Here is a 56,960-nt window from a genome sequence, read left to right as displayed (position 1 = left end):
GCCCCATGGATGGCACCGGCATGATGGGCGGCAAGCACCATGGGGGCCGCCACGACAAGATGGCTCGCATGCAGAACATGACCCCGGAACAGATCCAGGCTCACCTGCAGCAGCGCTATGACAAGATCGAGGATCCGGCCAAGAAGGCCGAGTTCATCAAGAACCTGGGCCTGCGTGCCGACGGTATGACCAAGCACGCCGAAGTGATGAAGCAGTTCGCCGAAGCAAACCAGTAAGTCCTTTTTGACCCCAAACAGGGTGGCCTCGGCCACCCTGTTTTGTTTCCTCCGTTCCACCTGCCTCCCTCGGTGTCTTGCCCCACGAGCCCGCCATTTCCTCGCCTCGCCCATCCGGATTATGTGAGCGATAACAAATGCTTATGTTCAAAATGGCTAATAATGACGGCTCCAATGACAAGGACGAACAAGGCCGGGCCAACAATAGGCAGGAGTCGTTATGGGGTGGGGTCTGGGAGCAATCAAGGGACGATCGTGGGATTCATGGCGCTGGTGTGCGCCCTGACGGTGATCGGCATCCAGCTCTGGATCACGCCGGCGCTGCTCGGCCAGAGCCAGGGCATCGCTGCGCACCACCTTCCAGGATCAGGGGGAGGAGCAGACGCTGATGCGGCTCGTCATCACCCAGCTCGGCAGCCGCCTGCAAACCCTCAAGCAAAACATCGATGCCCTCAGTGCTGGCGATGCCGACCTGGCCGCCCGCATCAAGGTGAAGGGGCAGGACGAGCGGGATCACATCGCCCTGTCGGTGAACCGCTTCATCGCCTACCTGCAACAGATGATCGCCACCGCCGCCGAGGAGCAGAGCCGGGTGACCGAGGAGATCAACCACCACATGGTGAGCATCCGCGACATGCTCGGCCTGTAGCTGGAGAACGGTCGCAACACCGCGCAAAGCGCGGCCTCCCTGCTCAGATCCAGCCGCCAGCTGGTGCACCGCTGCAAGCTGTAACGGCAGACGCCGGGCAGCAAAAAGGGGCCCGTTGGCCCCTTTTTCTGACCAATCAAGCCGGCTTACGCCTTGGCTTTGTCGGCCAGGTTCAGGGTCTTGACGGTCTCGCCTTCGAACTTGATGAGGACATTCTTCTGCGCGGCTTCGTTATCCTTGAACAGGGTCTTGGTGGTCTCGGCCAACATGGGGGATACCTTGTTCAGGGCGCTCAGATCATAGGTCCACACTTCCAGGCCGGCTTCGGTCTGGGTACTGGCCGGGGCACCCAGCTTGTCCTTGATGGCTTGCTTGTTGGAGCCGCCTTCCTTGATATCCAGCGCCTTCTTGATCGCTTCGTTGGAGGCGCTGTCCATGGCGGTGCCGGCCATCGCCTTGGCGCTGCTGGTGACACTGCTGGTCACGGTATCGGTCAGGGAATCCATCAGGCCGGCGTGGGCAACCAGAGGCAGGGCAGTCAGGGCAATCAGAAGGCACTTCTTCATTAAGATACATCTCACAGGAATAAAAAGAGCGCGCATCAGACCAGTGAGCAGGGACGGAGTCAAGGTGAACCCAAGGTCAAGCCGCATTCGGGGGGGAAGGAGGCATCTTGATGGCGGCAAGACACCTAACCGCAGAGTTGATCCTTGCCCGCCAGCTTGGCCCGATAGAGTGCCCTGTCGACCCTCGCCATCAGCTGGCCCAGGGCCTCCTCCGGCTGGGACTCGACCAGGCCGAAGCTCATGGTGATCGACTCCTGCCCCTTGACCCTGGCATGGCCCAGCTGCTGACGCAGCTTCTCGGCCACCACGTACGCATCCACCAGACGAGTGTTGGGCAGGATCAGCATGAACTCGTCGCCCCCCCAGCGGGCGAGCAAATCGATTTCACGGATGCAGCCCCGCGTCAGTCGCACTATGTCGATCAGAGTCATGTCGCCGACGCCGTGACCGTAGCGATCGTTGATCTGCTTGAAGTCGTCCACATCCATGGCGACGACGGAGAAGGGCTCCTTGAAGCGCTTGGCCCGCTCATATTCCAGCCGTATGGTCTGCTCCAGTCGATAACGGCTGGCGGCCCCGGTCAGGGAGTCCGTCTCCGCCAAACGACGGTTCTCCTCCACCTGGCGTTGCAGCTCCCGGTTGAGCAGCTCGAGCTCGGCGGTGCGCTCCACCACCTGCTGCTCCAGCGAGCGGTTCTGCAGCTCCAGCCTTGCATAGAGCAGCTTCTGGGCATGAATATCGCGATGAGCGCCAATCATCCGGGCCACGGAGCCATCGGGGTTGCGCGTGATCACCCGGCCGTAGTCCTCGATCCAGACGTAGTCGCCCTCCTGGCAGCGGCAGCGGTATTCGACCTTGTAACTGGCCGCCTCCCCGCTCAGATAGGCATCGAAACAGGCCATCACCCGCTCCAGATCGTCCGGGTGGATCACATTTTCCCAGGTGAACACAGTGTTGTTGAGGGAGTGCGGTTCATAACCCAGCATCCGGTACCAGCCGGGGTTGCGGTAGACGAAACCCGTGTTGGCATTCCAGTCCCAGATGCCTTCACTGATCACCTCGAGGATGCCGTGCACCACCCCCTCGCTGACGTCAGAGATCCTTATTCTGTCCGTTTCCAGCTCCATCCGAGATCATCCTTTTCCTCTTTCATCCCCGCCCGCGCGAAGATATAAACATTGAGTGTAGAAGCCTCGCCTATCTTCTCCAGCCCATATTATTCCTGACTTCGCCCAGGATCCGTCGTGATGGTTATCGGCCAGGAGTGGATCCGTGTGAGCAAAACTTAGCCCACGTCATTCAGCCCGGTGCGGCTTTGAAGCCGGGGTGATGCGCATGGCGGTAGTGACTGGGGGCCAGACCGTGCTGGCGCTTGAAGGCGGTGGAGAAATGGTACTCGCTCTTGAAGCCGCAGAGCCGGGCCACCTCCTTCACCGGATCGGCCCGGCTGGCCAGCAACAGGGCGGCCCGTTGCAGCCGCAGCCGCTGCAGCAACGCCATCGGGGCCAGCACGAAATGCTGCTGACAGAGCCGATAGAGCTGACGATCGGAGAGGTGCAGTGCCCCGGCCATGCGGGCTATGTCCCAGCACTCGCCGAGCGCCTCTTTCAATAGCAGCTCGAGGCGCAGAGCCAGCCGCTCGCCACGACTCTGACCCTCCCCTTTTTGCAGCAGGCGGCGCAGATAAAAGCCGAGCTGCTCCACCAACAGGGCGCTGAGCTGCGGGTCCTGATGGCGCTCCTGCTCCGCATAGAGGTTCTCCAGGGTGTGCAACAAGCTGGCTTGCTGGGAGGTGCAACCCAATCTGGGGTGGCTGGCGAAGGCATCCCAGGCCGTTCCCTTGTGCAGCAGCAGCCACACCAGATCCCACTCGCCACCCGGCGCCGGTCGTTGCGGATCCGGCAATGGCGGCTCTGATAACCGCATCTCTGCCAATGGTGATTCTGGCAACCGATAGCAGAGCGGCTGACCCGCCGGGATCAGCGCCCACTCCCCGCTCTGGATCCGCTCAAGACGATCGCCGATCAGCACCTCCCCCTCGCCCCCCAGGGTGAGCAGGAAGCAGTGCACATCTTCGAAGCGGCGCGCGATCCGGTAGTGGCTTTGCAAGCGGGAATGGCCCGCCAGCCAGACCCGCTCTTGTGCGAGCGCGGGCAACAGGCTATCGCAGCAGATCTGCTCGCGGCAGTCGGGGGAGACTTCGATCACTTCCAGATTGGCGGTTTCAGACATCATCAGGACGGGCTCAGCCATGTCAGACATTTCGGCTCGAGCATAGCATGGAGGGCATCAACTCAGAGGAAAGCAGCCATGCACATAGATCACATCGCCATCTGGGCTCAGGATCTGGAAGCGCTCAAGGCATTCTACTGCAAGCTGTTTGGCGGGCAGGCGAATGAGCGCTACCACAATCCGACCAAGCAGTTCAGCTCCTACTTTATCCGCTTCGAGGGGGGCGCCAGCCTGGAGCTGATGCACACCCCCATACTGTTTCCGGCAGATCTGAGCCTGCCGCACCCGCTGCAGGGGCTGGCCCATCTTGCCTTCGCCCTCGGCAGCGTGGAGGCGGTGGACAAGATGACGGCCCGCCTCAAGCTGCTCAAGGGGGCAGATGTGAAACACCTGGACGGCCCCCGCTGGACCGGGGACGGCTATTACGAAAGCACCTTCCTCGACCCGGAAGGCAATCGGCTGGAGTTGACCATCTAGCCCATAGGGATAGAAGCAAGTTGGCCAAAGAACAGGCTGGCCATCCGGGTCAGCTCTTTCGACTAATCCGCAGTGTGGGGCTCATCGCTTCCTGCAGTGGCAGACACAGGTTCAACAAGCGCTCCCTGTATGCGCAGTCTAAGTACAGGTAACAACCTGGACGGACCCTCGACGCAGTTCCCGGAGAGTTGCATGGGCCTCGACTGAAAAATGACACGGCCTGGGTAGATGGATATAGAGGAGTATTTTTGGATTGTAACGCCCCGCTCAATAGCGGGGCGTTCGATACCGCCGGGGGAAACAAGCAGTCAATCAGCCCGGATCACGGCCAGCGGAACTGACTGCGCGACCCGCAGATGCCCTGCATGATTGAGATGAAGATGATCCCCGGAATCATATTGTGCGCTGAGTTGCGAGATGCATTTCGGGTCCCGCACCAGCAGGTCGCTGTCGATAACGGCATCAAACTCCCCGCTGGTCCGTATCCAGTGATTCACTTCCTGCCGGGCAACCTCTTTTTCAGGCTGATAAAAGCCCTCAATTCCATACTCACCGGTTCCCCGCAGGGGTACCAGGGTTACACCTGTCATGCGGATATGACGTTCCCGCGCCATCCGCAGTAATTGCCGATAGGCGTTGATCAGCACTGTTGCCGACGGTAGCGGGTTTTCCGGATCCAGTGCCGTACCTGCCAACCCGATATCATTCAGCCCGACCTGCACGATACAGGCAGTGACACCGGGCAGCTCAAGCACATCACGCCCAAAGCGTGACAAGGCAGAGATACCTACACCGTCTTTCAGTAAGCGGGAACCCGACTGCCCGGCATTCACCACTGCAATATCTTCGGCAATAAAGCGCTCCGCCAAAAAATCCGTCCAGCGGCCATAGGTGTCCATCTCCACACCGTTGCCATCCACCATAGAATCGCCGATAACCACCAGAGTGCTGCCCGCAGACTCCGACTGAACCTGCACACTCTCAACCAGAAAACGGGAACTGATGTTCTGGCCGTCGCCGACCTCTTCCCTGATGGCCCGATTACCCGACTCGAGCAACGAAAAATGACGGGCATCCCAGTGGAAGGTATTGACCGGTATCGGTTCCGGCAGATAGGTCCGCAGAGTGATCACAGATAATGACGGAATATGCAGTGATATTTCATCGCTGCACAGAATACCCCCCGCAGGAATGACCGCACCGGTTTGTCCGTTAAAGGTGACAGGCAGTGCGCCGCACAGATCAGGCACGGACATATAGCTCTCACCCATGATCAGCGGCTGTGCGCCATAACGGTTGGAAAAGATCAGCCGCAGCTTTTGGCCACCCCGGCTGATGCGCAATGCCTGTCTGAGAGTCTGATCTCCATGCATTGCCGGTATATCCGACGGAAACGGGAACGCCTCTCCTGATGCAGGCTGAGAGGTTGAAAGCCAGGTGCATATCCACTCGTCACGCATTGGCAGGGCCGAAGGCACTGAATAGGACATCAGAAATTCTCCTGAGATTAATGCGCGTCCGGTGGGGTCGTCATGGCATCAAACATGTGCATGGCGATATCTATCATTGCCATCAGGCGCGCCCGGCTGACGCCATCCCGGGCCTGGATGGAAATCCCGTGAAACAGGGTCGCCACATAATCCCCGAGGGCCTGTATATCCGTGTTTTCCGGTAGATCGCCGGACTCAACACCCTGCCGGATGCGCTCTACTATGCCGTCAATCCGCTCCCGGCGGTAACCGGCCAGCCATGCCATGATCTCTTCGTTGTCACGGCCATAGTTGGTCAGCGACAGCACCACCATACAACCGTGCGGTCTATCGTCCCGGGTGTAGTTTTCAACCGCATCAACAAGCAATTGCCTGACAGCCTGGCGGGTATCCGGCTGTGTCAGGGCCGCGTCAGCAAAAGCACCTTCTTCGGCCAGATAAAGCGCTATCGCCTCACGAAAGAGATTCTCCTTTGAGCCGAAGGCGGCATAAATACGGGCAGAAGCAATCCCCAGTGCAGCAACCAGATCAGACAGGGATGTCCCTTCATAACCCCGCTGCCAGAACACCTCCTTTGCCTTGTGCAATGCCTCTTCACGATCGAACTCTCTTGGTCTGCCAGCCATAACACAGTCTCCACATCAGTCATTTCAGACAAAGGCTACCAGTTCATTGTCGACTAACAAAGAATTATTTTTTGTTGATTGACAAAGATTTAGGCACCCTCTTAATCTATTCACTGTTGATCGACAAACAATAGGTGCCATCGCAGCAGGCGGAGGCTCTGTCTACGACCTGCTGCGGGTATTTTTTATCAATCATTCAGACGGAAAAGGTATGAACACATCACTCATCAGGGCATTGCTGGCAGCCGTCATGCTGTTCCCATTGCATGAGGCTGCCGTCGCGGCAAATGCACAAAGCCCGGCAGCGACATCGGCTGCAACGCAGGTTAATGAGGCAGATTTTCAGCATCAGTATGTGGACGTTGCGGGACAGAAGATGCATTACGTGACGACGGGAAAGGGAGAGCCGGTGTTACTGATCCCGGGCTGGCCGCAGACCTGGTATGCATGGCGTCATGTGATGAGCAGACTCGCAGCCGAAGGCTATATGGCGATAGCGGTTGATCCACCGGGCACCGGTTATTCCGCACGGCCGCCCACGGGTTATGATACCGGGGCGGTGGCAACCATCTTGCACAGGATGATGAATCAGCTGGGCCATAAGCAATATTCGGTTGTCGGTCACGATATCGGCATGTGGGTTGGTTATGCGCTGGCGAGTGACTATCCCGCAGACATTAAAAAATTAGCGCTGACCGAGGCCGTTATTCCTGGTCTGGCGCCGGCACCGTCCATCTTTGTCGATCCGCAGGAGAATATTTTCCTCTGGCACTTTATGTTTAATCAGGTGCAGGATTTGCCGGAAATGCTGACGGCCGGCAAAGAACGGGAATATCTTAATTTTATTTTTGACAACTGGTCTTATCGTCGTGATCGCGTCGCCGCACAAACCTATATCGATGCTTATTCTTCACCAGGCGGACTGCGTGCAGGATTTGCGTATTACCGGGCGATCCCGCAAACCATAGCGCAGAATAAACAGCGGGCCGAGAAAAAATTGATGATGCCGGTTCTGGCCATCGGCGCAGATCATGCCACCCGTGATGCACCACAGCAGACGATGCAGGGAAGAGCGGTAAATCTGCAGGGCGCTATGCTCAGTGAATGCGGTCACTTTGTCACGGAAGAGTGCCCGGAGCAGTTGATGACAGTATTGCTACCGTTTTTGAGAAAATAACTGCACCGCTAATTTACGAGTGATATCAAAATAGGCCTCCTGGTTGGGGGCTTTATTCTTTATGGTCGGAATAAGCAGACCTGTGACTTTTAATTAACGATGGTTCAGCCTAGATTTATATTAGAGAAACGTAATCGGGCATCAGAAACATAATTCTCCCTTCTCCCCTTGCGGGAGAAGGGTTGGGGATGAGGGGAATGAAAAAGAGATTACGCAGTAAACGTTGGACTTAGATACTCTCAGCCACAACCTGCACAATCGGTAGGTTGGTACTGAGCCTGCGAAGCCAAACATACGATATAATATAACCCAACCAACGGGTTACAGACTATTTATATAGGCCTACTTGGTTGCAGATGCACCACTAATTACATGTGAGCTCGGTGTTGATTTAACATTTGCATTAGGGTTATCAATCTTCAATGTTGAGTTTGCAGACCGAACATTTAAACTAACAATGTCATTTTTTGAATTTTTTACCAATGATGAATTCCCAATTTTTAACGTTGAATTTACAACATAAATAGTTAAGACCGCATAAAACAACACCAAATAAACTCTAAAATCACGACTAGGTTTTTGGGGTGGGTTATTTAATAATGCAATTGTAGATATGAACAATATTAAAATAACACCTATCGATACAAGTATTAATGGTGTCATGGTTTTATCCGAGTTTAGTGCAGATGCGGCAGCCGTCACAATAAATGTAATTACTGCACTAAATAGCCCCAACTGCTCTATATTTTTCTTTCCTTGTAATGCAGATTCATTTATAACTGTCTGTTTCAGCTCACGTTCTATTTTTAGAGCCGTTGCCTCTGTGAACTTCCTATCTCTAAGGCGCTCCCTATACATTATTGAATTATTATGGAACATGGCATTTTTTTGATAGTAATCAAAGCTCATTATATAATCAATTTGCTTCTCAGCATTGAGATAATCTTTATTTTCAAGTGTGTCTCTGAATAAATTAAGCTCTAGATTATAAGTATGTTTAATCAGCTCTGAATATTCACCACCCCATTCATCAATGCATCTCCTATACAGTTTTATTGCTTTAAATGCATACTCTTTATCCTCTCCAAAAATGTGTGCTGCAGTATGTATAAATTCAATGTTATGTGGGTATTTATCTACTAAATCAAGAGCGATACTTCGGAGAGAGGAAGGTGTCTTGGTTATATTCCAAAGTAATTCTAAACGAGCAAATGAAAGTGACTCCACATCGATAGAATTACCAATAGCCAGCCTATTATCAATTAATGATATCAACACACTCGCAAGCTTATACTTGCTTGCTTTCTCAAAAAACGACCACCATTTTCTCGACTGCGTTACTGGCCACATAACTTTATTATATGTTCCGATTTTTGAGAACTCGGTCAAAAAGTTATCAAACTCTATTTCAATCGCACTATGGTTATCAGCGCTCATCAGCGCAGTCAGTTCATTCTGCATCTCATTTATTTTTTGATGCAGCATTTTAGCGCTAGATTCTATACCGGTCATTCATGTCCCTCATAAATACGTTTAAATGGCTAATGAATATCTTGTGTCAATACTATAGAAAATGATTATACGATTATTTAATCCCCCTCCCCCAACCTCTCCGCCAATCCCGAATACCGCTCGGTCTTTTTCCTTACCGCCTGTGCCAATAGCGCGCGATCGCCGTAGAGCGCGAGGCGGGCCTTGGCGCGGGTGATGCCGGTGTAGACCAGCTCGCGGGTGAGCAAGGGGCTGGGGCTGTCCGGCAGCACCAGCACTGTGTGGGCAAACTCCGAGCCCTGGGACTTGTGGATGGTCATGGCGTAGACGGTCTCGTGGGGTGGCAGGCGGCTCGGCAAGAGTGAGCGCAGGCTGCCGTCCGGCTGCTCGAACCACACCTTCAATCTGCCGGTGTCATCGGGCAGACAGAGCCCCATGTCGCCGTTGTAGAGGCCGATGCCGTGGTCGTTGCGCACCACCATCACCGGGCGGCCCGCATACCAGTCGCCATCCCGCTGGATAAGACCGGCCCTGGACAGGGCGAGCTCGAGCCGTTGATTCAGCCCCTCCACCCCGAAGGGGCCGTCCCGCAGGGCGCAGAGCAGCTGAAAGCCGTTGAACGCCTTGAACACGGCGGCGGGATCCTCTCCCGCACGGGCCGCCTTGAGGTAGGCGCCGTAACCTTCCACCCCCTGGGCGATCAGCGCCTCGTAGGCCTCCCCCACCCAGGGGTGCAGGCTGATGTCCTTGAAACCCTGACTCCAGACCGCCTCCAGCGCCGCACCGTCGCCGTCGTTGCAGGCCCGCGCCAGCTGGCCGATGCCGGAATACTTGTCGAAGCGCCAGCTCTTGGTGAGCAGGCAGAGGCTGTCGCGCACGGTTGCCCCTGCTGGCGTGCCCTGCAGCCGGTAACCGGTCTGGCGGGAGAGCCAGTGTGCCTGCTCGGGGCTCATCCCCTGGGCGGTGAAGCTGCAGATATCGCCGAGCACGGCCCCGGCCTCCACCGAGGCGAGCTGATCCTTGTCACCAAGCAGGATCAGACGAGCCTCGGCAGGCAGGGCGGCCAGCAGGCGCGCCATCATCGGCAAGTCGACCATGGAGGCTTCATCCACCACCAGCAGGTCCAGATGCAGAGGGTTGCCGGCGTGATGGCGGAACTGGCTGCGACCGGGGATGACCCCGAGCAGCCGGTGCAAGGTGCCCGCCTCGGTAGGGATGGCGGCCACCACCTCGGGAGCCAGGTCCAGCGCCTGCAGGGCGCTGCCGATACTCTCGGTCAGCCGCGCCGCCGCCTTGCCGGTGGGGGCCACCAGCCGGATCGCCGGCGCCTTGCCTCGTTGCAGGCCGGTCTCCACCAGGATGGCGAGCAGCTTGGCGACCGTGGTGGTCTTGCCGGTGCCGGGACCGCCGGAGATCACCGCGAAGGGGCGTGCCGCCGCCGTGGCCGCCGCCAGTTTCTGGCCGTTGCAGCACAGCGCCTCGGGCACCAGGGCCTCCAGCACGCTCAGCTCGCTCGCCGCTTGAGCGCTGGCCAGCAGGGCCTCGACCCGGGGCCAGTCCACCTCGTGCGGGAACACCAGATCCAGGTATTTCTCCACGAACTGGCGGGCGGAAAAATCGGTCGCAAGCCGGGCCTTGAGCAGGGCGCCGAAGATGAGGCCATGATCGCGGGCGAACAGGCGGGACAGGGCCGGGGCTATGTCCGGCCGCTCATGCCCCCCTTCTGGCGCTTTCTCGCTCAGGGCGCGCAGATGGCGGGCTACTCCCTGCTCGTAGTCGTGGTAGCGGGTGAGGTAGAGCCGCCCCTGCCACAGCCGCAGCGGCCAGCGCGGGGCTGCTGCTTCATGCTCTTGCGTGCCGACCAGGGGGCTGGCCGCAAACAGGGCGGGCCAGCGGGCCGGATCTTCAAGATCCGCCAGCAGATCCCGGCTGGGCTGCGGATCCAGCCCGAACGGGCGCAGGGATCCGGAGGCGAGCATCTCCAGCGGCAGGCAGACATGGCCGCGGCCCAGCTCGAAGCAGGCGAGCGCCGCCCCCAGCACCAGCTCGGGGCTGGCGCCGAGATCCGCCACCAGCCTGGCAAATTGCAGATCCAGCTGGCGAATGCGGCCTGCAAGGGCAAGTTGCTTCAAGCGTTCGATCATTGCTGTGCCCGTCATGCGTCCACCTTGTTCAATTCTTCTAAACGATACTCGTCAGGCATCACACCTTCACTAAACAACTTGTCGAGCCCCAGCACCAATTCACGGCCGGGACGGGTGTGAAACACGCCGCCTTCGGGCATGCCGCGCAGGAACAGATAGAAGACGCCGCCGAAGTGCCGGTCGAAGTCGTAACCCGGCAGCCGCAGGGAGAGCAACCGGTGCAGCGCCAGCGAATAGAGCTGGTATTGCAGGTCGTAGCGATGCTCCGTCATGGCCGCCGCCAGCGCGCTCTGGTTGTAATCCGCCGGGCTCATGCCGAGGTGGTTGGATTTGTAGTCGAGCAGATACCAGCGCCCCTGCCATTCGAACACCAGATCGATGAAGCCCTTGAGCATCCCCTGTACCGTGCTGAAACTTAACGGCTTGTTGCCGGCCGACAGCGGATCGTGGCGCTGGCACAGGGCGGTCAAGGCGCTGGCGGTCACCCGCCCCATGGGCAGGAAAAACTCCAGCTCCACCTGTTTGCGATCCGGCGCCAGATCCCGCAGCCGCAACGGCTCGCCGCTCTCCGCTTGCGGCAAGGGCAGCGGCAGTTCGGTATCGAGCACCGCCTCTACCTGTTGTTGCAGCACCGGGGCCCAGTGCGCATCGAAGCCATCCCGCACCAGCAACTCGGCGATGTGCGCGCACAGCGTATCGCCCCCCGCACTCTGGAAGTCGATGGTCTCGAACAGGCTGTGCAGCAGGGTGCCGGGACGGGCCCCCTTGGGGAAGCCGAAGATGGAGGGCTCGGGCGCCGCAACTTCGCCTGACTCCACCAGCAAGGTAGTGGCCTCGGCGGCGACCTCATCATCGAAGCCGGGATTGGCCAGCACCCCCTTGCTGTGGCCCTGCCCCTGGGCCGCGAGCCCGGAATAGGAGCTGATCCACCAGTCCCGCTCCAGCGTTCCCGCAAAGTGGCGCACCTGGGGCTCACCGAGCGGCTCCAGCTCCGGCGGCAGCGGGGCCGGCCGGGTCAGCGAGGGCTCACCGACCGTTACCCCTGGCAGCGCCGCTGCCAGCTCGGCCAGCGCCGTGGCCAGGGTGCTTGCATCTCCTTCCTCCCCTTTCTGCAGCAGGTAGCCGATGGCGGTATGGTGCAAGTCGGTCTGCTCCGACTTGCCATTGCCGGATCGCACCGGCGCCAGCCCGAGCCAGGTGGCATAAACGCCCCGGGTGAGCGCCACATAGAGCAGCCGCAGATCTTCGGCGAGACGCTCCTTGTCCGCCTGCGCCAGGGAGCCGTCGGCCCCGCTGAGATCCAGGATGGTGCGGTTCTGCCCCTCCTGCTCCTCGTGGAACAGCGGGGTCTCGGCGGCGCGATGGCTGCAGATGAAGGGCAGGAACACCAGCGGGTATTCCAGCCCCTTGGACTTGTGGATGGTGACGATCTGCACCAGCTTGCGCTCGGATTCGAGCCGCAGCACCTGCTCCGCCACCTGGCCGTTGGGGTGGCTCACCGCCTCCCCCAGCCAGCGCAGCAGGGCGTATTCCCCGTCCAGCTCGCAGCTCGCCTGTTGCAGCAGCTCCGCCAGATGGAGGAAGTTGGTCAGCCGCCGCTCCCCATAGGGGCTCGCCAGCAGGGAGGCGGCCAGGTTGCGCCGCTTCAGCAGCGCCCGCAGCATGGCCAGCACGCCGCTGCGGTGCCAGATCTTGCGGTACTCCATGAACTCCTGCACCGTGCTCTCCCAGGCCCGCTCGTCCGAGGCGAGGGCGTCCAGCGCCCTGGCGTCGAGATCGAACAGGCCGGTGGCGAGCGCCGCCCGCAGGCTGCGCTCCTCGCTCGGGTTCTGGCAGGCGTGCAGGATCAGCAGGATCTCCCGCGCCTCCACCTGGGCCAGCACGCTCTCGCGATTCGACAGATAGACGGAGGCGATGGCGAGCCGTGCCAGCTCCTGCTGCACCAACCGCCCCTCGGCGCCGGTGCGCACCAGCACGGCTATGTCCCCGGCCTTGACCGCGTTGTCCCCCAGCAGCGCCTTGCTCTCCCGGGCCAGGCTCAGCAGGCGGTGGATCTCCGCCGCGGTGGCGCGGGCCATCAGGCTCTGGTACTCCCCCCGGTTGAAGGTGGGCTGGCCGCTGAGCTGCCAGCAGTGCAACACGGGAGCGGCCTGCCCCTCCAGCATCAGCGCACGGCTCTTGCCCTGCGCCTCCACCGGCAGGAAGGGAATGTCCGCCTCGTAGATGAAGGGATCACTGGCCCGCTCGAACAGACCGTTGACCGCCGTCACCAGCGCCGCGCTGGAGCGATAGTTGCGGCCGAGGCTGTAGTGGGCACTCACATTTCGCCGCGCCTGGATGTAGGTGAAGATATCGGCGCCGCGAAAACCGTAGATGGCCTGCTTGGGATCACCGATCATCAGCAGCGCGGTATCCTGTTTGCCGCCGTATAGGCGGTGGAAGATGCGGTATTGCTGGGGGTCGGTGTCCTGGAATTCATCGATCATGGCGACTCGGTAGCTCGCCCGGATACGCTCGCACAGGCGATCCCCCAGCCTGGAGCCGAGCGCCCCGTCGAGATCTTTCAGCAGATCGTCGAACGACAGCTGATGGGCCTGGTGCTTGCTGGCCTGCATCCGCTCGCGTACCACCCTCGCGGCCCGTTGCAGGATCAGATCCCGGATGCCGGGGCGGCTCGTCAGCAGCGCGTCGATTTGCGTGAACAATGGCAGGGTCGGCAGCGCCTTCCCCTTGCTCAGCTTGGCTTCCAACACTTCCTGACCGAAGCGCTCCAGCTCCTTGGGGATGGCGTAGCCGCTGGCGGGATCCTGCGCCCAGTCGCCGATCTTGGCGAGCCAGCCTTCGTAGTTCTTGCCGGTGTAGAGCTTGATCTGACCCTCGGTCTGGCGGCGGATCTCGTCGGTCTGCGCCAGCCAGGCGCTCTTCACTGCCGCGATGCGCAGCATGGCCTCCCGATGACGCTCGGCGAGCGTCTCCTCCCCCAACGGCGGGCGGATCACCAGCTCGCCGTTGTCGAGCCAGCCGTTCATCTCCCGCAGCAGGGCGGCGGGGCTCGGCCAGATCTTGCGCACGGCGCGGGCCAGCGCCTCGTCCACCGGATAGAACTCGGCGCGCCAGTAATCGCTCACCGCCTGCAGCCTGAGCTGGCTGTCGTCGGTCAGAAATTCCGTTTCAAACAGGGCGCCGGATTCGAAGGCGTTCTGTTTCAGCATCCGCTGGCAGAAGCCGTGGATGGTGAACACCGCCGCCTCGTCCATCTGCCGCTCGGCGGCGAGCAACCGGCTGGCCGCCAGGGCATGGTCCTCGACCTCCGCCAGCAGACCCGCCAGCAAGGGATCCTTGTCCGGCTCGGCGACGCTGCCACGCAGGAAGGCGAGCCGGGCCTGGTGGATGCGAGCGCGGATCCGCCCCCGCAGCTCGGCGGTGGCCGCCTCGGTGAAGGTCACCACCAGGATCTCGGTCACCGCCAGCGGCCGCTCGTGGGCGCTGGGCTGGCCCGCATCCGCCCCATCCTCGATGAGGGGACCGTGGCCCAGCAGCAGGCGCAGGTAGAGGCCGGCGATGGTATAGGTCTTGCCGGTGCCGGCGGAGGCTTCGATCAGCCGTTCACCGTGGAGGGGGAAACGGAGCGTATTCAGTGAATTAGCCATCATTTCAACTCCTCAAGGCGGTGATGCAGCGGGGTCAGGTGCTCACGGGCTAGGTCCCGCAACTGGGTCAGCACCTCGTCGTTGAGCTCGGGGAAGCAGCGGGCGACGTAAGAGTCCTCCCCTTCCCCCGTCACCATGTAGCCGCCGTTGAAACGGGCCAGCGCCACCTTGTCGGCGGCCTCCGGCTTGTCCGGGTCCTTCTCCATCGCCTTGAGCCACTCCCAGGCGGTGTTCGGGAAAAACGGTAGCGGCCGCTTCATCCCCTGTTGCCAGAGCGCCACCAGCGCCGCCAGTTTGGGCCGCGCCTCGTCGGCGGACAGCACCGGCAGCCGCCAGCTCTGCTTGGCGTCGAACAGCAGGGTGTCGCCGGGAGTATCGCTCAGGCAGAGGCAGAGGTGCTGCACCCAGCCCAGCAGCAGATCCTTGCCGTTGAAGCTGCCGGGTTTGATCACCAGGGCGCGGCCTTTCTGGGTGTCGATCCAGCCCTGCAGCTGACCCTGGGTCAGGGCGATGTCGATCTCCACCGCCCGCTTCTCACCCTCTGCCTCACCGGCAACCCAGGGCCGCAGCCGCGCGGCCAGGCCGCCCATCTGCTCGTCCAGATCCTCCAGCAGCAAATTGCCGAACCAGCCTTGGGGCAGTTGGCCGCTGAGGCGCAGCCGCTCGCGCCGCACCGCGCTGTCGCCCTGTGCGAGGTGGGATTCGAGCAGCAGGGCCTTGAGCTGATAATGTTGCAGGCCATCCAGCTCGAACGGCTCGCTGTCCTCGATGCTCGCCTCATTCAGCTCGAACCACACCTTGAGGCGGCGGTTGAGGAAATACTTGGCGGGCTGGCGATAGAAGCGCAGCAGCTCCGCCAGCTCCAGCCCCTGCTCCTTGCCCCATTCGGGGGGCAACGGCAACTCGCCGCTCTGAAAATTGGCGGCTCCCGGCACCGGGTTGAGGGCCGGCAGCCAGTCGGCGGCATAGGTGAACAGCCGTGAACCCGGCTCGGGATAGAAGTAGCTGTGGCTGTAAGGCGTGAGCGGGTGCTGGACGATCAGATGCTTGAGCAGCCGCTCGCCGGAGGCCTCGTCGGTGAGCGCCTCATCCCCCGCCAGCACAAAGCCCTGGCGCACATAGTCGATGAGCTCCGCCAGCAGCACCGAGGGCACCTTCTCGCTGTTGTCCTCGGCGCTGAAGCCCTGATAGCTGATGTAGAGCCCCTGCTGGGCGCTGAGCAGCGCCTCGAGGAAGAGGTAGCGGTCGTCGTCCCGGCGGGAGCGATCGCCGCGCCGGGAGGCCACCGCCATCAGATCGAAGCCCATGGGGGCCAGAGTACGTGGGTAGACACCGTCGTTCATGCCGAGCAGGCAGACCTGCCGGAAGGGGATGGAGCGCATCGGCATCAGGGTGCAGAAGTTCACCTGGCCGGCGAGGAAGCGCTGGCTGGAGCGCGACTCCCCCAGCACGCTGCCGAGGTAATCTTGCAGCAACGCCGGGCTGATGGGCTGCTCGAAGTGGGTCTCCCCCAGCGCGCCTTGCCAGTCGGCGAGGGCCGTGCGGATCAGTTGCAGCAGTCGCTCCTCCTCCTCATCGGCGAGGTAGAAGCGCGTCAGCAGCTCGTTGAGGCAGGCGGTCCACTCCGCCAGGCTCTGCGCCTGCTGCAGGCGCGGCAGGAATTCGGCGAGGGAGTCGACAAACCAGGCGAGCTTGCCGAGGGCCAGGCCTTGCTGACCCTCGATATCGGTGTAGGGCAGTATGCCGTCCACCGGCTCTCCGTCCCCCATGGCAAAGCCGAGCAACATGCGGCGCAGGCCGAACAGCCAGCTGTTGCCGGACAGCGGCGGCAGCGCGAAGCGGGTGGGATAGGCATCGTCCAGTCCCCAGCGGATGCCGGTCTCCTGCACCCAGCGCCGCAGCTGGTTGAATTCGTCGTCATCGAGTTCGAAGCGACGCAGCACGGCGGGTACCTCCAGGATGGCGAGCAGCTCCCCCGCACCGAAACGGGCGTTCGGCAACCCGAGCAGGGCGAGGAAGCTTTGCAGCAGCGGGCTCTCCTGGCTGGCGGCCCTGTCCGACACGGCGAAGGGGATGTGGCCGCGCGCCCCCGGCTTCTCCTTGCCGAAGACCGCCTGGATGTAGGGACCGTAGCTGTTCACATCCGGCATCATCACCACCACGTCTTTCGGGGTGAGGCTGGGATCCGCCTCGAACAGCGCCAGCAACCGATCGTGCAGCACCTCCAGCTCGCGCATGGGGCCGTGGCAGGCGTGGATCTGCAAGGATCCATCCGTCGGATCGATGGGGCTCTTGTGCTGGCTGCCATCGAGATCAAACTGACCCTCCCCCCGCGACGCCAGCTCCAGCACGTCTTTCTGGATGCAATGCAGCAAGCTGGTTTCGTCGATATCGACGAAGGCCTCGATCTGCGGCACCTCCAGCTCCATCAGCTGGTGCAGATAGTCCCGCCCCAGCTTGCCCATGGAGGCGAGCAGCGGGTTGGTCAGGCCCTGCAACGCCTCAAGATCGGTGCCGGGCTTGAGCTTGCCGGCCAGTCTGGCGAGGGTCTTCCTGTCCAGCAGATCCCCCCAGTAGTAGCGGCAGGGGTTGGTGACGAACAGGTGCACCTCCACCTCGTCCCGGCTGCCGATGGCCAGCAATGCCTCCACGTAGCGCGGCGGCAACGCCGAGATGCCGAACACGAACACCCGCTGGGGCAGCTTGCCCGGCAGCGCGGCGGTGCGTTGCAGCTCGTGGATAAATTCCTCGTAGAGGTTGGCTCTGTGATAGCCGCTTGGGCTCAGCGCCAGGGTGCGGGCCACCAGCTCGCGCCACAGTTCGGGCTGCCAATCCTGGCCGCTCACCCCGGCCAGCGCCTGGCTGTTTCCATCGACCAGGCCGCCCCCCTCTTCCCAGCGAGCGATCCAGTCCGGCCGGTAGACCAGATATTGGTCGAACAGATCCGCGACCTTCTGGCACAGTTGCCACAGCCGCACCTGTTCAGGTTCGCTCCGGGGACCTTCTGGCTGATCGGTGCCTCCCAGATAGGCGGCCAGAGGGGCGAAGGCGGGCCGCTCCAGCAGGGCGGGCAAGATGGTCATCAGCTGCCAGCTCATGGCGCCCTTGTTGTAGGGGCTTATGCAAGGCACGTCCGCCAGCACCTGGGTGAACATCTCCCAGATGAAGCTGGCAGGCAGGGGAAAATCGATGTTGGCGGCGATGCCGAACGCCCTGGCCAGCTCCAGCTTGAGCCACTGGGCCATGCCCGGGCTCTGCACCAGGATCTGTTCCCGCTCGAAGGGGTGGGCGAGCGGCGCCTGCCGGATGCGATCCACCAGCAACGCTTTGAGCAGATCCAGCTGATTGGAGTAGTAGAGGGTAAACATAATCAACTCCCGCCGATTCAAGAGAGAGGCGTGCAGGCAAGCAGGTCGCGCCCCGTCACGTCATATGAGCTGGGATTGTCGGGGATCGGGGGGGAAGATGCAAAAGGCGCTTGTCGGCGGGGATCACAGCCTCAGCAAGGAGCGGTCATGAGGGCGGCGAAAGGCGGGCATAAAAAGGCCGGTGCTGCTGCACCGGCCAAAAGGCGTTGGAAAACTTAAACTTGCAGAGACTTACCAGTGCTTGCCGAGACGGGCATCCAGGCTGAAGGCGCCGGCGCCGGCCGCCGCCAGGGCCAGGAAACCACCGGCCACTGAGAGGTTCTTCATGAACATCAGCATCTGCATCTGTTCGGCAGGCTGATAGTGGAAAATAAAAGCGGCCATCAGGGTGAAACCACCCATCAACACGGCGATGCTGCGGGTGAACAGACCCAGCATGATGGCGAGACCGCCACCCAGCTCCAGCAGGATCACCAGCGGCAGTATGGCGCCGGGCACACCCATGGCCTCCATGTAGCCCTGGGTGCCGGCATAACCGCTGATCTTGCCCCAGCCTGCAATCACGAACATCAGCGCCAGCAATACACGACCCACCAGCAGTGCCACGTCTTTCATCTTGTCCATTTTCAGATTCCTTTGATTACCCATAACTCGTTAATAGTGTAAGACCGAAATGTTAACTCATTAATTTCGCCAAGATTTATTTATCAGGGCAGATCAAACAGCAGGGCCTCACTCGCTCGGGAGGCACTGAGCGACCAGCGCTGCTCGTCACGACTGAGCAGGCCATCGCCGGGGCGGGCAGCCAGACCGTTGCCAGTCAGCTCCCCTGAAATCATTTGCAGGTATCCGTGGCGTCCTTGCAATGCCCATTCGAGGGTCTCACCCTCGGCGAGCTGCAACCGCCACACCTTCGCCTGCTGGCGGATCCTGAAGGATCCTGCTTCGCCATCCGGTGACGCCACCAGCGTCAGCCCCGGTTGGTTTTCAATCTTCTTCTGCTGATAGCCCGGGGTCGTGCCGACTTCGTTCGGCTCGATCCAGATCTGCAACAGGGAGAGCGGCTCGGTCTGCGAGGGGTTGTACTCGCTGTGCCGGATGCCGGACCCTGCGCTCATCAGCTGGAAATCCCCCGCCGGGATCTGCTCGGCATGGCCGAGGCTGTCCCTGTGCTCTATGGTGCCTTTCAGCACGCAGGTCAGGATCTCCATGTTGGCGTGAGGGTGGGTGGCAAAACCGCCACCCGGCGACACCAGATCCTGGTTGATGACCCGCAGGACAGAGTGCCCCATCCAGTCCGGGTCATAGTAATGACCGAACGAGAAGCTGTGACGTGCGTCCAGCCAGCCAAAGTTGGCCTTGCCTCGCGCTTCTGCGGCTCTCAATTTCATCATGGTGTGCTCCTCAGGTACCAATAGGGTTGCTTAACGCTGGCGACCATCACCCAGACCGAACGGGATGCGGTAGCTGCTGTTCTCGTTGCCCAGGCTGACCGTCAGGTTGCCCTGGGTGCGGCTCGGGATCTGCACCAGCTGGGTGCCAGTCAGGTTCGCATGGACGGACGCCAGCACATCACCAGACTCGTCACGCACCTCCAGCATGGGGTTGGACTTGCCGTCGATGGCGGCGCCCGCCTGCCAGTTGACAACCAGCACGCCAGGGGCGGCACTGAAGTTGGCGGGTACGGCAGCCTGAGCTACACCGGCGGTCATCAGGCCTGCAACGGCCAGCATCTTGATTACGTTTTTCATGTTTCACTCTCTTGTTTTATATGTCATTGCCAAGGCCGGGTCGGCCCGAATCAATGCATCCATGCAAGAGGTTATTCAAATATAGTGTTGTTCTTTTACTGACATCAGACATCTCATCTTGGGTGTCACAGTCCTGAACTATCGCTTATTTGGCCGCTCGGCCTTCCTGCCGAAGCGTTGGTTGAATATTAAGGTCACTTGCCCTAAGTTGTTAGCGAGATAATCTGGCAAACATGTTCAAAAAAATTGAAGGGTAGATATGGCCAAAGAGACGAACAAGGAACGGGCGCTGACCCTGGAGGCCATCCGGGTGCTGGATGCCATCGACCGTCGCGGCAGCTTCGCGGCCGCCGCCGATGAGCTCGGCAAGGTGCCCTCGGCACTGAGCTACACGGTGCAGAAGCTGGAGGACGAGCTGGACGCCATGCTGTTCGATCGCAGCGGCCATCGCACCAAGTTCACCCCCGCCGGCCGCATGCTGCTGGAGCAGGGTCGGGTGCTGCTGGAAGCCGCCGAACACCTGGTGGGCGAGACCCGGGCGCTGGCCCGCGGCTGGGAGACCGACATCACGGTCGCCGTCGATGCCCTGGTGCCGGTGCAGGCGCTCTACCCACTGGTGGAGCGGCTGGCCGAGCTCACCGACACCCGGCTGCGGTTTCGCGCCGAGGTGCTGGCGGGCAGCTGGGAGTGTCTGGAGGATGGCCGCGCCGACCTGCTCATCTCCTCCCTCAACCCCGATCTGACCCTGACCGGCATCAAGCACCAGCTGTTGCAGGAGGAGGTGATGCTCTACGTCGCCCACCCGGATCACCCGCTGCACCAGGAGGCCGAGCCCCTGGCGGACGATACCCTGCGCCGCTATCGCGCCATCGCCATCGCCGACACCGCCCTGCGCAAGCCAGTGCTCACCTACCGCCTGCTGGACAAGCAGCCGCGCCTCACCGTCAGCACCATGAGCGAGAAGCGCGACGCCCTGCTGGCGGGCATCGGGGTCGGCACCATGCCGCTGAGCTGGATAGAAGAAGACATCAAGGCGGGGCGCCTCAAGGTGATAGGGCCGGAATATCGGCATCAGCTCCAGGTCGCGCTGGCCTGGCGGCGGGATACCATGGGCAAGGCCAAGAGCTGGCTGGTGCGGGAGATCCCCAAGCTGTTTCCCTGCAAGGGGGAATAAGCCGTCTAGGGGGTGAGAACAGCAAGAAGTAGCGAAAGATGCGCCTCTGCCTTGACGGCGGGCTCAGATTTGGGGAAAAGAAAAAGCGGATCTCTCGCGAGTTCCGCTCAATGCCAGGAAAGAAAAAAAACCTTGCGGTTTAAAAACCCTTAATTTGGAAGCAAACAATCGTTTTCCAGGCCGCTGGGGCCGCGAATCCGATCCGGTTCGGATTATGTGCGATGTGCCGTGCATCACCAGCAAAATGTTGAAAGGTTGAAGGATATGCACCACAAGGTGTCATTATCTGCCACCGGCCTCCTTCCTGGCCGGGCCACGCCGGTCTATGTCGGCGGTTTTACTTTGCTCAGGTTCGACAGGTGTCAAAACTTGAGCCCAAAACAAAAAAAGAACTCACGTTCTGACAAGACACAAGATGCAGATAAAGGATTAGTTGCATGACCTACAGCCAGACCCTGGCCAACCAGATTCTCGACACCCTGAAGAAGGCCCTGACCGACAAGGGGATCCGTTACCAGACCCTGGCCGAGGCCATGGGCGTCTCCATCGCCACCATCAAGCGGATGATGAACAAGCCCTCCCTGCCGTTCGACACCCTGCTGGAGATCTGCCATCTGGTGGGGTTGTCATTCGAGGAGTTGCTGGATCGCACTCAGGACGCCCAGAGCCGGCGCGCCGTCTTCACCCAGGAGCAGGACGAGGCATTCCACAAGGAACCCGGCCTCTACGCCTTCCTCGCCAACATCTTCTGGCGCGACAAGGCGCTGGTGGATCTGAAGCGGGAGTATGGCCTGACCGATGCGTCCTGCTACCTCTACCTGCGCAAGCTGGAGCGGCTCGGCATACTGCAGCTCGGCCTCGACAACAGCTACCACTTCCTCATCAGCGAGCGCATCAGCTTCGAGCAGCACAGCCGCTTCGCCCGCCAGCAGGCGCGCCAGGCCATGGCGGTGCTGGGGGACTATCTGGTGGAGAACATGCACAAGTCCAACAACTACATGGCGTTGTGCCAGCTCCACCTGGACGAGGCCGAGGCCATGGCGCTGATCGATCGGATGAAGGAGTACTGGCATCAGGAGCTCAAGCTGAACCGCCCGGCCATCGGCCAGCGGGAAGACACCAAGACCTACACCATGTCGCTGCAACTGGCCGACTGCGGCTACCAGAGCTTCGACGATCTGATCCCCAATATCGACAACTGATCCCCTGGCCGGGCGCGAGGATCCTCTCTCTGTACAGGATCCTTGCCCCCATCAGGACAGGATCCCCTTCCTCATGCCCGGATCTTCCCCTGACTCTCCGTTTGCGTTCCCGCTCTCGTCCCCAACGGGGGCAAGAGTGCGCGGGTGTCCAGACAGATGCGGATCGCCATTGAACCCGCCAGTGCCTCGCTAGCGCACTGTCTGCGCCTGCGGTCGTCCTCCGATGACGGGCTGCAGCGCCCGGGTGTCCAGACAGATGCGGATCGCCATTGAACCCGCCAGTGCCTCGCTAGCTCACTGTCTGCGCCTGCGGTCGCCCTCCGATGACGGGCTGCAGCGCCCGGGTGTCCAGGCAGATGCGGATCGCCATTGAACCCGCCAGTGCCTCGTTAGCGCACTGTCTGCACCTGCGGTCGCCCTCCGATGACGGGCTGCAGCGCCCGGGTGTCCAGGCAGATGCGGATCGCATCGGAGCGCCAGTGCTCGATGTCGCAATCCACCAGACTCCCCTGCTCGTCATAGTTGACCCGCACCAGCCGCAGCACGGCGCTCCCCTGCGCCAGATTGAGGGCGCGGGCGATGGTCCCGCGCGCCGCCGAAGGAGTGATCTCCAGGCTGGCACCGCCCTGGCCTATGCCATAACGCTGCGAGTAGAGCTCGGTAAGAGAGCTCGCCAGCGGTGCGCTGGCGATGTCGGGGAAGCGGCTCGCCAGCAGATGGTGGCTGACGTGCAACACGGGGCGGCCGTCGATGAAGCGCTGGCGGCGGATCTCGTAGAGCGGCGTGAAGGGATCCAGCCCCATCCAGCGGCACAACTCGCTGCTGGCCAGGGCGCCACCGTGGGCCAGCACCCGGGTCTCGGCCACCCGTTGCTGCTCGCCGATCCAGTGGTGGAAGTGGGTGTGGATGGCGGGATCGTAGGTGAGCCGGGGCGGCGCCACGAACCAGCCGCGCCGCTCGGCCCGGTAGATGAGACCGTCCGCCTCCAGGCTGGAGAGCGCCTCCTTGACGGTGATGCGGGTGGTGGCGAAGCGCTCGCTCAGGGCGCGCTCGGCGGGCAGCTGCTGCCCCGCCCCCAGCTGGCCGCTGCCGATATAGCGGCGCAGGATCTGGCAGATCTGTTCACTCTTGGAAGGGGGTCGGCTGTCGGTCACTGTCGGGTTCCTGTGGCTCATGGCTGGCATAGACCAGTGGCTCTCGGCCATGAGTTGTAACCCGGCTGGATGACAGCCCGGTGACAGCCTCTGTGGCATCCAACCACCATCCCTGCGCCCCGCTCACTCTGTCATCACGGTGTCCGCCCGCCTCATCTTGACGCTCTCTGGCCAGATTTGTCGCCCCGTTCACTTTGTCATCAAACTGCCACGCAAACGCCCCGTCACCGTCATATTTCCCCTCTAGCATCCCTCTCGAACCTTAACTGACCTAGTCCAGAGGGATGGGATGATGAAAACCTTGATCGCAAGTGCACTGGCCATGGCGGCCATCAGTCAACCGTTGTATGCGGCCGACAATATCGCGGATCTGGAAAAAGCCGCCCGTGGCGAAGGCCAGCTCAACAGCATCGGCATGCCCGACAGCTGGGCCAACTGGAAGGACACCTGGCAGCAGATCGGCAGCGTCTACGGCATCAAGCACCAGGACACCGACATGAGCTCGGCCCAGGAGATCGCCAAGTTCGCCGCCGAGAAGGCCAATGCCACCGCCGACATCGGCGACGTGGGCGGCGCCTTCGGCCCGGTCGCGGTCAAGCAGGGAGTCACCCAGCCCTACAAACCCTCCACCTGGGCGGACATTCCGAACTGGGCCAAGGATGCGGACGGCCACTGGATGCTGGCCTACACCGGCACCATCGCCTTCCTGATCAACAAGGATCTGGTCAAGGCCGCCCCCACCAGCTGGCAGTCCCTGCTCGGCGGAGACTACAAGGTGACGCTGGGGGATGTGGGTGTCGCCTCCCAGGCCAACAACGGCGTGCTGGCGGCGGCCTATGCCACCGGCGGCAGCGAGAAGAATCTGCAACCGGCGCTGGAGCTGTTTGGCAAGCTGGCCAAGCAGGGCCGTCTGTCACTGAACGACCCGACCATCGCCAACATCGAGAAGGGTGAGGTGGAAGTGGGGGTGCTGTGGGACTTCAACGCGCTGAACTACCGCGACCAGATCGACCCCAAGAAGTTTGACGTGGTGATCCCGAGCGACGGCTCCGTCATCGCTGGCTACACCACCATCATCAACAAGTGGGCCAAGAACCCCAACGCCGCCAAGCTGGCGCGGGAATACATCCTCTCCGATGCCGGTCAAGTCAACCTGGCCCGTGGCTATGCCCGCCCCATCCGCAGCAATGTGGTGCTGCCGGATGATGTGAAAGCCAAGCTGCTGCCCGCAGAGCAATACGCCAATGCCAAGCCGGTCAGTGACCATGCGGCCTGGGAGCAGAGCTCCAAGGCATTGCCGCGCCAGTGGCAAGAAACCGTCATGATCAACATGCAATAAGGACGCGCCAGTGCAACACAAGGTGATAGTGGTACTTGTGGATGGCTTGTCTGCCGAGGTGGCCCATACCATGGGCTACCTCACAGGCATGGTGGAGGCAGAGCGCGGGCTCTACACGACCCTGACGTGCGCCCTGCCCTCCCTCTCACGGCCACTCTACGAATGCATCCTGACCGGCGTGCCGCCCGTGGCGAGCGGCATCACCCACAACGGGGTCAGCCGGCTGAGCCTGCACGATTCCATCTTCCATCTCGCCCGTGCCGCGGGTAAAGGCACCGCCGCCGCGGCCTATCACTGGGTCAGCGAGCTCTACAATCGCAGCCCCTGGCAGCGGCTGCGGGATCGCTTCACCCATGACGAACAGTTGCCGATCCAGCACGGCTGCTTCTACTGGGACGATGGCTACCCCGACAGCCATCTGCTGCTGGACGGCGAATGGCTGCGCACCCAGTACGACCCCGACTTCCTGCTGATCCATCCCATGGGGGTGGACGACGCGGGCCATCGCTTCGGGCTGGATTCCCGCCAGTACCGCAACCAGGCGCGGCGCATGGACAGCCTGCTGGCCGACCTGCTGCCCCAGTGGCTGGGGGAGGGTTATCAGGTGCTGATCACCGCGGATCACGGCATGAACGAGGATCTCAGCCACGGCGGCACCCTGCCGGAGGAGCGCACCGTGCCGCTCTGGCTGTTTGGGGAAGCCTTCGTGACCCAGTGGCCGGCCGGCCCCGCACTGCAACAGACCCAGCTCTGCGCCCTGATGGCGGATCTGCTCAGCGTGCCTCACGACAAGCCGAGCGGCCCTCAGCTGCTCAAGGCGAGCCATCAGCGGGAGGTGCACTGATGATGCCCGCCGCCACTGACACACTGACAGCACAAGGCACACGCCAGGGCCGCACCCGCCGCCACTGGCTACCCGCCCTGGTGCTGCTGCCCTTCGCCCTGCTGATGATGCTGTTCCAGCTCGCCCCCATGCTGTGGGTGCTGGTGGGCAGCTTCCAGACCCCGGACGGCTGGGGACTGGCCCATTACCGGGAGATCCTGAGCTCTCCCTTCTACCTGCAATCCTTTGGCAACTCGTTTCGCATCGCCGGCATCGCCAGCCTGGCGGGGCTCGCCATCGGCACCCTGGGGGCGGCGGCCCTGCGCCACAGCGGCGAGGGGATCAAGCGCCTGCTGCTGGCCTTTGTCACCATGACCAGCAACTTCAGCGGCGTGCCGCTGGCCTTCGCCTTCATCATCGTGCTCGGCATCAACGGCGCCATCACCCTGCTGCTCAAGTCCTGGGGCTGGATCGACGGCTTCAACCTCTACTCCGGCAGCGGCCTCATCCTCATCTACACCTACTTCCAGATACCGCTCGCCCTGCTGCTGCTCTACCCGGCCTTCGATGCCCTGCAGGATGACTGGCCCCAGGCCGCCGCTCTGCTCGGCGCCAGCAAGCGGCAATACGTGTGGCACGTGGCACTGCCGGTGCTCACCCCGGCCCTGCTCGGCACCCTGATCATCCTGTTCGCCAATGCGGTGGGGGCCTATGCCTCTGCCTATGCCCTCACCACGGGCAACTTCAACCTGGTGACCATCAGAGTGGCCAGCCTGGTCTCCGGCGACATCTTCCTCGAGCCGAATCTGGCGGCGGCGCTGGCGGTGATCCTGATGGTGCTGCTGGGGGTGGTCACGGCCGCCAACCAGTGGCTGCTGAAGAAGAGCTATGTGAACAAGGGGAACCAGCATGCGTGACCTGAAACCAAGCTGGCCACGCTGGGTGCTTGGCGCCCTGGTGGCGACCCTGTTGCTGCCGCTGCTGGCCACCTTCCTCTATTCCATCTCCACCCGCTGGGGCGCCACCCTGTTGCCGGACGGCTTCACCCTCGACTGGTATCTCAAGCTGTGGGGGGATCCCCGCTTCCTGGCGGCGTTTGGCCGCAGCCTGCTGGTCTGCTTCGCGACTCTGCTGCTGGGCACCTTTGTGCTGGTTCCCACCGTGCTGGTGGTGGCCTACTACTTCCCCAAGCTGGATCCCTGGATGAATCTGCTGATCCTGTTGCCCTTCGCGGTCCCCCCCGTGGTCTCCTCGGTGGGACTGCTGCAGATCTATGCGGACGGCCCCCTGCCCATCATCGGCACGCCGTGGATCCTGGTGGGCACCTGGTTCACCATAGTGCTGCCCTTCATGTACCGGGCGCTGGCTAACAACCTGCAAGGGATACCGCTGAAAGATCTGATGGACGCCGCCCACCTGCTCGGTGCCAGCAGCACCCGCGCCTTCGCGCTGGTGGTGCTGCCCTGCCTGCGCAAGGGGCTGCTGGCGGCGCTGTTCCTGTCGCTCTCCTTCCTGCTCGGCGAGTTCGTGTTCGCCAACATGCTGGTGGGCACCCGTTACGAGACGCTGCAGGTCTATCTCTACAACATGCGCGCCACCTCGGGGCACTTCACCAGCGCCCTGGTGATGAGCTACTTCCTGCTGACCCTGCTGCTCACCTGGGCGGCGAACAGATTCCATCGGTGATCCAAGATGTTTCATCTAGAAGTCAATCAGTTACACAAGTCCTACGGCGAGACCCGGGTGTTCGAGGGGATCGAATTCGGCATCCGCAAGGGGGAGCTGGTGACCCTGCTCGGCCCCTCGGGCTGCGGCAAGTCCACCCTGCTGCGGGCCCTGGCCGGGCTGACCCCGGTCGACGGCGGCCAGATCCGGGTCGCCGGTGAAGACATCACCTGGCAGGCCCCCCAGCAGCGCGGCATCGGCATGGTGTTCCAGAGCTATGCCCTGTTCCCGAACATGACGGTGTGGGACAACGTGGCCTTCGGCCTGCGCATGAAGCCCCAGCCGGGGCGGGAGCTGGCCAGCAGCGTGCGGGAGGTGCTGGCGCTGGTGGAGCTGGAAGATCTGGCGAAGCGCTACCCGAGCGAGCTCTCCGGTGGCCAACGCCAACGGGTTGCCCTGGCCCGCGCCCTGGTGGTACGGCCCAGAATATTGCTGCTGGACGAGCCCCTGTCGGCGCTGGATGCCCGCATCCGCCGCAGCCTGCGCCAGCAGATCCGCGAGATCCAGCAGCGGCTCGAGCTGACCACCCTGTTCGTCACCCACGATCAGGAGGAGGCGCTGACCCTGTCGGATCGGGTGTTCCTGATGGACAGGGGGCGGATAGTGCAGAGCGGCAGCCCGGAGCAGATCTACACCCAGCCCGCCAACGCCTTCGTGGCGAGCTTCATCGGCCACTACAACCTGCTGACCCCCGAGCAGGCCAAGTCCCTGCTCGGCCCGCAGGCGCATAGCCAGCTGGCCCTGCGCCCCGAGTCCATCAGCCTGCTGCCGGCAAGCACCGAAGGCCATGAACACAGCCTGCCCGGCATCGTTCGCCAGCAGCAGTTGCTCGGCAACGTCATCCGCTACCAGGTCGAATGCGAGGCCGGGCTGCTGACGGTGGACGTGCTCAACCGCTCGGCCAGGGATCTGCTGGCGGTGGGCACCAGGGTCACCCTGGCGGTGGCCAGAGATCAGCTGCGTGAGGTAGCATAAGCGATGGATAACTCTCACTTTTTACGCGGCGCATTGCCGCCGGCAACCGTATTTCCGACCAGAGGGAGCCGACATGGCGCTGGCACTGTTTGATTTGGACGAGACCCTGATTGCCGGGGATTGTGCCAGCCTCTGGCTGGAGTACATGGTGGCCCAGGAGCTGGCGCCGGCGACCATGGTGGCCGAGGAGCAGGCCATGATGTCCCTCTACCATCAGGGCAAGATGGACATGCATCAGTACATGGCCTTCACCCTGCGGCCGCTGGTGGGCAAGGACAGAGCCTGGCTCGAACAGCAGTGCCAGCACTTCGCCGAGCGGGTGTTGCGGGAGCGGATCTACCCGGAGGGACTGGCCCGCATCGAGTGGCACCGGGAGCGGGGTGACCCGCTGGTGCTGATCTCCGCCTCCGGCGAACACCTGGTGGCCCCCATGGCCCGGATGCTCGGGATGGATCACTGCGTCGCCATCCTGCTGGACGAGGAGGCCGGCATGCTGACCGGCCAGACCCGCGGCACCCTGAGTTTTCGGGAGGGCAAGGTGGCCCGCATCGAGCAGCTGTTTGCCGGGCACTCCGGGATCTGGCAGGAGAGTCACGGCTACAGCGACTCCCACAACGATCTGCCACTGCTGCGGGCGGTGACCCATCCCCATGCGGTCAACCCCGCTCCCGGCCTGCGCCAGGTGGCCGAGGAGCTGCACTGGCCGATCCTCGACTGGCAGTTGGCGGGTTGAAAGCAGAAGGGACCCTCAGGTCCCTTCGTTGCTCAGCGCGGCGAGCCGGGGCTGTGACGCCCCCGCCTCCCCCGGCGGTTGGCCGAGGTAGATGCGATTCTTGCCATCGTGCTTGGCGCGATACACCTCGGCATCCGCCAGTTCCAGCAGGGCCTTGGCATCCAGCCCTGGCGCGCTGGCCACCAGCCCGCCGCTGAAGGTGATGCCAAGACCGGGTTCCCGCCAATCCAGCGAGGCCACCCCTATCCTGAACTGCTCCAGCAGCATGTGGCAGAAGTGGATGTCCGGGTTGACCAGCAGCACCGTCAGCTCCTCGCCGCCGTAGCGGCAGACCCAGCCATGATCCCCCAGCAAGCGGCCGCCAAGCTTGGCGACCCGCTTGAGCACCACGTCCCCGGTCTGGTGGCCATAGGTATCGTTGACCCGTTTGAAGTTATCCAGATCGAGCATCGCCAGACAGAAGGGCTGGTGCTCAAACAGCAGCAAGCCCAGCCGCTCGTCGAAGAAGCGCCGGTTGTAGAGGCCGGTCAGCTTGTCCATGTTCGCCTGCTGGCGTACCTCGTGGTAATCCTTGCTCACCTCCGCCAGCTCGGCATAGACGTGCCTGAGCTCGCGCATGCCGCCCTGGGGCACCTCATCTGGCTGCAGTCGACTGGCGCGGATCATGGCGGAGATCTCGTCCAGCATGCGCCTGAAGTAGCGGGCCCAGACCAGCGCCAGCAGCGCATAGAGCACGCAGGCCAGCACCACCACTCCCAGCACGTTGAAGGAGGCACTCGTCACCACGGCCTGGAAACTGGCCGCCGGTTGCACGCTGATCAGCACCCAGTTCCAGTGAGGCAGCCGGCGATAGGCCACAAACTGCTGGGTCTCGGTATCGAGGAAGATGCCCTCGGTGTTGCTAAAACGCGAGAGCCAGTGGGGGCTGGGCATGGTCTTGAGCAGCCAGCTCGCATCCGGATAGGCCAGCACCTTGCCGGACTGGTTGATGATCATCTGGTAGCCCGTATTGGGCTGGTTGTTCAACTGGGCCGAGAAGGGGGCCAGCACCATGTCGATGGCCACCACGGCCTGGATCTTGCCAGCCCGATCGGGCAGGGCCCGCGCCAGGGAGATCATCAGCTTGTCGTGCAGCTTGCCGTAGCCCTGATAGGGATCGGTCCACACCAGCTGGCCCGCCTGCTGACTGGCCAGCCGATACCAGGGTCGCGTCCTGGGATCATAGTCGGCGGGCACCTCGGGTCTGGGGTAGATCAGGAAGTCGCCCCTGGCAGTGCCCACATAGGCGGAGTCGAGATCCGCCATGACCCCCTTGTAGAGCGCCCACTCCTGCAGATAGCGTTCACTGTGCCCCAGCTCGGCGCCGCTGAAATCCTCGACCAGCACCTGGTCGTAGATCAGGTTGAACTGGCGTTCCAGCTCGTTGAGGTAGGGCTCGATGAAGGTGTGTTGCAACTGATTGTTGGTGGCGAGCAGACGCTGCTGCAGATCGAGCTGGAGGCTGCGCTCCATGTGCAGGTAGTAGATGCTGCCCAGCATCAGCACCGGCAGGAAAAGCAATGCCAGCCCCAGTCGCATCCTGGCAACCAGAGACCAGTTTCGAGTGGTATCAACCCGCGTGTCGTGCTTGGCCAATCCAGGCCCTCGGCTATCGTCAGATGCGATGTAGTGTGAGAATATCAGCCCCGCCGAACGGCGTCCAAGAGGAAGCTTGCGATGGGCAGGACGAAAAGGAATTTGCGCAGATGTTGAACCAGGACCTGCTGACGGCGCTTCACTATTGCGCCGTGATCACCCTGACCGGGGCCGTGACATCGGAATATTTTCTGTTTCGGCGCGGCATGTCCATCGAGCAGGTGCGCAAGCTGCTGCTCGCGGACAGCCTGGTGGCGCTGGCGCTGCTGCTCATCTTCATCACCGGCGTGTTGCAGGTGCTCAATCACGATCTGGCGCCGAGCGTCCTGCTCGCCAATCCCGGCTATCGCATCAAGCTGCTGCTGTTTTTCTGCATGGCCATCAGCATTTAGCTACCCCAGCCGGCTGTTCCAGCGCTGGCGCCACTCCCTGCGTCAGGGACGAGCGCCCATGGTGTCCATTCAGCAGCAATTCTGGGTGGTCTGGATCCTGCGCGGCAACCTGCTGTTGCTCGCCCTGATCCCGCTGCTGGCCAAGCTCGCCAACAGCTGAGGTGGTGCCCTTTCGCAGCGATGTTGGCTAAGCCAGCACCTGCGCCGCCATTTGCGGCTACCCGCCCTGATCCCCCTGCTGGCGAAACTCGCCAACGGCTGAAGACCGAGCTCATCTCGCAGCACTGCCGGCTGAACCCGTACCGGTGTCATCATCCCGCTGCCGCTCGCTCTGCTGACCTGGCTCGCCCATCGCCGACAGGCGGGCGGCAATCCACTCCAACCCGCTGATCAAAGAGTGAAAATGGCGGGCGACAAAGCCCCCCGCACACGGGTATCGTACTGAACAGAGGCCGTGGAGTGCCGCTGTGACCGTTTTTCAGGGATGAATCCGTATGCGTTCGAACATGATGTTATTGATGGCCGCCGCCATCTGGGGGCTGGGCTTCGTGGCCCAGCGCCTGGGGATGGATCACATGGGGCCCTTCACCTTCAATGGCCTGCGCTTCCTGCTCGGCGCCGTCTCGCTGCTGCCGCTGTTGTGGTGGCTCAAGTCGCGCCAACCCAGCGCGCCATCCGGGTCATCGTCCGCCGAGCGCCGGCTGCTGCTGACCGGCGGCCTCATCGCCGGCACAGTGCTGTTCAGCGCCGCCTCCCTGCAACAGGTGGGGCTGCTCTACACCACGGCCGCCAAGGCGGGCTTCATCACCGGGCTCTACATCATACTGGTACCCGTCATCGGCCTGGCCCTGCGCCACAAGACCGGGGCCAACACCTGGGTCGGCGCCCTCATCGCCATGGCCGGGCTCTACTACCTCAGCGTGACCGATGACTTCACCATCGGCTACGGGGATCTGCTGCAGGTGATCGGTGCCCTGTTCTGGGCCATTCACCTGCTGCTGCTGGATCACTACTCGAACCGGGTCGCGCCGATCCGCCTCGCCGGGGTGCAATTCGTGGTGTGCGGCCTGCTGAGCCTGGCCACCGCCTTCGTCATCGAGACCCCGACCCTGAGCGGTGCCGTATCTGGCTGGCAGGCGCTGCTCTACGCCGGGCTGGTGTCGGTCGGCATCGGCTACACCCTGCAGGTGGTGGGCCAGCGCGGCGCCCACCCGGCCCATGCCGCCATCATCCTCAGCCTGGAGACGGTGTTTGCCGCCATTGGTGGCGTGCTGCTGCTCGGCGAGACTCTCGATGAACGGGCCATCGTCGGCTGCAGCCTGATGCTGGCGGGCATGCTCATCTCCCAGATCCGCCTGAGATGGTGGTGGAAGTCGCGCCGGGACAAGGTGCCCAACCAGTCCTAGCCGGGTTGTGGTCTGATGCTGGCGGGCATGCTCATCTCCCAAATCCGCCTGAGATGGTGGTGGAAGTCGCGCCGGGACAAGGTGCCCAACCAGTCCTAGCCGAGTGAGTCATCATCGGCCGGTTGTGGTCTGATGCTGGCCCATATGCCTGATCTCCCAGATCCGCCTGCGCTGGTGGTGGAAGTCACGCCAGGTTGCCCCACGACAATGCAAAGAGGAGCCATCGCTGGCTCCTCTTGGTTTTATCTCGCATATCGACTGCTTTTCAGTCTGGAAGCAGTTGCTCTGGCTATCAGGCTTTGACGCTGGAGCAGAAGCTGACGTCGTCACGCAGCGGATCATTGCTCACGCTGTGATAGAGCTCGAAGCAGGGGCCGTCGCCGAAGGCCAGCCCGGCCGCCACTATCTCGCCGACGTGCTCCTGCCACAGGGGGCCGTACTGGCTTCGGTCCGTGATCACATAGCGGGACTGGGCATAGCGGCCGGCGGGGATAAGCTGGGTCTCCACCTCCCCCTCCCCCCGGCTCCCTACTGGCACCGTGATGCCGATGTCGGTGCGGCACTGGGCCGGTGGCGTCACCTCGGGGTTGTCGTGGTAGATGAAGATCCACTCCCCGCCCTCGAGTCCGCGCGCGGCTGCCCATTGATGCAGCCGACCACAGACCACGTCATAGCCCTCGCCATAGGGGCCGGTCACCCGGATATAGGTCAGGGTGCGGGCATCCATCTCGACGGTTTTCATGTTGTTGCTCCTTGCTGATGAGTGGCCTTCAGCATAAGGGGGTAACTCGTCCCATGCGTGTCCCTCCTTGCTCTCCTGGTGTCCATTCTTGCGCTTGTCGCGGCGAAACTCGCCAGGGGTGCAGCCGTAGTGGCGACGAAACGCCTTGGCAAAGGCCTGGGAGCTGGCGAGCCCCGCCCCCAGCGCGATGGCCGTGACGCTGGCATCGGTGTAGCACAACTGCCAGGCCGCCCGCTGCATGCGCAGGCGCCGGCACATCTCCCCCGGCGCCTCCCCCACCACGGCGGTGAATACCCGGTGGAAGTGGAAGAGGGAGAGACAGGCCCGCTCCGCCAGCGCCTCGATGGAGAGCTCGGGATCCTGCTCCAGCGCCCTGATGGCCGGCCGCAGGCGGGCGCGATAGTCGATCATGACAGGTTCACTCTCATGGCAATCTCACTCACTCTCATGGCAATCTGACCCGCCCCATATGCAGGGCATCGACGAAGCGCCCCTCGCGAAACGCATAGGCGGGGGAGCAGCCCTCCTGCTCGAAGCCATGCTTGCGGTAGAGCGCGATGGCGGCGGCGTTGTCGCTGTAGACCGTCAGCTCGAGCCGTTGCAGGTTGAGCCAGTTGTCCGCCAGATCCACCGCCGCTCCCAGCAGGGCCGAGCCCACCCCGCGCCCTGCCCAGTCATCGCGCACGCCCATGCCAAAAGAGCCCACATGGCGGCGTCGTGGGTTCGGCTCGATCGAGAGCCCCAAATTGCCGACCAGCAGGCCGTCCACGATCGCCACCAGACCGTGGCCGCTGTATTCGCTGAGCCGCTGCTGCCACATGGCCAGGGTCGGATAGGGCAGTTGCAGGGTGCCCGCCTGGGCCCTGGGCATGGCATAGAGATCCCGCAGCCCCTGGGCATCCCCGGCCTCCGCCTGACGAATCCTGATTTCAATCATCCCCTTTCCTCCCTGATGTGTGAACGTCCGTCCAAAATAGCGCCCTTTGTGTCCGTAGCCAACTCCATTAGGGCTACCTATCAAACACTTAGAGCTGACCGATTGGCCCCGCTCGCGCCCCTTGCCGTATCGTGCCTCCATCATCACAAGGAGATGCCCCATGACTGACAAGACCCTGCACAGCGCCAACGGTGCCCCCGTCGTCGACAACAACAACAGCCTGACCGCCGGCCCCCGTGGCCCGGTGCTGATGCAAGACATCTGGTTGATGGAAAAGCTGGCCCACTTCGACCGGGAGCGCATCCCGGAGCGGGTGGTGCACGCCAAGGGCTCCGGTGCCTATGGCACCTTCACCGTCACCCACGACATCAGCCAGTTCAGCAAGGCGGATCTCTTCAACAATGTCGGCAAACAGACCCCGGTGTTCCTGCGCTTCTCCACGGTCGCCGGTGAGAAGGGGGCCGCCGATGCCGAGCGCGACGTGCGCGGCTTCGCCTTGAAGTTCTACACCGAGCAAGGCAACTGGGATCTGGTGGGTAACAACACCCCGGTGTTCTTCATCCGCGACCCGCTCAAGTTCCCGGACTTCATCCATACCCAGAAGCGGGATCCCCGCACCAACCTGCGCAGCGCCACCGCCGCCTGGGACTTCTGGTCCCGCCACCCGGAATCCCTGCACCAGATCACCACCCTGTTCAGCGATCGCGGCATCCCCAAGAGCCTGCGGGAGATGAACGGCTACGGCAGCCACACCTTCAGCTTCATCAACGACGCGAGCGAACGTTTCTGGGTCAAGTTCCACTTCAAGACCGAGCAGGGCCACAGCTTCTACACCGATGAGGAGGCCGCCACCGTGGTCGGCCAGGACAGAGAGAGCAGCCAGGCGGATCTGTTCAACGCCATCGAGCGGGGCGACTTCCCGCGCTGGAAGGTCTATGTGCAGGTGATGCCGGAGGCCGAGGCCCAGACCTACAACATTCATCCATTCGATCTCACCAAGGTGTGGCCGCACAGCGACTACCCGCTGATCCCGGTCGGGGTGCTCGAGCTGAACCGGAACCCGGACAACTACTTCGCCCACGTGGAGCAGGCAGCCTTCACCCCGGCCAACGTGGTGCCCGGCATCGGCTTCTCGCCGGATCGCATGCTGCAGGGCCGACTGTTCTCCTACGGCGACACCCAGCGCTATCGCCTCGGGGTCAACCACGGCCTGCTGCCGGTCAACGCCCCGCGCTGCCCATTCCACCACGGTGCCCACCGCGATGGCGCCATGCGAGCCGACGCCAACGGCGGTGCCAGCCCGAACTACCAGCCGAACCGCTTCGGCACCCAGCAGCCGAGCGAGCAGCACGAGCCGGCCCTGAGTCTGGAAGGGGCCGCCCTGCACTACGATTTCCGCGATTACGATGACGACTACTACAGCCAGCCGGGCAACCTGTTCCGCATCATGGACGAGGGCCAGCGCACGCGGCTCGCCGCCAACCTGGCGCGCTCCCTGGTCAACGTGGAGGATGACGCCATCGTCCAGGCCCAGCTCAAGCACTTCGAGCAGGCGGATCCCGAGTACGCCGAGCGGGTCGCACAGGCACTGACCGCCATGAAGGGCTAAGTCGCAGATAAATATAATAAAGGGGCCAACAGGCCCCTTTTTTCACCAATAAAAACGGAGCCCTGAGGCTCCGTACATCAATTCATCTCAATCCCGAACGCAGCGCCTTCGCGCTCTGCCCGCTCCCGACCCAACAGGCGTTTGTACCACCAGCCATTGCGACGACGTTGGATATCGACAAGGAGTGGAAGAGCGACGCGCTGCCCGCCCCGATACTCCGATCATGACCAATAAAAACGGAGCCCTGAGGCTCCGTGCATCAATTCATATCAATCCCGAACGGAACGCGCTTCGCGCTCTGCCCGCTCCCGTACCAACAGGCGTTTGTACCACCAGCTACTGCGACGACGTTGCATATTGGAAGAGCGACGAGCCATTACTTGGATCCCAGTCAAGAGAAGAAAGAGCCGCATTATGCGATAGAGATCACGCCCATGTCTGTAGCTGGATCAAGAAAAGAGTCACTGGCCCACCCTGATCGTTTCTCTGTTGTCGCCGCTTGCCGCAGCAGGCTGACGCAGCTGAGGCTCACGCCAGATCAGGGGGCCGTTGCTCTCCTGCGCGTTCTGCGGGCCGCACTCCAGCCAGCCGTCTCCCTGCTGGATGCGGGCCCCCAGGGAGTATTTCTGATCCTGATACCAGCAGACCCGCTCGGGCAGTGCGCCGAGTGGCAGCACCAGATCCGTGCCCACCGGGCGCGTCAGGGTATTGGGGGCAGCCAGCGCCGGGGCAAGCGCACTCAGGACAAGCAGACGGCACAAGGATTGGATCATGGGAGGGTACCTGTGGTTCGGGGGAGTGATCCCTACAGCGACCATAGCCGTCGCCAACTTGACCAATAAATGTCTGCTCGTCTGGCATTCCGGAAGCAATATGGTAGCCTGCCTGCGCCCGCCGCTTCCGCCGTGGAAGGGGCGGCCCAGTTCAGGCGAGCTTGTCGGGGAACGACAAGATATAGCCTTATTAATCAAACAATTACTTGGATATGTCGTCGATGCGTATCATGCCGTTGCTCCAGGCTGCCTGCTTGAGTCTGATGTTGTCCGCCTGCGTTGCCCCCCTGCTGATGATGAGCCCCACCAGCCAGCTGATGTGGGCCCTGCTCAAGCCCCTGGTTGGTTTCGATCCGAACGAAGCCAACCTGTTCGAGCAGCCGCTCATCAAGGATCGCATGACCGCCATGCTGGGGCCCAACTACGACAGCACCATGCAGCTGCTCAAGACCGCCAACGAGTTGCAGCAGGAAGGCCCGCTGTTCTATGTCGTCTCCCGCTACGCCCCGGTGCCGGATATCGCCAAGCAGGCGGGCATGGTGTGGAATGCTGACACCAACCAGCTCTCCGTCATGCTGCAGAAGAAGGATGGCGCGACCCAGGTGTTCGGTGAAAACCTGACGGCGGCCACCCCGAGCTGGCCGAGTACCATGCAGGATTGGCAGAGCCAAACCGCCTCCACGGCCACCGCGACCACCCTCGGCGGCGTTGGCCAGGCCATGACCGGCTCGGGCGGTTCCCTGCTTGGCAACATGATGGGCGCCATGCAGCAGAGTGCGACCCAGGCCATCTCCAACTCCGCCAAACAGGCGGTTGGCAACGCCACGGGGGCGGTGCAACAGCAGGCTGGCAAGGCTGTCACCGATGCTGCGGCGCAGGCCACGAAAGGAGCCACCAGCGGCTTGCAGCAAGCCAACCAGGCCGTCACCGACTCCGCCAGGCTGGCGATAGGCGACGCTGCCTCCACGCAGCAACAAGCCAGCAAGGCCGTGGCCGACACCGCCAAACAGGCGGTCAGCGGCGCCACCAGCACAGTGCAGCAACAGGCCAGCAAGGCCGTGGCCGACACCGCCAAACAGGCGGTCAGCGGCGCCAGCAGCACAGTGCAGCAGCAGGCCAGCAAGGCCGTAGCCGACACCGCCAAGCAGGCGGTCAGCGCCACCACCAGCACCGTACAGCAACAGGCCAGCCAGGCCGTAGCCGATACTGCCAAGCAGGCGACCAAGGCCGCAGAACAGGGCGACCAGGCCAGGGCGGACGCCGAGGCTGAGCTGGAGAAACTGCTTAACTGATATCAGGTGGCATATCCCACCATGCAAACAGGCCACCCTAGGGTGGCCTGTTGTTTATCTGCGATGAGGCAGTGAAACCTTAAAAGTGACGATCCTGCTCGGAGGACTTGGCCACCTTGTCTTCGCTGTGCTCGATGGCGGTACGGATGAGATCGACACCAGCCCGGATGATCAGCACCCCCATGTTCACCAGCTTGACGCAGACCCACAGGAAGGTGATCAGCAGTATCAGCTTGAGCACCGTCTGAAACGCTTCGAGGAAATTCTGCTCAAGCTGGTTGGTGAGGCCGCTGGCGCTGGTCCTCAGCCAGGTGTAAACCTCACGCACGAAGGGGATGCGGCTCGGCATCTCCAGCACGTCCAGTGCGGCGGGCAAGGCCTGGAAGATGACGATGCTGCCAAAGAGTATCAGGATGACGCCAATGCCTATCCCCAAGAAAAAACCAATCTGTCGCATGGAAGGCCCCAAGCAGTGTTGAATGAGAAGAACAATAGCCGCCAATAGTAGGGACTGCCTCGGCCGACGGCAATCCTTGCGGCTCAGTTTGGGCCCGATCCGCGCCGTGTCAGCCGGGATTTCATCAGGAATTCATTGCCCAAGTATCTGATTTCTGTGACGCTTACCCCCATTCACTCCCCCGTGGACCCGCCATGTTTCGATCCTGTTTTTTCCTGCTCCTGCTGCTCTCCCCCTGGCTTGGCGCCCAGGCCGCCTCCACTGCGGCCGCCTGCGTGATCCGCCAGCAGCAACAGTTGCTGCTGGTCCGGGACAGGATATCGGATCGCTACAGTCTGAGCGGCGGCTATATAGACCCGGGAGAGAGCGCCGAACAGGCTGCCCTGCGGGAACTGTTCGAGGAGACCGGGCTGCGCGGCCGGATCACCGCCGAGCTGGGTCAATGGCAACGGGCCCGGCTGTTCGCCTGCCAGACCCTGGATCCCATCCAGGCCCAGACCGGCACGGGCTTCGTCTCCATACTGCAGGCCCCCAACCTCGGCGGCGAAATCCAGAGCGCCAGGCTGATAGCGCCGGCCCTGCTGCCCTCTGATCAGCGTCGCTTCCCGGCGCAGCTCGACTGGCTGGCCCCGAGGCTCGCAGAGGTGCCCGAGAGCCCGGTGCAGTGGCAGGCCGACTTCAGCGCCACCGACGCCGGAGCCAGCGGCGCCCTGCACAGGGCCGAGCTGCCGCTGATCCAGCGCCTGCAAGGCTGGCTTGGGCCAGACGCCCTCTGGCCCCTGGCCGGCAACCTGCTCGGCAGCGCCCCGGTCCAGCTCGGGCTGGCACTGCTGCTCTTGCCACTGCTCGGTTGGCCGAGGCTCTACCGGCTGCTGTTTGCCATGCTGCTGCTGACCCTGCTGGTGCAGCTCGGCAAGGAAGGGCTGGGCTGGCCAAGGCCCTTCCACCTGGACCCCAAGCTCGCAGAGCGAAGCGCCCAGGGCTTCGGCATGCCAAGCGGCCACACCGCCTCCACCCTGCTGTGCTGGGGTTTGATACTCTGCTCGCTGCCGGGGATCCGGGCCTGGCAAGGCATCATCCTCGCACTGTTGCTGGCGAGTCTGGCCGGGCTGGCCCGGGTCTGGCTCGGGGTGCATTTCATCTCGGATGTGGCGGTGGGGCTCGGGCTCGGCGCCCTCTTGTTGGCCCTGCGCAAACCTCTCTTCGCCCTGGCAGACAATCGCCTTGCCTGGTGCGCCCTGTGCCTGACGAGCCTGCTGGCAGGCTGGCTGACCCAATCCAGCGCCCTGGGGGCGCTGGCCATGTTCACCCTGGGGCTGGTATCGGGTACTCTGTTCCCACTCGAACGACACCCTGTACCCGCCATCCGTTGCGCCCTGCTGGCCCTGACGGTCAGCCTGGGTATCGGCGGCTTGCTGCTCGCCCTGCCGCTGCTCACCAGCAGTTCCCTGCTGATCCTGGCGGGGCAGGGATTGCTCATCGGTTGCCTGGGGCTCTGGCTGAGCGCCGGTCTCTGGTGGTCGCTACGTTTAATCCACCCCGGCTCCGCGCACCGGGGCCCAACCCCTACGTGAAGGGAATGCAATGCCTATGAAAAAAGTCGATTTGGCCAAGATAACCCTGGGGGTGCTGTTCCTCAGTCTGCTCATCATCTCGTGCTTCATGGTGCTGCGCCCCTTCCTGCCCGCGTTGGTGTGGGCCACCATGATCACCATCGCCACCTGGCCGCTGATGCAGATGGCCCAGCGACTGCTGTGGGGCAAGCGGGCCCTGGCCGCCCTGCTGATGAGCAGCATACTGCTGCTGATGTTTGTCATTCCCCTGTTCATGGCCCTGGCCAACGTGGCGGAGAAGGCCCCCATGCTGATCGCGCTTGGCACCGAGTTGAGTCACTCGCCGCCTCCCGCGCTGCTCTGGTTGCAGCAGTTCCCGCTGGTGGGTGGCAAGCTGTATGAGTTCTGGCAGCAGATACTGGCGAGCGGTGGCCAGGTGCTGTTCGCCAAGCTGGCCCCCTATTTCGGCCAGACCGCTCGCTGGCTCGCCTCACAGGCCGGCAACCTCGGCCTGCTGTTCGTCCACTTCCTGCTGACGGTGGCCATCTGCGGCCTGCTCTACCACTCCGGGGAGAAGGCGGCGGACGGCATTCGTCGCTTCGCCCACCGGCTGGCAGGCCAGCGCGGTGACAACGCCGTCGTGCTGGCCTCCCAGGCCATCCGGGCCGTCGCCATGGGGGTGGTGGTCACCGCCCTGGTGCAGTCATCGGTGGCCGGGCTCGGCCTGATGATCGCGGGCATTCCCTACACCATGATTCTGGTGGTGCTGATGTTCCTGCTGATCGTGGCCCAGATAGGCCCCTTCCCGGTACTGATCGCCAGCGTCGGCTACCTCTACTGGAGCGGCGACACCACCTGGGGCACCTTCCTGCTGGTGTGGTCCCTGCTGGCGGGCACCATGGACAACTTCCTGCGCCCCTTCCTCATCAAGCGCGGTGCCGATCTGCCGCTCATCCTCATTCTGGTGGGGGTTATCGGCGGCCTGCTGGCCATGGGCATCATCGGCCTCTTCATCGGCCCCGTGGTGCTAGCGGTGGGCTACACCCTGCTGGATGCCTGGATCAAGGAGGAGGATCACCAGAGCAGCGACAAGGCGCTGGCGCCTCCCCAGGGCAAACAGATGCCATGATGCAAGACGCCGCCCAATGGGCGGCGTTTTTCTTTCAAGATCAACGGCTGTGCTCCGGCAGTTTGAAAGAGCCAGCATCCGCCTAGAACCAAAGTTCGAACTCCTTGGCCCAAATCCGAACCAGGGTTCGAGCCACCACCGCCTCCCCCCTACCCTCCCGAATCGCCGCCCGCCACAATACCTCCACCATTTCGGAGGTACAGAAGATGAACGAACTGAGAGCAACACGCGCCCTGATCACCGGTGGCGCAAGCGGGATAGGGCTGGCCATCGCCGAGGCACTGGCCCGTGAGGGCGTGGAGCTGATCCTGGCCTCCCGTCGCCAGTCATTGCTGGAGCAGGAGTCTGCACGCCTTAGCGCCCAATACGGGGTGAAGGTGCTGCCGCTGGTGCTGGATGTGTGCGACGGCGCCCAGGTGCGCGCCCAGCATGCACAGGCCAGCGCATTGCTCGGCCCCATCGATCTGCTGATCAACAACAGCGGGGTCGGCAGCGACTATCTGGTGCAGGATCTGCCGGAATCCGAGTGGGACAGGGTGATGAACACCTGCGCCAGGGGGACCTTTCTGCTGACTCAGGCCTGCCTGCCGGACATGCTGGCCCGGCGCCACGGCACCATCATCAACATCGCCTCCCAGGCCGCCAAGAACGGTTATGCCAGGGCCAACGTCTACTGCGCCGCCAAGTTTGCGGTGCTGGGATTCGCCAAGGCGCTGCGCGAAGAGGTGCAACATCAGGGCATACGGGTGCATACCCTCTGTCCCGGTCTGGTGCAGGTACCGCCCCCGGCCTGCCCTAGTGAGCGCAAGCCCGGCTGGTTGCAGGTGGAGGATCTGGCCGAGGCAGTGCTCTACACCTTGCACCAACCCGCCCACGTGCAGCTCGACGAGATCGGCATGACGGGGATCTGACCCAGTCGCGCCATAGGACGACAGCAATGATATGGGGCGCCGAGGCGCCCCATGTGGTATTTCACGCTGTTATTGCCAGCTGTGGCGAAATATCAGGCAGGTTGATGCAGGGTAATACAGTGGATACCACCACCACCGGCGGCCACAGGATCTATGTCTATCTGCACGACCGTCCGACCCGGATAGAGGCGGGCCAGCAGATCCCGGCAATGACGGTCGGCCTTGGCATCCCCGAACTGGGGTGCGATGACGGCGCCGTTGATGGGCAGGTAGTTGATGTAACCGGCGGCAAAGTCCGGGCTGCGGCTGAATTTATTGTCTCGCCCACCCAGCGGGGGCGGCAGCTGATGCAGCTCCAGCTTGTTGCCATCGGCGTCCGTCGCCTGCTGCAAGATGGCCAGGTGCTGACGGGTCACCTTGTAGTCGTAGGAGTCGGGATCGTTGTCCATGTTGATCACCACCACCCCGGGGCGCACGAAGCGGGCGTAGAAGTCCACGTGGGCATCCGTGATGTCACGGCCCTTGATCCCCGGCAGCCAGATGATCTTGCGCAGCCCCAGGTTGGCCTTGAGCTCCGCCTCCACCTGCGCCTTGGTGAGGCCAGGATTGCGGTTGCTGTTGATCCAGCTGCTCTCGGTCATGATGGCGGTGCCGTTGCCGTCCACCTCTATGCCGCCCCCCTCGCCGATAAGATCGCTTTGCAAATAGTGGGCATCCGTCTGCCGGCCCACCAGGGCGGCAACCCTGGCGTCATAGCTGTGCTCCTGCTTGTCGCCCCAACCGTTGAAGTTGAAGTCCATCAGTCCGAGCGCGCCCTGCTCATCCTGCACGAAGACACCGCCGGTATCCCGCAGCCAGATGTCGTCCAGCTCGGCGTTGATGAAGCGGGTGTTGTGCTCACCGCACAGCTGGCGCGCCAGATCCTCTTCCTCCTCGTGACAGAGCACGCACACCTGGGTGTAGGGGGTCATGGCCTTGACCAGCCGGCCAATGGTGGCCTGCACATCCTTGTAGTTACGACCCCAGATCTCGCTGTTGGCGCCGAAGGCCACCCAGACCTGGGCCTGGGGCGAGGATTCTTCCGGCATATGGTAGCGACCGGCGACGCTGGTCTCGCCGGCGGCGAAGGCCGAGCGGGCACCGGGCAGGCTGCCAAACCCGGCAATGGCGCCGAGGGCGACCAGCTGTTTCAATACGTGGCGTCGGGAAAACATCTTTCTACTCCTGAGGTTCAGAGGCTGCTCTTGAAGCGAGTCCAGGCTCGCATGCGGGCACGCATCTGGGATTGTGCAATGTCTTTGCCCGGAATGAGCCGCTGGTAGCTGGCCTCATCCAGGTAAATATCCGGGTTGCTCGTCATGGTGGTATCCACCATGGGTTTGGCCCTGGCACTGGCGGTCGGATAGCCGGTGCTGTTGGTGATGGCCGCCATGTTGGCCGGGCGCATCACGAAGTTGATGAAAGCGTAGGCATATTCGGGATGGGGGGCATCGGTCGGGATCGCCATGGTGTCCATCCAGACGGTGCTGCCCTCCTTCGGCAGCCGGTACTCAAAGTCGATGGTTTTGCCCGCCTCGGCGGCAGCCCGCCTGGCCTGGGTCATGTCACCGCTGTAGCCTAGCGACAGGCAGAGATCCCCATTCACCAGCTGGGTCACCGGCTGGGACTGGAACTTGCGGATAGAGGGCTTGAGCCCCTTGAGCAGGGCCAGCGCCGCCTCCAGATCGTCCGCCTTGCCGCTGCGCGGATCCCGCTTAAGGTAGTGCAGCACCACCGCCAGCACCTCGTCGGGGGAGTCGATGACAGAGATGCCGCAATCCGCAAATTTCGCGGCCAGCTCGGGCTTGAACAGCATGTCCAGGCTGTTGACTGGGGCATCCGGCATCCGCTGCTTGATCGCATCCGCATTGTAGGTGAGCCCTATGGTGCCCCAGGTGTAGGGCACCACCGCCTCCTTCGCATGGGGGTAGGCCTGCTGCAGCCGCACCAGCTCGGGGTCCAGGTCGCCGAGGTGCTGCAGCTTGCCCTTGTCGAGCGGCTGCAGGCTGCCCGCCCGCATCAACCGCTCCGCCACCGTATCGCCGGGAAAGATCAGGTCATAACCGCTGCGACCCGCCATCAGCTTGGCCTCCAGGGTCTCGCTGCTGTCCATCACGTCGTAGATGACCCGGATCCCGGTCTCCCTGGTGAAGGCGCTCAGGGTATCGGGGGCGAAGTAGTCGGCCCAGTTGTAGAGCCGCAGCACCTTCTCCTCCTGCGCCTCTGCGGCCTGGGCCCCCAGACTCAGCAGCAGGGCCAGCCCCATGGCTATCTTGGTCAGGGGGCTCATGATGGGCGCCCTCCCAAATGGCTGCGTCCGTCCAGGCTCAGCAGGGCGCCATACATCTCGGGACGGCGATCCCGATAGATCCCCCAACAGAGCCGCTCCTCGGCCATGGCGGCCAGGTCCAGCGCCTGCACCAGCACCCCCTGACTATCCCTGTCCGCCTCGGCCAGCAGCGCCCCCTTGTGATCCGTGATGAAGGAGGAGCCATAGAAGCGCATCTGCAGCTCGGGATCCTGGGTCGCCACCTCGCGGCCGATGCGGTTGGCGGCGATCACCGGCATGATGTTGGCGGCGGCATGGCCGCGCTGGGTCAGCTGCCAGTGATCCCGCGAATCGAGCGCGGCCGCCCCCGGCTCGGAGCCGATGGCAGTGGGATAGAGCAGCAGCTCGGCCCCTTGCAACGCCATGGCGCGGGCCGCCTCCGGGAACCACTGATCCCAGCAGATGCCGACCCCGATGCGGCCGGCGGCGGTGTCCCAGACCCGAAAACCGGTATCGCCCGGGCTGAAATACTCCTTCTCCTGATAGCCGATGGCGTTGGGGATATGGGTCTTGCGATAGACCCCGAGCAGGCGACCATCCGCATCCGCCATCGCCAGGGAGTTGAAGTAGGCGTTGCCGGCACGCTCGAACCAGCTGATGGGCAGCACCACTCCCAGCTCACGCGCCAGGGCCGAGAAGCGACGCAGCACCCGGCTCTGCTCGAACGACTCCGCCAGCGCCAGATGGCCGTGGTATTGCTCGATGCAGAAGTAGGGAGTGGCGAACAGCTCCTGCAACAGCACCAGGTTGGCCCCCTTGGCGGCCGCCTCCCGTACCAGGCTCTCCGCTGTGTCCAGATTGCGCTCCAGCTCCCAGCTGCAGGCAAACTGTGTGGTTGCGACGACGATATTGCTCATCCGTATACCCTCCCTGACACATGTTCCCGCTGACAGGCGACTTGTGTGGTTACGACGACCTTGCTCATGAATCTCTCCTCCCTGATCCCATCATGGCGCCTCGCCAGACTCACCCGGCGAGGCAGTCCTAATCCTTATCCCCGCAGTGGCCAGGCCGGCTGCTGCTGGGTGATGCAGTGAATGCCGCCGCCGCCGTGGGCCAGCTGGTTGATGCGCACCGGCACCAGCTGCCGCTCCGGGAAGGCGAGCCTCAGCACCTCGCCCGCCGCCTCGTCCGCCTCGACCCCATAGGCGGGCATGATGATGGCGCCGTTGGCGAGGTAGAAGTTGGTGTAGGAGGCGCAGAACACCTCGGCATCGCTGTCCACCGCCTCGCTCGCCTCGAACAGCTCGCGGCACTCGAAGGCGCGACCTCTGGCATCGGTCGCCAGGTCCAGGGCGCGGCGATTCTCCGCCACCACCCGGCCATAGGTGGAGTTGGCATCCAGGGTCGCGTCTACCAGCAGCTGGCCGGGACGGCTGAAGGCGCAGACGCCGTCCACGTGGCCGTCCGTCATGTCGCCGGTGACGTGATCCGGATCTCCCGGCAGCCAGATGGTCTTCTCGATGCCGAGCAAGCGGCCGAAGATCCCTTCGATCTCCCCCTTGTTCATGCCGGGGTTGCGGTTGCTGTTGAGCAGCACGGATTCCGTGGTGATCAGGGTGCCCTCGCCGTCCACGTGGATGGCGCCCCCCTCGTTGGCGAGGAAGCTGCCGATGCACTCCAACTCCAGGCTGTTGAGAATGCGCCGCGCCAGCCCCTCGTCCAGGCCGTGGGCCGACTTGCCCCCCCAGGCGTTGAAGCGCCAGCTGATGCCAGCGGTGCCGAGCTCGGGGTGACAGATAAAGGTGGGGCCAGAGTCCCGGCACCAGCTGTCATCCACCGGCAGAGGGATCAGGGTGACCCGATCGCCGCACAGGGCGCGGGCTTCTGCAATGGCACCGGGATCCACCACCAGATTGACCGGCTCGAAGCAGGCGATGGCCTTGACCACCCGGGCGAAGTCCTGCTGCACCTCGGCCAGGGTGACGCCCCAGCCGTTTTCCCACAGCGCCTTGTTGTGCGGCCAAACCATCCAGGTCGCCGCATGTCGACACCACTCGGCGGGCATAAACCAGCCTGTTGCCACCATTCCCAGCTCGCGCATCTCACCCTCTCTGATTAGGTACTATTAAGGTTGCTGACGATGGGAATAGACTATTCTCGCGAGCGATGGCGAACAAACGATCGATTTTCGGTAAAAGTGATAAGCGGAGCTAATCAATTATGTTCAAACACTGGCCTCCCCTCAACGTGCTGCGGGGCTTCGAGGCCGCCGCCAGGCTCGGCAGTTTTCATCAGGCGGCCCAGGAGCTGCACCTCACCCAGTCCGCCATCAGCCAGCAGATCCGCTCCCTGGAGGAGCTGCTGGGCCAGCCCCTGTTTCATCGGCAGGGGCGCTCGGTCGCCCTCACCGATGCGGGCCGGGATCTGCTGTCCACCACCCAGGATGTGTTGCTGCAACTGGCGGTGGGGATCCAGCGGCTCGAGCAGTACCGCAAGCCGAACCAGCTGGTGCTCAACACCACGACGGCCCTCGCTAGGCTCTGGTTGCTGCCCCGGCTGGCCGACTTCCATCGTCAACATCCAGAGATCGATCTCTGGCTATTCACCAGCGACGAGGCCCCCAACATGGCCGAGCAGACCATAGATCTCGCCCTGCGCAGCGACATCGAGGCCCAAGCCGAGTGCAGCCATAGAACACTGCTGGCGGATCGGCTGCTGCCGGTGGCGACCCCGGCCGTGTTGGCCCAACCCGCCGCCGAGCGCACCACGCTGCACGGGGAGCGGGAGCTGGACTGGCACCACTGGACGCTGAAAGGAGGAGAAGATCTGCAACTGCGCACCCAGGGCCTCAACTTCTCCGATCCCGGTCTGCTGCAGGACGCCGCCGGCGCCGGGCTGGGGGTGGCGCTGGTGAGCGAGCTGCTCTCCCGCCCCGCCCGCCGGCAAGGTCTGTTGCTGCCACTCTCGGCTCACCGGGTGGCCGGCCCTCGCTGGAGCCTGCTGGTACATCAGGAGAGCGAGAGCAGCCCCCAGTGCCGCGCCTTCTGCCACTGGCTGGAGCAGCAATTTGCCGAGTCGGTCGCCGCCATGGACGAGGAGACGACTCTCTGAAGCGGGTCACTGAATCCGCCGAGGGGGCGTGGTTAAATGGATGGCTTCCCCCTTGCCGGACATCGCCGTGACCCTGTCTTCCGCCCCCCAGCCACAACCGTCCTGGCCCGAACATCTGCAGGCCTCCTGGCTGCGCTGCGCCCACCAGACCAGCCGGGAACACTGGCATCCACCCCACAGCGCCAGGGGCCAGACCCTGCACAGTCTGCGCCAGCGCAAGCGGGACTTGCTCACCACCGGTGAGATGGCGCTGGAGGATCTCTAACGAATTCATGGAGGGGCGGCCCTGCGCCCTGCTGCTGACCGACGAGAGCTGCTGCCTGCTGGCCCGCACCGGCCATGGGGAAACCCTCGCCGAGCTGGAGGCGCTCGGTTTCGGCCTCGGCGCCTTCTTCAGCGAGGGGCGCATCGGCACCAATGCCATCAACCTGGCGGCCCTTGCAGGCATGCCGCTCGTCGTCAGCGGTCCCCAACACTTCAACCGTACCCTGCATCCCTGGCACTGTTGCGCCAGCCCGGTCTACAACAGCAACGGTCGTCAGGTCGCCATAGTGGCGCTGATCTGCAAGGTGGCAGTGGCGGCGGCGGGGGATCTGGCGCTCACCGTCGGTGCCGGCCGCGAGCTGGCCCACCTGCTGCAGATGGAAACCCTGATGCAGGAGTCCCAGCGCCACCTGAGCGAGCTCTACGCCCTGCTCGATGGCATGGATGACGGCGTACTGGCCTGGGATCCCCAGGGGCGGCTGCGCTACCTCAACGCACTGGCGGCCCAGCGGCTGCGGCTCGACCCGGCACTCTGCCTCGGCCAGCCGCTGGAGCGGCAGTTGCGGCTGCCCCAGCGGTTGCAACTCGCCATCGAGGGACAAGCCCCTTTAAGCCATGTGGAGCTGACCCTGGAGCGGGTGGGGGAATGGGCCAAAGAGCCGTCAGGGGAGTTCATCAACGTCCTGTTGAGCCTCAAGCCGCTGCCCGGACCGGATGGCGTCAGCTTCATCGCCCTGCTGCACCCACTCGATCGGCTGCGCGCCATCCATCAGTTGCGCCAGACGGTGCCGGAGATCGAAGCACTGGTCGGGGTATCGAGCGCCATGCGCAAACTGCTGCGCCATGCCCGCCAGGCCACCCAGAGCCAGGGGCCGGTGCTGCTGCGCGGAGAGGAGGAGGTGGGCAAGGTGCAGCTGGCGGAGGCGATCCATTTTGGCAGAGATAGCGCCGCCGGTCCCCTCATCATCCTCAACTGCCAGGCGCTGCCAAGCGAGCGGATGGCGCTGGAGCTGATGGGCTCCGACGAATCGGGCCAGGAGCGGGCCGGCAAGTTCGAGCTGGCCCACGGCGGCACCCTGGTGCTGGAGCAGGTGGAATATCTGCCCGCCCCCATGCAGGCGGCCCTGCTGCAACTGCTCAAGACCGGCCGGCTCCAGCGCTTCGACTCGGCCCGCATCCTGCCGCTCAGGGTGAGGATCATCGCCACCAGTAGCGCCGCGCTGGAGCAGCGGGTGCAAGAGGGTCTGTTTGGCCGCCAGCTGCTCTATGCCTTGCAGGCCTGTGAACTGCAAGTACCGAGCCTGCGTGAGCGCCTTGCCGACCTGCCCGCCCTCATCGACCAGCAACTGAGTGCCCAGGGGCGAGCGCCCGTCCGCCACTTCAGCCCGGCGGCCCTCGACTGCCTGCTGGCCTATTCCTGGCCCGGCAATCTGGGGGAGCTGCGCAGCGCCGTCGAGCACGCCCTGCTCCACAGTCAGGAGGGCCCCATACCGCCGCAGGCACTGCCGGCCGCCATTCGCCACGGCCATCAACTGCTGGCCGGTGAGGTGGTGGGGCAACCCCTGCTCAGTCTGGCCGAGCTGGAGCGCCAGGCCATACTACGCTGCGCCCACGCCTGTCAGGGGCAGGTCAGCCTGATGGCGCAGCACCTTGGCATCAGCCGCACCACCCTCTGGCGCAAGTTGAAGCTGTGGCAGATCACCCCGCGGAGGCAGGACTGACGGGCACTATGCGCCAGCAATAAAAAAGAGGGGCACTGGCCCCTCTCTTGTCATCACTCGTCTATCCATTCGTCCTATTCACCAAAGCGCCCCTGCGCCAGGGCCTGAAACGCCTGGATCGCCTGCTCCGCCTCGGGGCCGCTGGCCCTGAGTTCGATCTCGTCACCACAGCGCACATCCAGCATGGCGAGCCGGGTCAGGCTGCGGGGATTGACCCCCTTGTCGCCCTTGTAGAGGGTGAGCTCGGCCTCGAACGGCTTGAGTGCCGCCACCAGTTTGGCGGCTGGCCGCACGTGCAGACCGTGGGGATTGCACACCCGGTGACGCCAGCTCAGCTGAGACTGCTCGGGGGCGGCTGCCGGGATGACATTAGTGCTGGCCTCCCGCCCCTCCAGCATGGCGACCTTGGCCTGCAGACCCGCCAGCGCCTCTGCCGCCACCTCGTCGAGACCGAGGCCTGCTCCGGCCGCCACCACGGCGGCCAGAGTGCCTTCGACCAGCGGCGCCGGGCTGAGCCGCACCCTGGCACTCAGCTCGGGGGGCAGCAACTCGAGAGCGGTCTCGGCACTCAAGAGAGCACTGCCGAGATCCATCAGCACCAACACACCGCTGCCATCATCCGCCAGCTCTATCGCACTCATCACCGCGATGGCATCCGTGCCGATGGGATGCTCGGGATCATCGACCCCGGCCGCCAGCAGCAATCGGGCCGGGCTGCCCATCTGGCCGACCAGCGCCTGCAAACCCGCCGCCAGCACGGCGCTGTGAGAGACTACTACGATACCGATCATCTCATAGCCTCGCTCTGTCACGCAGGGCCGTCAGCAGCAACAGGCTGGAGGTGGCCCCCGCGTCCTGATGGCCGATGCTGCGTTCCCCCAGATAGCTGGCGCGCCCCTTGCGGGCCTGCATCTGTATGGTCGCCTCGGTACCGGCCGCCGCGGCCAGCACCGCCTTGTCCAGTGCCTCGGCCAGGGTCAGCTCCTGCTGCTGCGCCTGTTGCAACGCGGCCAGGGCCGGCCACCAGGCGTCGCACATGGTCTTGTCACCGGGTTCGGCACGGCCACGAGAGACTATCCCCTCCACCCCGTCGGCCAGCATCTTGGCGAGCTGCGCCAGGGTCAGGCTCTGGCAGGCCTCGGCGCTGGCCGCCGCCCGGATGAAGAAAGTGCCGTAGAGCGGGCCGCTGGCGCCGCCGACGGAGGAGAGCAGGGTCATGCCGGTGGTCTTGAGCACCTGGCCTATGTCTTTGTCCGCCACCGCGGGCAACTTCTCGGCGACCTTGGTGAAGCCGCGCTGCATGTTGAGTCCGTGGTCACCATCGCCGATGTCGGTATCCAGCGCGGTGAGATAGGCGCGCTGCTCGGTGAAGATGTGCTCGCAATCGAGCAGCCAGTTGACGATCTGATGCTTGCTTAACATGAGGGTAAGGGCTCCTTAGCAGCCGCGACGCAGGGCGGGGGTGTGAACGGGAGCATCCCACAGGCCCATCAGCTCGTCATCCACCTTGAGCAGGGTGATGGAGATGCCGGTCATGTCGAGGGAGGTGCAGTAGGGGCCGATCAGGTTGCGCACCAGATGGATGCCCGCCTCCTCGCACAGCACGGCGAGCCGGCCATAGACGCCGTACAGCTCGGAGATCGGGGTGCCTCCCAGGCTGTTGACCAGGGCGATGACCCGGTCGCCCGCATTCAGCGGCTCGATGAAGCTGTGCTCCTCCTGCCAACTGGCGGAGGCTCTGTCCCAATGACGCAGGGTACGGCCATAGGGGGTGTTGTCGGCCAGCTCCTTGAACATGTCGCCCACCAGGGTATCGAGATCGGTGAAGGGGCGACGGGCTATGCCGGGTTCACCGTGGATGCCGACCCCGAACTCCATCTCGTTGTCCGCCAGGGTGAAGGAAGGTTTGCCGGCTGCCGGCACGGTACAGGCATGCATGGCGACACCTATGGTGCGGCTCTGGTTGTTGATGCGACGGGCCAGCGCCTCGCAGCGAGCCAGCTCATAGCCCGCCTCGGCGGCGGCACCGACCAGCTTCTCACACAGCACAGTGGTGGCCACACCGCGACGACCGGCGGTGTAGAGGCTGTCTTTCACCGCCACATCGTCATCGATCAGGGAGAAGCCCACCTTGATCCCGTCGCCGTGCAACAGCTCCACCGCAGTCTCGAAGTTGAGCACATCGCCGGTGTAGTTCTTCACCAGAAACAACACGCCGGCGCCACCATCGACCGCCTGGCCACACTCGTACATCTGATCCGGGGTCGGTGAGGTGAAGATCTCGCCGGGGCAGGCACCATCCAGCATGCCTTTGCCCACCAGACCGCCGTGCATCGGCTCGTGACCGCTGCCACCGCCGGAGACCAGTGCCACCTTGCCCATGACGGGGGAGTCGGTACGGGTGATGTAGTGGGGCTCGATACGAACCTTGAGCTCGGGGTGGGCGGCGGCCATCCCCATCAGTTGTTCACGGACCACGGCGTCGATGGCATTGATCAGCTTCTTCATGGCTCACTCCTTTGGCTTGCCACCGCGCAGGTGACAGATGGTTGATGGAGCCAGTCTAACGGGATAAATCGGGATAAAAATGACGGTCGTTCCGGTTCGGATTTGAAACAGAAAGCGGCGTCGCTGCGTTCCAATCTGGAACGCAGCGATCCGATAAAGATGGAAACTGTTAGCCTCCTCACAACCATGAAAAAGGGCCCCCGCAGGAGCCCTTCGTCATTCAGCCGGTAATTAGATGGCCCAGCCACCGGCATAGAAGATCACCAGCGCCACGGCGATGATGACGGTGCCGGGGTTGAGCTTCTTCCACTCGGCGGCAAACAGGCGACCCACCACCAGTGCCACGAAGCCCAGCATGATGCCGGTGACTATGTTGCAGGTGAGCACGATGAAGACGGCGCACAGCATGCCGGAGAGCGCATCGACCGAGTCGCTGAAGTCCAGCTTGGTGACGTTGCCCAGCATCAGCAGACCGACGTACATCAGCGCCGGCGCGGTAGCGTAGGCCGGTACCAGGTAGCTCAGGGGGGAGAGGAAGATCATCAGCAGGAACAGCACGCCAACCAGAGTGGCGGTCAGGCCAGTCTTGCCACCGGCGGCGGTGCCGGCGGCAGACTCGATGTACACGGCTGCCGGTGCGCCACCGACCACGCCCGCCACCATGCTGCTGACGGAGTCGGCGGTCAGGGCCTTGCCACCGCTGATGATGTGGCCACGCTCGTTGATGAGGCCAGCCTGGCCCGCCACCGCACGTATGGTGCCGGTCGCATCGAACACCGCAGTCATCACCAGTGCCAGTACGGTCGGGATCACCACGGGGTTGAGGGCGCCCAGCAGATCCATGCTGCCCACCAGGGAGCCCTTCTCACCGGTCAGGCTCGGCATGGCGAAGAAGCCCTGCCAGGTCACCTTGGGATCGAAGGCAAGCCCCAGCGCGGAGATGGCGACGATCACCATCAGGATGCCGCCCGGCACCTTGCGACGCTCCAGACCGAAGATGGCGGCCAGGCCCAGCACCGTCATGATGACGGGGAAGGAGGTGACCTCACCGAGCTGAACCGGCAGACCGGCCCCTTCGTTCTTGATCACCATGCCGACGCCATTGGTGGCGATCAGCAACAGGAACAGGCCGATACCGATGCCGGTGCCGTGAGCGATACCGGAGGGCAGGTTGTCCAGGATCCACTGGCGCACGCCGGTCACGCTGATCAGGGTGAACAACACCCCCATCAGGAAGATGGCACCGAGGGCCACCGGAATGCTCAAGCCCTGCCCCAGCACCAGGCTGAAGGCGGTAAAAGCGGTGAGGGAAATCGCGCAGCCGATGGCCATCGGCAGCTTGGCCCAGAGCCCCATCAGCAAGGATCCGAAGGCGGCGATCAAACAGGTCGCCACGAATACCGGCCCCTGCTCAAACCCCGCGACACCCAGCATGTTGGGTACCACTATGATGCTGTACACCATGGCCAGGAAGGTAGTCAACCCGGCCAACAGTTCCTGGCGCACATTGCTGCCGCGCTCAGAAATGGAAAAATAGGAATCCAGCAGGCCGCCCTTCCCTGCTTGTGCGGCGATGTCTTGCGTTGCCATAACTCATCCTGAAAGTGTGAAGGAAATCGTTTGCTTTTATGGCTGCGCAAAATAGCAAGAATTTGCCGGGATTGCAGCGACTTCTCCGAGTTTTTCCACAAAGTCACACAATAAGGCCCCAGTTGTAGCCAATCAGCTCGCTTTCAGCTGAACCCGCCCGACGGAAGACTGCTTCTATACTGCAAGGGTCCAGACATCAGACCGGAGATGGCCCATGCACACTCGTAACCTGCTGAACGATATTCCCTCCCCTCTGCCCACCGAACTCTTTCAGGATCTGGTCAGCACCAATCACCTGCGGATAGAGCGCATCGTCTCCCAGGGCCACCAGACCGCGCCCGGCGAGTGGTACGATCAGGACGAACATGAATGGGTGTTGATCGTGCAGGGGGAGGCCAGCCTGCTGTTCGTTGACCCGCAGACCCAGGAACAACAACTGGTACTGCTGGGACCTGGGGATCACATCAATATTCCCGCCCGCCAGAAGCACAGAATCGAGTGGACACACCCCGAGATGACCACCATCTGGCTGTGTGTCTTCTACTGAATGGATGATGCCAGATCGCATCGTGCAGGGGATTTATGGGTGAAAACATGAGGATATGGAAGATTTCAGAAATGAAAAAAGCCCAGTCTTTCGACTGGGCTTTTAAAGTGTGGCGGAGCGGACGGGACTCGAACCCGCGACCCCCGGCGTGACAGGCCGGTATTCTAACCAACTGAACTACCGCTCCGCAATTTGGTTAGCGCTTTGCTAATTCTGCTGCCGTTCAACGAGGTGTCATCCTCTCGGCCAATGACGTGACTTTGCACATCATCGTTTAATTGGGTGCCTGGCAGTGTCCTACTCTCGCATGGCGAATGCCACACTACCATCGGCGCTACCGCGTTTCACTTCTGAGTTCGGCATGGGATCAGGTGGTTCCACGGCGCTATGGCCGCCAGGCAAAAAACTTCATCTGGAAAGCTGACGTGAATAACGACTTAGGCGTTTGCCTTGTCACTATCACTGAATTAGATAAGTAGTTCGTTCACTTGCTACAAGGCCCAGAACACTTCTTGGGTGTTGTATGGTTAAGCCTCACGGGTAATTAGTATGGGTTAGCTCAACACGTCGCCGCGCTTACACACCCCACCTATCAACGTTGTGGTCTCCAACGGCCCTTTAGGACCCTCAAGGGGTCAGGGATGACTCATCTCAGGGCTCGCTTCCCGCTTAGATGCTTTCAGCGGTTATCGATTCCGAACTTAGCTACCGGGCAGTGCCACTGGCGTGACAACCCGAACACCAGAGGTTCGTTCACTCCGGTCCTCTCGTACTAGGAGCAACTCCCTTCAATCATCCAACGCCCACGGCAGATAGGGACCGAACTGTCTCACGACGTTCTGAACCCAGCTCGCGTACCACTTTAAATGGCGAACAGCCATACCCTTGGGACCGACTTCAGCCCCAGGATGTGATGAGCCGACATCGAGGTGCCAAACACCGCCGTCGATATGAACTCTTGGGCGGTATCAGCCTGTTATCCCCGGAGTACCTTTTATCCGTTGAGCGATGGCCCTTCCATTCAGAACCACCGGATCACTATGACCTACTTTCGTACCTGCTCGACCTGTCCGTCTCGCAGTTAAGCTGGCTTATGCCATTGCACTAACCTCCTGATGTCCGACCAGGATTAGCCAACCTTCGTGCTCCTCCGTTACTCTTTGGGAGGAGACCGCCCCAGTCAAACTACCCACCAGGCACTGTCCGCGAGCCCGATTCAGGGCCCTGCGTTAGAACATCAAACATACAAGGGTGGTATTTCAAGGACGGCTCCAGCACAACTAGCGTCATGCCTTCAAAGCCTCCCACCTATCCTACACATGTAGGTTCAATGTTCAGTGCCAAGCTGTAGTAAAGGTTCACGGGGTCTTTCCGTCTAGCCGCGGGTACACCGCATCTTCACGGCGAATTCGATTTCACTGAGTCTCGGGTGGAGACAGCATGGCCATGGTTACACCATTCGTGCAGGTCGGAACTTACCCGACAAGGAATTTCGCTACCTTAGGACCGTTATAGTTACGGCCGCCGTTTACCGGGGCTTCGATCAAGAGCTTCGCTTGCGCTAACCCCATCAATTAACCTTCCGGCACCGGGCAGGTGTCACACCCTATACGTCCACTTTCGTGTTTGCAGAGTGCTGTGTTTTTGATAAACAGTCCCAGCCATCTGGTCACTGCGACTCCCAACTGCTCCATCCGCAAGGGACTTCACTGTCAAGAGCGAACCTTCTCCCGAAGTTACGGTTCTATTTTGCCTAGTTCCTTCACCCGAGTTCTCTCAAGCGCCTTGGTATTCTCTACCCGACCACCTGTGTCGGTTTGGGGTACGATGACTTGTAATCTGAAGCTTAGAGGCTTTTCCTGGAAGCAGGGCATCAATGGCTTCACCACCGTAGTGGCTTCGTCTCGTGTCTCAGCGTTGTATCTCCGGATTTGCCTAGAGATACCGCCTACGCACTTTCACCAGGACAACCGTCGCCTGGCCCACCTAGCCTTCTCCGTCCCCCCATCGCAATTACAAGTCGTGCAGGAATATTAACCTGCTTCCCATCGATTACGCCTTTCGGCCTCACCTTAGGGGTCGACTCACCCTGCCCCGATTAACGTTGGACAGGAACCCTTGGTCTTCCGGCGAGGAGGCTTTTCACCCCCTTTATCGTTACTTACGTCAGCATTCGCACTTCTGATATCTCCAGCATACCTCTCGATACACCTTCGCAGACTTACAGAACGCTCCCCTACCACTCACACATACGTGTGAATCCGCGGCTTCGGTGCCTGGTTTGAGCCCCGTTACATCTTCCGCGCAGGCCGACTCGACTAGTGAGCTATTACGCTTTCTTTAAATGATGGCTGCTTCTAAGCCAACATCCTAGCTGTCTGAGCCTTCCCACATCGTTTCCCACTTAACCAGAACTTTGGGACCTTAGCCGGCGGTCTGGGTTGTTTCCCTCTTCACGACGGACGTTAGCACCCGCCGTGTGTCTCCCGGATATTACTTACTGGTATTCGGAGTTTGCATGGAGTTGGTAAGTCGGGATGACCCCCTAGTCCAAACAGTGCTCTACCCCCAGTAGTATTCGTCCGAGGCGCTACCTAAATAGCTTTCGGGGAGAACCAGCTATCTCCGAGTTTGATTGGCCTTTCACCCCCAGCCACAGGTCATCCCCTAACTTTGCAACGTTAGTGGGTTCGGTCCTCCAGTTGATGTTACTCAACCTTCAACCTGCCCATGGCTAGATCACCCGGTTTCGGGTCTACACCTTGCAACTAGACGCCCAGTTAAGACTCGGTTTCCCTACGGCTCCCCTATACGGTTAACCTCGCTACAAAATGTAAGTCGCTGACCCATTATACAAAAGGTACGCAGTCACCCCGAAGGGCTCCCACTGCTTGTACGTACACGGTTTCAGGTTCTATTTCACTCCCCTCACAGGGGTTCTTTTCGCCTTTCCCTCACGGTACTGGTTCACTATCGGTCAGTCAGGAGTATTTAGCCTTGGAGGATGGTCCCCCCATATTCAGACAGGATGTCACGTGTCCCGCCCTACTCGATTTCACAACAAGGTCGTTTTCATGTACGGGGCTATCA

The 56,960-nt window shown here is 62.5% G+C and carries 46 protein-coding genes, 1 tRNA gene, 2 rRNA genes and 3 pseudogenes (2 of these 52 running past the window's edge); 23 read left to right on the top strand and 29 right to left on the bottom strand.

From position 1 onward, the window contains the following. Both ACZ9IL_RS19705 and ACZ9IL_RS19700 read left to right on the top strand, forming a co-directional pair. Positions 1-236, top strand: the 3' portion of a protein-coding gene (locus ACZ9IL_RS19705; protein ID WP_476004971.1) for a hypothetical protein. 133 nt of this gene lie to the left of the window's left edge; the window shows 236 of its 369 coding nt (coding positions 134-369); its start codon lies off the left edge, out of view; it ends in the stop codon at positions 234-236. A gap of 388 nt (positions 237-624) precedes the next feature. Next, positions 625-885, top strand: coding sequence for a hypothetical protein (locus ACZ9IL_RS19700; RefSeq protein WP_476004970.1), 261 nt, complete (start codon positions 625-627; stop codon positions 883-885). Between the two features lie 146 nt (positions 886-1,031). Here ACZ9IL_RS19700 and ACZ9IL_RS19695 read toward each other — a convergent pair whose 3' ends face one another. From ACZ9IL_RS19695 to ACZ9IL_RS19685, 3 genes are all read right to left on the bottom strand, one after another. Further along, the gene (locus ACZ9IL_RS19695) at positions 1,032-1,451 is read right to left on the bottom strand and encodes a hypothetical protein (RefSeq protein WP_476004969.1); all 420 of its coding nucleotides are present in this window, start codon (positions 1,449-1,451) and stop codon (positions 1,032-1,034) included. Positions 1,452-1,576: 125 nt separating this feature from the next. After that, the gene (locus ACZ9IL_RS19690; protein ID WP_476004968.1) at positions 1,577-2,578 is read right to left on the bottom strand and encodes a sensor domain-containing diguanylate cyclase; all 1,002 of its coding nucleotides are present in this window, start codon (positions 2,576-2,578) and stop codon (positions 1,577-1,579) included. 172 nt (positions 2,579-2,750) lie between these two features. Further along, positions 2,751-3,713, bottom strand: a complete 963-nt coding sequence (locus ACZ9IL_RS19685; RefSeq protein ID WP_476004967.1) for a helix-turn-helix transcriptional regulator — start codon at positions 3,711-3,713, stop codon at positions 2,751-2,753. Between the two features lie 48 nt (positions 3,714-3,761). Here ACZ9IL_RS19685 and ACZ9IL_RS19680 point away from each other — a divergent pair, with 48 nt between their 5' ends. Next, positions 3,762-4,160 (top strand): VOC family protein, encoded by a 399-nt coding sequence (locus tag ACZ9IL_RS19680; RefSeq protein WP_476004966.1) that lies wholly within the window; start codon positions 3,762-3,764, stop codon positions 4,158-4,160. Between the two features lie 308 nt (positions 4,161-4,468). On the opposite strand, the gene ACZ9IL_RS19675 is transcribed toward ACZ9IL_RS19680, so the two are convergent. Both ACZ9IL_RS19675 and ACZ9IL_RS19670 read right to left on the bottom strand, forming a co-directional pair. After that, positions 4,469-5,650 carry an SGNH/GDSL hydrolase family protein gene (locus ACZ9IL_RS19675; RefSeq protein ID WP_476004965.1) on the bottom strand — a complete coding sequence of 394 codons (1,182 nt, stop codon included), beginning with the start codon at positions 5,648-5,650 and terminating at the stop codon, positions 4,469-4,471. 17 nt (positions 5,651-5,667) lie between these two features. Next, the gene (locus ACZ9IL_RS19670; RefSeq protein ID WP_476004964.1) at positions 5,668-6,276 is read right to left on the bottom strand and encodes a TetR/AcrR family transcriptional regulator; all 609 of its coding nucleotides are present in this window, start codon (positions 6,274-6,276) and stop codon (positions 5,668-5,670) included. A 211-nt stretch (positions 6,277-6,487) separates the two neighbouring features. On the opposite strand from ACZ9IL_RS19670, the gene ACZ9IL_RS19665 reads away from it, so the two are divergent. Further along, positions 6,488-7,453 (top strand): alpha/beta fold hydrolase, encoded by a 966-nt coding sequence (locus tag ACZ9IL_RS19665; protein ID WP_476004963.1) that lies wholly within the window; start codon positions 6,488-6,490, stop codon positions 7,451-7,453. A 342-nt stretch (positions 7,454-7,795) separates the two neighbouring features. On the opposite strand, the gene ACZ9IL_RS19660 is transcribed toward ACZ9IL_RS19665, so the two are convergent. The 7 genes from ACZ9IL_RS19660 to ACZ9IL_RS19630 form a co-directional block, all read right to left on the bottom strand. Further along, positions 7,796-8,965: a hypothetical protein gene (locus tag ACZ9IL_RS19660; protein ID WP_476004962.1), complete on the bottom strand. Its 1,170-nt coding sequence runs from the start codon at positions 8,963-8,965 to the stop codon at positions 7,796-7,798. Positions 8,966-9,042: 77 nt separating this feature from the next. After that, on the bottom strand, positions 9,043-11,103 hold the full coding sequence (gene recD / locus ACZ9IL_RS19655; RefSeq protein WP_476004961.1) for an exodeoxyribonuclease V subunit alpha: 2,061 nt from the start codon (positions 11,101-11,103) through the stop codon (positions 9,043-9,045). After that, complete coding sequence (gene recB / locus ACZ9IL_RS19650; RefSeq protein ID WP_476004960.1) at positions 11,100-14,738, bottom strand: exodeoxyribonuclease V subunit beta; 3,639 nt, start codon at positions 14,736-14,738, stop codon at positions 11,100-11,102. Before recB ends, recD begins: the two co-directional genes overlap by 4 nt. Next, positions 14,738-18,106, bottom strand: coding sequence for an exodeoxyribonuclease V subunit gamma (gene recC / locus ACZ9IL_RS19645; protein WP_476004959.1), 3,369 nt, complete (start codon positions 18,104-18,106; stop codon positions 14,738-14,740). Before recC ends, recB begins: the two co-directional genes overlap by 1 nt. Before the next feature lie 231 nt (positions 18,107-18,337). Continuing rightward, a complete protein-coding gene (locus ACZ9IL_RS19640) occupies positions 18,338-18,730 on the bottom strand; it encodes a DoxX family protein (RefSeq protein WP_476004958.1) in 393 nt (130 codons plus the stop codon). A gap of 83 nt (positions 18,731-18,813) precedes the next feature. Further along, on the bottom strand, positions 18,814-19,500 hold the full coding sequence (locus ACZ9IL_RS19635) for a pirin family protein (RefSeq protein WP_476004957.1): 687 nt from the start codon (positions 19,498-19,500) through the stop codon (positions 18,814-18,816). Between the two features lie 30 nt (positions 19,501-19,530). Then, on the bottom strand, positions 19,531-19,857 hold the full coding sequence (locus ACZ9IL_RS19630; protein WP_476004956.1) for a hypothetical protein: 327 nt from the start codon (positions 19,855-19,857) through the stop codon (positions 19,531-19,533). A gap of 259 nt (positions 19,858-20,116) precedes the next feature. On the opposite strand from ACZ9IL_RS19630, the gene ACZ9IL_RS19625 reads away from it, so the two are divergent. Beyond that, positions 20,117-21,031 carry a LysR family transcriptional regulator gene (locus ACZ9IL_RS19625; protein ID WP_476004955.1) on the top strand — a complete coding sequence of 305 codons (915 nt, stop codon included), beginning with the start codon at positions 20,117-20,119 and terminating at the stop codon, positions 21,029-21,031. A gap of 437 nt (positions 21,032-21,468) precedes the next feature. Then, on the top strand, positions 21,469-22,233 hold the full coding sequence (locus ACZ9IL_RS19620; protein WP_476004954.1) for a helix-turn-helix domain-containing protein: 765 nt from the start codon (positions 21,469-21,471) through the stop codon (positions 22,231-22,233). 389 nt (positions 22,234-22,622) lie between these two features. Here the strand turns inward: ACZ9IL_RS19620 and ACZ9IL_RS19615 are convergent, their stop codons facing one another. Beyond that, a complete protein-coding gene (locus tag ACZ9IL_RS19615; RefSeq protein WP_476004953.1) occupies positions 22,623-23,408 on the bottom strand; it encodes a UTRA domain-containing protein in 786 nt (261 codons plus the stop codon). Positions 23,409-23,679: 271 nt separating this feature from the next. Here ACZ9IL_RS19615 and ACZ9IL_RS19610 point away from each other — a divergent pair, with 271 nt between their 5' ends. The 6 genes from ACZ9IL_RS19610 to ACZ9IL_RS19585 all read left to right on the top strand — a co-directional run bounded on the left by ACZ9IL_RS19610 (position 23,680) and on the right by ACZ9IL_RS19585 (position 28,982). Next, entirely contained in the window at positions 23,680-24,726 is a 1,047-nt protein-coding gene (locus ACZ9IL_RS19610) for an ABC transporter substrate-binding protein (protein ID WP_476004952.1), read from the top strand. 10 nt (positions 24,727-24,736) lie between these two features. Continuing rightward, entirely contained in the window at positions 24,737-25,570 is an 834-nt protein-coding gene (locus ACZ9IL_RS19605; protein WP_476004951.1) for an alkaline phosphatase family protein, read from the top strand. Beyond that, positions 25,570-26,466, top strand: a complete 897-nt coding sequence (locus ACZ9IL_RS19600; protein WP_476004950.1) for an ABC transporter permease — start codon at positions 25,570-25,572, stop codon at positions 26,464-26,466. Before ACZ9IL_RS19605 ends, ACZ9IL_RS19600 begins: the two co-directional genes overlap by 1 nt. Next, complete coding sequence (locus ACZ9IL_RS19595; protein ID WP_476004949.1) at positions 26,459-27,235, top strand: ABC transporter permease; 777 nt, start codon at positions 26,459-26,461, stop codon at positions 27,233-27,235. The genes ACZ9IL_RS19600 and ACZ9IL_RS19595 overlap by 8 nt, the downstream gene beginning before the upstream one ends. A gap of 6 nt (positions 27,236-27,241) precedes the next feature. Continuing rightward, positions 27,242-28,249, top strand: coding sequence for an ABC transporter ATP-binding protein (locus tag ACZ9IL_RS19590; protein ID WP_476004948.1), 1,008 nt, complete (start codon positions 27,242-27,244; stop codon positions 28,247-28,249). 73 nt (positions 28,250-28,322) lie between these two features. Further along, positions 28,323-28,982 (top strand): HAD family hydrolase, encoded by a 660-nt coding sequence (locus tag ACZ9IL_RS19585; protein WP_476004947.1) that lies wholly within the window; start codon positions 28,323-28,325, stop codon positions 28,980-28,982. Positions 28,983-28,997: 15 nt separating this feature from the next. Here the strand turns inward: ACZ9IL_RS19585 and ACZ9IL_RS19580 are convergent, their stop codons facing one another. Continuing rightward, the gene (locus ACZ9IL_RS19580) at positions 28,998-30,560 is read right to left on the bottom strand and encodes a sensor domain-containing diguanylate cyclase (RefSeq protein ID WP_476004946.1); all 1,563 of its coding nucleotides are present in this window, start codon (positions 30,558-30,560) and stop codon (positions 28,998-29,000) included. A gap of 167 nt (positions 30,561-30,727) precedes the next feature. Between ACZ9IL_RS19580 and ACZ9IL_RS19575 the strand changes: the two are divergent. From ACZ9IL_RS19575 to ACZ9IL_RS19565, 3 genes and pseudogenes are all read left to right on the top strand, one after another. Next, positions 30,728-31,169: pseudogene (locus ACZ9IL_RS19575) on the top strand (DUF2214 family protein). A gap of 334 nt (positions 31,170-31,503) precedes the next feature. Beyond that, positions 31,504-32,415 carry a DMT family transporter gene (locus tag ACZ9IL_RS19570; protein ID WP_476004945.1) on the top strand — a complete coding sequence of 304 codons (912 nt, stop codon included), beginning with the start codon at positions 31,504-31,506 and terminating at the stop codon, positions 32,413-32,415. 3 nt (positions 32,416-32,418) lie between these two features. Next, a pseudogene (locus ACZ9IL_RS19565) lies at positions 32,419-32,514 on the top strand (EamA family transporter); the annotation flags it as partial. A 193-nt stretch (positions 32,515-32,707) separates the two neighbouring features. On the opposite strand, the gene ACZ9IL_RS19560 reads toward ACZ9IL_RS19565, so the two are convergent. Together ACZ9IL_RS19560 and ACZ9IL_RS19555 are read right to left on the bottom strand one after the other, a co-directional pair. Beyond that, positions 32,708-33,568 carry an AraC family transcriptional regulator gene (locus ACZ9IL_RS19560; RefSeq protein WP_476004944.1) on the bottom strand — a complete coding sequence of 287 codons (861 nt, stop codon included), beginning with the start codon at positions 33,566-33,568 and terminating at the stop codon, positions 32,708-32,710. A 34-nt stretch (positions 33,569-33,602) separates the two neighbouring features. Further along, positions 33,603-34,091 (bottom strand): GNAT family N-acetyltransferase, encoded by a 489-nt coding sequence (locus tag ACZ9IL_RS19555; RefSeq protein WP_476005384.1) that lies wholly within the window; start codon positions 34,089-34,091, stop codon positions 33,603-33,605. A 163-nt stretch (positions 34,092-34,254) separates the two neighbouring features. Between ACZ9IL_RS19555 and ACZ9IL_RS19550 the strand changes: the two genes are divergently transcribed. Then, positions 34,255-35,703, top strand: coding sequence for a catalase (locus ACZ9IL_RS19550; protein WP_476004943.1), 1,449 nt, complete (start codon positions 34,255-34,257; stop codon positions 35,701-35,703). 461 nt (positions 35,704-36,164) lie between these two features. Here ACZ9IL_RS19550 and ACZ9IL_RS19545 read toward each other — a convergent pair whose 3' ends face one another. Next, positions 36,165-36,476, bottom strand: a complete 312-nt coding sequence (locus ACZ9IL_RS19545; RefSeq protein WP_476004942.1) for a YnjH family protein — start codon at positions 36,474-36,476, stop codon at positions 36,165-36,167. A gap of 221 nt (positions 36,477-36,697) precedes the next feature. Here ACZ9IL_RS19545 and ACZ9IL_RS19540 point away from each other — a divergent pair, with 221 nt between their 5' ends. Further along, positions 36,698-37,768, top strand: coding sequence for a hypothetical protein (locus ACZ9IL_RS19540; protein ID WP_476004941.1), 1,071 nt, complete (start codon positions 36,698-36,700; stop codon positions 37,766-37,768). A gap of 79 nt (positions 37,769-37,847) precedes the next feature. Here ACZ9IL_RS19540 and ACZ9IL_RS19535 read toward each other — a convergent pair whose 3' ends face one another. Further along, entirely contained in the window at positions 37,848-38,225 is a 378-nt protein-coding gene (locus ACZ9IL_RS19535) for a hypothetical protein (protein ID WP_476004940.1), read from the bottom strand. Between the two features lie 194 nt (positions 38,226-38,419). Here ACZ9IL_RS19535 and ACZ9IL_RS19530 point away from each other — a divergent pair, with 194 nt between their 5' ends. The 3 genes from ACZ9IL_RS19530 to ACZ9IL_RS19520 all read left to right on the top strand — a co-directional run bounded on the left by ACZ9IL_RS19530 (position 38,420) and on the right by ACZ9IL_RS19520 (position 41,818). Next, entirely contained in the window at positions 38,420-39,799 is a 1,380-nt protein-coding gene (locus ACZ9IL_RS19530; protein ID WP_476004939.1) for a bifunctional NUDIX hydrolase/phosphatase PAP2 family protein, read from the top strand. Between the two features lie 10 nt (positions 39,800-39,809). After that, positions 39,810-40,907 (top strand): AI-2E family transporter YdiK, encoded by a 1,098-nt coding sequence (gene ydiK, locus ACZ9IL_RS19525; RefSeq protein ID WP_476004938.1) that lies wholly within the window; start codon positions 39,810-39,812, stop codon positions 40,905-40,907. Between the two features lie 206 nt (positions 40,908-41,113). Beyond that, positions 41,114-41,818, top strand: a complete 705-nt coding sequence (locus tag ACZ9IL_RS19520; RefSeq protein ID WP_476004937.1) for an SDR family oxidoreductase — start codon at positions 41,114-41,116, stop codon at positions 41,816-41,818. Between the two features lie 92 nt (positions 41,819-41,910). On the opposite strand, the gene ACZ9IL_RS19515 is transcribed toward ACZ9IL_RS19520, so the two are convergent. From ACZ9IL_RS19515 to ACZ9IL_RS19500, 4 genes are all read right to left on the bottom strand, one after another. Then, positions 41,911-43,032, bottom strand: coding sequence for an agmatine deiminase family protein (locus ACZ9IL_RS19515; RefSeq protein ID WP_476004936.1), 1,122 nt, complete (start codon positions 43,030-43,032; stop codon positions 41,911-41,913). 17 nt (positions 43,033-43,049) lie between these two features. Continuing rightward, positions 43,050-44,147, bottom strand: coding sequence for an extracellular solute-binding protein (locus tag ACZ9IL_RS19510; protein WP_476004935.1), 1,098 nt, complete (start codon positions 44,145-44,147; stop codon positions 43,050-43,052). Further along, a complete protein-coding gene (gene aguB, locus ACZ9IL_RS19505; protein ID WP_476004934.1) occupies positions 44,144-45,043 on the bottom strand; it encodes an N-carbamoylputrescine amidase in 900 nt (299 codons plus the stop codon). The genes ACZ9IL_RS19510 and aguB overlap by 4 nt, the downstream gene beginning before the upstream one ends. Positions 45,044-45,177: 134 nt before the next feature. Then, positions 45,178-46,230, bottom strand: a complete 1,053-nt coding sequence (locus ACZ9IL_RS19500; protein ID WP_476004933.1) for an agmatine deiminase family protein — start codon at positions 46,228-46,230, stop codon at positions 45,178-45,180. A gap of 116 nt (positions 46,231-46,346) precedes the next feature. Between ACZ9IL_RS19500 and ACZ9IL_RS19495 the strand changes: the two genes are divergently transcribed. Next, positions 46,347-47,240, top strand: coding sequence for a LysR family transcriptional regulator (locus tag ACZ9IL_RS19495; protein WP_476005383.1), 894 nt, complete (start codon positions 46,347-46,349; stop codon positions 47,238-47,240). 40 nt (positions 47,241-47,280) lie between these two features. After that, positions 47,281-49,225: pseudogene (dhaR, locus tag ACZ9IL_RS19490) on the top strand (dihydroxyacetone kinase operon transcriptional regulator DhaR). 74 nt (positions 49,226-49,299) lie between these two features. Here dhaR and dhaM read toward each other — a convergent pair. The 4 genes from dhaM to ACZ9IL_RS19470 all read right to left on the bottom strand — a co-directional run bounded on the left by dhaM (position 49,300) and on the right by ACZ9IL_RS19470 (position 53,323). Then, the gene (gene dhaM / locus ACZ9IL_RS19485; RefSeq protein ID WP_476004932.1) at positions 49,300-50,016 is read right to left on the bottom strand and encodes a dihydroxyacetone kinase phosphoryl donor subunit DhaM; all 717 of its coding nucleotides are present in this window, start codon (positions 50,014-50,016) and stop codon (positions 49,300-49,302) included. A gap of 1 nt (position 50,017) precedes the next feature. After that, positions 50,018-50,647, bottom strand: coding sequence for a dihydroxyacetone kinase subunit DhaL (gene dhaL, locus ACZ9IL_RS19480; protein WP_476004931.1), 630 nt, complete (start codon positions 50,645-50,647; stop codon positions 50,018-50,020). A gap of 15 nt (positions 50,648-50,662) precedes the next feature. Beyond that, on the bottom strand, positions 50,663-51,733 hold the full coding sequence (gene dhaK / locus ACZ9IL_RS19475) for a dihydroxyacetone kinase subunit DhaK (protein ID WP_476004930.1): 1,071 nt from the start codon (positions 51,731-51,733) through the stop codon (positions 50,663-50,665). A 231-nt stretch (positions 51,734-51,964) separates the two neighbouring features. Beyond that, on the bottom strand, positions 51,965-53,323 hold the full coding sequence (locus tag ACZ9IL_RS19470) for an NCS2 family permease (RefSeq protein ID WP_476004929.1): 1,359 nt from the start codon (positions 53,321-53,323) through the stop codon (positions 51,965-51,967). 214 nt (positions 53,324-53,537) lie between these two features. On the opposite strand from ACZ9IL_RS19470, the gene ACZ9IL_RS19465 reads away from it, so the two are divergent. Then, entirely contained in the window at positions 53,538-53,870 is a 333-nt protein-coding gene (locus ACZ9IL_RS19465; RefSeq protein WP_476004928.1) for a cupin domain-containing protein, read from the top strand. Between the two features lie 110 nt (positions 53,871-53,980). Here the strand turns inward: ACZ9IL_RS19465 and ACZ9IL_RS19460 are convergent. From ACZ9IL_RS19460 to ACZ9IL_RS19450, 3 genes are all read right to left on the bottom strand, one after another. Next, positions 53,981-54,057: transfer RNA gene (locus tag ACZ9IL_RS19460), tRNA-Asp, on the bottom strand. A 97-nt stretch (positions 54,058-54,154) separates the two neighbouring features. Next, positions 54,155-54,269: ribosomal RNA gene (rrf, locus tag ACZ9IL_RS19455) — 5S ribosomal RNA — on the bottom strand. Positions 54,270-54,393: 124 nt separating this feature from the next. Beyond that, positions 54,394-56,960, bottom strand: a 23S ribosomal RNA gene (locus ACZ9IL_RS19450); it runs 323 nt beyond the window's last position.

The organism is Aeromonas sp. TECH754 (genome assembly GCF_056279295.1).
Note: the sequence above shows the minus strand (reverse complement) of the source record. Positions and strands in the feature narration are given on the sequence as shown.

Bases quoted from the DNA above. Each gene is read 5' to 3' on its own strand.
- ACZ9IL_RS19700 (WP_476004970.1), top strand. From the start codon at position 625: ATGCGGCTCGTCATCACCCAGCTCGGCAGCCGCCTGCAAACCCTCAAG.
- ACZ9IL_RS19695 (WP_476004969.1), bottom strand. From the start codon at position 1,451: ATGAAGAAGTGCCTTCTGATTGCCCTGACTGCCCTGCCTCTGGTTGCC.
- ACZ9IL_RS19690 (WP_476004968.1), bottom strand. From the start codon at position 2,578: ATGGAGCTGGAAACGGACAGAATAAGGATCTCTGACGTCAGCGAGGGG.
- ACZ9IL_RS19685 (WP_476004967.1), bottom strand. From the start codon at position 3,713: ATGTCTGACATGGCTGAGCCCGTCCTGATGATGTCTGAAACCGCCAAT.
- ACZ9IL_RS19680 (WP_476004966.1), top strand. From the start codon at position 3,762: ATGCACATAGATCACATCGCCATCTGGGCTCAGGATCTGGAAGCGCTC.
- ACZ9IL_RS19675 (WP_476004965.1), bottom strand. From the start codon at position 5,650: ATGTCCTATTCAGTGCCTTCGGCCCTGCCAATGCGTGACGAGTGGATA.
- ACZ9IL_RS19670 (WP_476004964.1), bottom strand. From the start codon at position 6,276: ATGGCTGGCAGACCAAGAGAGTTCGATCGTGAAGAGGCATTGCACAAG.
- ACZ9IL_RS19665 (WP_476004963.1), top strand. From the start codon at position 6,488: ATGAACACATCACTCATCAGGGCATTGCTGGCAGCCGTCATGCTGTTC.
- ACZ9IL_RS19660 (WP_476004962.1), bottom strand. From the start codon at position 8,965: ATGACCGGTATAGAATCTAGCGCTAAAATGCTGCATCAAAAAATAAAT.
- recD (WP_476004961.1), bottom strand. From the start codon at position 11,103: ATGACGGGCACAGCAATGATCGAACGCTTGAAGCAACTTGCCCTTGCA.
- recB (WP_476004960.1), bottom strand. From the start codon at position 14,738: ATGGCTAATTCACTGAATACGCTCCGTTTCCCCCTCCACGGTGAACGG.
- recC (WP_476004959.1), bottom strand. From the start codon at position 18,106: ATGTTTACCCTCTACTACTCCAATCAGCTGGATCTGCTCAAAGCGTTG.
- ACZ9IL_RS19640 (WP_476004958.1), bottom strand. From the start codon at position 18,730: ATGGACAAGATGAAAGACGTGGCACTGCTGGTGGGTCGTGTATTGCTG.
- ACZ9IL_RS19635 (WP_476004957.1), bottom strand. From the start codon at position 19,500: ATGATGAAATTGAGAGCCGCAGAAGCGCGAGGCAAGGCCAACTTTGGC.
- ACZ9IL_RS19630 (WP_476004956.1), bottom strand. From the start codon at position 19,857: ATGAAAAACGTAATCAAGATGCTGGCCGTTGCAGGCCTGATGACCGCC.
- ACZ9IL_RS19625 (WP_476004955.1), top strand. From the start codon at position 20,117: ATGGCCAAAGAGACGAACAAGGAACGGGCGCTGACCCTGGAGGCCATC.
- ACZ9IL_RS19620 (WP_476004954.1), top strand. From the start codon at position 21,469: ATGACCTACAGCCAGACCCTGGCCAACCAGATTCTCGACACCCTGAAG.
- ACZ9IL_RS19615 (WP_476004953.1), bottom strand. From the start codon at position 23,408: ATGAGCCACAGGAACCCGACAGTGACCGACAGCCGACCCCCTTCCAAG.
- ACZ9IL_RS19610 (WP_476004952.1), top strand. From the start codon at position 23,680: ATGAAAACCTTGATCGCAAGTGCACTGGCCATGGCGGCCATCAGTCAA.
- ACZ9IL_RS19600 (WP_476004950.1), top strand. From the start codon at position 25,570: ATGATGCCCGCCGCCACTGACACACTGACAGCACAAGGCACACGCCAG.
- ACZ9IL_RS19595 (WP_476004949.1), top strand. From the start codon at position 26,459: ATGCGTGACCTGAAACCAAGCTGGCCACGCTGGGTGCTTGGCGCCCTG.
- ACZ9IL_RS19590 (WP_476004948.1), top strand. From the start codon at position 27,242: ATGTTTCATCTAGAAGTCAATCAGTTACACAAGTCCTACGGCGAGACC.
- ACZ9IL_RS19585 (WP_476004947.1), top strand. From the start codon at position 28,323: ATGGCGCTGGCACTGTTTGATTTGGACGAGACCCTGATTGCCGGGGAT.
- ACZ9IL_RS19580 (WP_476004946.1), bottom strand. From the start codon at position 30,560: ATGCGACTGGGGCTGGCATTGCTTTTCCTGCCGGTGCTGATGCTGGGC.
- ACZ9IL_RS19570 (WP_476004945.1), top strand. From the start codon at position 31,504: ATGCGTTCGAACATGATGTTATTGATGGCCGCCGCCATCTGGGGGCTG.
- ACZ9IL_RS19560 (WP_476004944.1), bottom strand. From the start codon at position 33,568: ATGATCGACTATCGCGCCCGCCTGCGGCCGGCCATCAGGGCGCTGGAG.
- ACZ9IL_RS19550 (WP_476004943.1), top strand. From the start codon at position 34,255: ATGACTGACAAGACCCTGCACAGCGCCAACGGTGCCCCCGTCGTCGAC.
- ACZ9IL_RS19545 (WP_476004942.1), bottom strand. From the start codon at position 36,476: ATGATCCAATCCTTGTGCCGTCTGCTTGTCCTGAGTGCGCTTGCCCCG.
- ACZ9IL_RS19540 (WP_476004941.1), top strand. From the start codon at position 36,698: ATGCGTATCATGCCGTTGCTCCAGGCTGCCTGCTTGAGTCTGATGTTG.
- ACZ9IL_RS19535 (WP_476004940.1), bottom strand. From the start codon at position 38,225: ATGCGACAGATTGGTTTTTTCTTGGGGATAGGCATTGGCGTCATCCTG.
- ACZ9IL_RS19530 (WP_476004939.1), top strand. From the start codon at position 38,420: ATGTTTCGATCCTGTTTTTTCCTGCTCCTGCTGCTCTCCCCCTGGCTT.
- ydiK (WP_476004938.1), top strand. From the start codon at position 39,810: ATGCCTATGAAAAAAGTCGATTTGGCCAAGATAACCCTGGGGGTGCTG.
- ACZ9IL_RS19520 (WP_476004937.1), top strand. From the start codon at position 41,114: ATGAACGAACTGAGAGCAACACGCGCCCTGATCACCGGTGGCGCAAGC.
- ACZ9IL_RS19515 (WP_476004936.1), bottom strand. From the start codon at position 43,032: ATGTTTTCCCGACGCCACGTATTGAAACAGCTGGTCGCCCTCGGCGCC.
- ACZ9IL_RS19510 (WP_476004935.1), bottom strand. From the start codon at position 44,147: ATGAGCCCCCTGACCAAGATAGCCATGGGGCTGGCCCTGCTGCTGAGT.
- aguB (WP_476004934.1), bottom strand. From the start codon at position 45,043: ATGAGCAATATCGTCGTCGCAACCACACAGTTTGCCTGCAGCTGGGAG.
- ACZ9IL_RS19500 (WP_476004933.1), bottom strand. From the start codon at position 46,230: ATGCGCGAGCTGGGAATGGTGGCAACAGGCTGGTTTATGCCCGCCGAG.
- dhaM (WP_476004932.1), bottom strand. From the start codon at position 50,016: ATGATCGGTATCGTAGTAGTCTCTCACAGCGCCGTGCTGGCGGCGGGT.
- dhaL (WP_476004931.1), bottom strand. From the start codon at position 50,647: ATGTTAAGCAAGCATCAGATCGTCAACTGGCTGCTCGATTGCGAGCAC.
- dhaK (WP_476004930.1), bottom strand. From the start codon at position 51,733: ATGAAGAAGCTGATCAATGCCATCGACGCCGTGGTCCGTGAACAACTG.
- ACZ9IL_RS19470 (WP_476004929.1), bottom strand. From the start codon at position 53,323: ATGGCAACGCAAGACATCGCCGCACAAGCAGGGAAGGGCGGCCTGCTG.
- ACZ9IL_RS19465 (WP_476004928.1), top strand. From the start codon at position 53,538: ATGCACACTCGTAACCTGCTGAACGATATTCCCTCCCCTCTGCCCACC.